The 56133-nt window shown below is 67.2% G+C and carries 52 protein-coding genes and 1 pseudogene (1 of these 53 cut by a window edge); 29 read left to right on the top strand and 24 right to left on the bottom strand.

Annotation, left to right across the window (positions count from 1 at the left end; all coding sequences use genetic code 11):
* From BLQ10_RS11060 to BLQ10_RS11050, 3 genes are all read left to right on the top strand, one after another.
* Positions 1-386: the 3' portion of an anti-sigma factor family protein gene (locus BLQ10_RS11060; RefSeq protein ID WP_091561823.1), read on the top strand. 340 nt of this gene lie to the left of the window's left edge; the window shows 386 of its 726 coding nt (coding positions 341-726); its start codon lies off the left edge, out of view; its stop codon occupies positions 384-386.
* Positions 387-490: 104 nt separating this feature from the next.
* Entirely contained in the window at positions 491-3166 is a 2676-nt protein-coding gene (gene hrpB / locus BLQ10_RS11055; RefSeq protein ID WP_091561822.1) for an ATP-dependent helicase HrpB, read from the top strand.
* A 162-nt stretch (positions 3167-3328) separates the two neighbouring features.
* A complete protein-coding gene (locus BLQ10_RS11050; RefSeq protein ID WP_217635807.1) occupies positions 3329-4549 on the top strand; it encodes a macrolide family glycosyltransferase in 1221 nt (406 codons plus the stop codon).
* Here the strand turns inward: BLQ10_RS11050 and BLQ10_RS11045 are convergent.
* Positions 4546-5235: an alpha/beta hydrolase family protein gene (locus BLQ10_RS11045; RefSeq protein WP_091561817.1), complete on the bottom strand. Its 690-nt coding sequence runs from the start codon at positions 5233-5235 to the stop codon at positions 4546-4548. The two genes, BLQ10_RS11050 and BLQ10_RS11045, sit on opposite strands and share 4 nt — an antisense overlap.
* Before the next feature lie 70 nt (positions 5236-5305).
* Between BLQ10_RS11045 and ligD the strand changes: the two genes are divergently transcribed.
* Entirely contained in the window at positions 5306-6331 is a 1026-nt protein-coding gene (gene ligD / locus BLQ10_RS11040; protein ID WP_091561815.1) for a non-homologous end-joining DNA ligase, read from the top strand.
* Between the two features lie 181 nt (positions 6332-6512).
* Complete coding sequence (locus tag BLQ10_RS22360) at positions 6513-6650, top strand: hypothetical protein (RefSeq protein ID WP_175558577.1); 138 nt, start codon at positions 6513-6515, stop codon at positions 6648-6650.
* 22 nt (positions 6651-6672) lie between these two features.
* Here the strand turns inward: BLQ10_RS22360 and BLQ10_RS11035 are convergent, their stop codons facing one another.
* Complete coding sequence (locus tag BLQ10_RS11035) at positions 6673-9150, bottom strand: DUF4082 domain-containing protein (protein ID WP_091561813.1); 2478 nt, start codon at positions 9148-9150, stop codon at positions 6673-6675.
* A gap of 296 nt (positions 9151-9446) precedes the next feature.
* Complete coding sequence (locus BLQ10_RS11030; RefSeq protein ID WP_091561810.1) at positions 9447-9794, bottom strand: hypothetical protein; 348 nt, start codon at positions 9792-9794, stop codon at positions 9447-9449.
* A 216-nt stretch (positions 9795-10010) separates the two neighbouring features.
* Here BLQ10_RS11030 and BLQ10_RS11025 point away from each other — a divergent pair, with 216 nt between their 5' ends.
* The 3 genes from BLQ10_RS11025 (at position 10011) to BLQ10_RS11015 (ending at position 12851) form a co-directional block, all read left to right on the top strand.
* A complete protein-coding gene (locus BLQ10_RS11025; protein ID WP_091561809.1) occupies positions 10011-11294 on the top strand; it encodes an SAM-dependent methyltransferase in 1284 nt (427 codons plus the stop codon).
* 71 nt (positions 11295-11365) lie between these two features.
* Positions 11366-12388 carry a pirin family protein gene (locus tag BLQ10_RS11020; protein ID WP_091561806.1) on the top strand — a complete coding sequence of 341 codons (1023 nt, stop codon included), beginning with the start codon at positions 11366-11368 and terminating at the stop codon, positions 12386-12388.
* Between the two features lie 115 nt (positions 12389-12503).
* Positions 12504-12851 (top strand): GNAT family N-acetyltransferase, encoded by a 348-nt coding sequence (locus BLQ10_RS11015; RefSeq protein ID WP_091561805.1) that lies wholly within the window; start codon positions 12504-12506, stop codon positions 12849-12851.
* A 13-nt stretch (positions 12852-12864) separates the two neighbouring features.
* Here BLQ10_RS11015 and BLQ10_RS11010 read toward each other — a convergent pair whose 3' ends face one another.
* Together BLQ10_RS11010 and BLQ10_RS11005 are read right to left on the bottom strand one after the other, a co-directional pair.
* Entirely contained in the window at positions 12865-13443 is a 579-nt protein-coding gene (locus BLQ10_RS11010) for a TMEM175 family protein (protein ID WP_091561802.1), read from the bottom strand.
* A 169-nt stretch (positions 13444-13612) separates the two neighbouring features.
* A complete protein-coding gene (locus BLQ10_RS11005) occupies positions 13613-13942 on the bottom strand; it encodes a carboxymuconolactone decarboxylase family protein (protein ID WP_091562037.1) in 330 nt (109 codons plus the stop codon).
* Positions 13943-14237: 295 nt separating this feature from the next.
* Between BLQ10_RS11005 and BLQ10_RS11000 the strand changes: the two genes are divergently transcribed.
* Positions 14238-15674: a DUF2252 domain-containing protein gene (locus BLQ10_RS11000; protein WP_091561801.1), complete on the top strand. Its 1437-nt coding sequence runs from the start codon at positions 14238-14240 to the stop codon at positions 15672-15674.
* A 28-nt stretch (positions 15675-15702) separates the two neighbouring features.
* Positions 15703-17265, top strand: a complete 1563-nt coding sequence (locus BLQ10_RS10995; protein WP_091561799.1) for an FAD-dependent oxidoreductase — start codon at positions 15703-15705, stop codon at positions 17263-17265.
* On the opposite strand, the gene BLQ10_RS10990 is transcribed toward BLQ10_RS10995, so the two are convergent.
* From BLQ10_RS10990 to BLQ10_RS10980, 3 genes are read right to left on the bottom strand one after another with little or no spacing between them, the layout of a single operon-like run.
* Positions 17156-18046 (bottom strand): CDP-alcohol phosphatidyltransferase family protein, encoded by an 891-nt coding sequence (locus BLQ10_RS10990; RefSeq protein ID WP_175558576.1) that lies wholly within the window; start codon positions 18044-18046, stop codon positions 17156-17158. The two genes, BLQ10_RS10995 and BLQ10_RS10990, sit on opposite strands and share 110 nt — an antisense overlap.
* Before the next feature lie 19 nt (positions 18047-18065).
* A complete protein-coding gene (locus BLQ10_RS10985; RefSeq protein WP_091561797.1) occupies positions 18066-18524 on the bottom strand; it encodes a hypothetical protein in 459 nt (152 codons plus the stop codon).
* The gene (locus BLQ10_RS10980) at positions 18521-18835 is read right to left on the bottom strand and encodes a cupredoxin domain-containing protein (RefSeq protein ID WP_175558575.1); all 315 of its coding nucleotides are present in this window, start codon (positions 18833-18835) and stop codon (positions 18521-18523) included. The genes BLQ10_RS10985 and BLQ10_RS10980 overlap by 4 nt, the downstream gene beginning before the upstream one ends.
* Positions 18836-19076: 241 nt before the next feature.
* Between BLQ10_RS10980 and BLQ10_RS10975 the strand changes: the two genes are divergently transcribed.
* Entirely contained in the window at positions 19077-20042 is a 966-nt protein-coding gene (locus BLQ10_RS10975) for a cation diffusion facilitator family transporter (RefSeq protein ID WP_091561792.1), read from the top strand.
* A gap of 144 nt (positions 20043-20186) precedes the next feature.
* On the opposite strand, the gene BLQ10_RS10970 is transcribed toward BLQ10_RS10975, so the two are convergent.
* Positions 20187-20489, bottom strand: a complete 303-nt coding sequence (locus BLQ10_RS10970; protein ID WP_028276793.1) for a DUF4193 domain-containing protein — start codon at positions 20487-20489, stop codon at positions 20187-20189.
* Between the two features lie 275 nt (positions 20490-20764).
* Here BLQ10_RS10970 and BLQ10_RS10965 point away from each other — a divergent pair, with 275 nt between their 5' ends.
* Both BLQ10_RS10965 and BLQ10_RS10960 read left to right on the top strand, forming a co-directional pair.
* The gene (locus BLQ10_RS10965; protein WP_091561791.1) at positions 20765-21010 is read left to right on the top strand and encodes a hypothetical protein; all 246 of its coding nucleotides are present in this window, start codon (positions 20765-20767) and stop codon (positions 21008-21010) included.
* Positions 21011-21107: 97 nt separating this feature from the next.
* Positions 21108-21818, top strand: a complete 711-nt coding sequence (locus tag BLQ10_RS10960; protein WP_091561788.1) for a response regulator transcription factor — start codon at positions 21108-21110, stop codon at positions 21816-21818.
* Here the strand turns inward: BLQ10_RS10960 and BLQ10_RS10955 are convergent.
* Positions 21766-23241, bottom strand: coding sequence for a sensor histidine kinase (locus BLQ10_RS10955; RefSeq protein ID WP_254785513.1), 1476 nt, complete (start codon positions 23239-23241; stop codon positions 21766-21768). The genes BLQ10_RS10960 and BLQ10_RS10955 overlap by 53 nt on opposite strands.
* Positions 23242-23587: 346 nt before the next feature.
* Positions 23588-23872 (bottom strand): hypothetical protein, encoded by a 285-nt coding sequence (locus BLQ10_RS23065; RefSeq protein WP_368086510.1) that lies wholly within the window; start codon positions 23870-23872, stop codon positions 23588-23590.
* A gap of 200 nt (positions 23873-24072) precedes the next feature.
* Here BLQ10_RS23065 and BLQ10_RS10945 point away from each other — a divergent pair, with 200 nt between their 5' ends.
* The gene (locus tag BLQ10_RS10945; RefSeq protein ID WP_091561786.1) at positions 24073-24822 is read left to right on the top strand and encodes an ABC transporter permease; all 750 of its coding nucleotides are present in this window, start codon (positions 24073-24075) and stop codon (positions 24820-24822) included.
* 23 nt (positions 24823-24845) lie between these two features.
* On the opposite strand, the gene BLQ10_RS10940 is transcribed toward BLQ10_RS10945, so the two are convergent.
* Positions 24846-25349 carry an HtaA domain-containing protein gene (locus tag BLQ10_RS10940; protein WP_175558574.1) on the bottom strand — a complete coding sequence of 168 codons (504 nt, stop codon included), beginning with the start codon at positions 25347-25349 and terminating at the stop codon, positions 24846-24848.
* Positions 25350-25533: 184 nt separating this feature from the next.
* On the opposite strand from BLQ10_RS10940, the gene BLQ10_RS10935 reads away from it, so the two are divergent.
* The 3 genes from BLQ10_RS10935 to BLQ10_RS10925 all read left to right on the top strand — a co-directional run bounded on the left by BLQ10_RS10935 (position 25534) and on the right by BLQ10_RS10925 (position 28258).
* Entirely contained in the window at positions 25534-26514 is a 981-nt protein-coding gene (locus tag BLQ10_RS10935) for a S1C family serine protease (RefSeq protein ID WP_091561782.1), read from the top strand.
* Between the two features lie 358 nt (positions 26515-26872).
* The gene (locus BLQ10_RS10930) at positions 26873-27811 is read left to right on the top strand and encodes an AfsR/SARP family transcriptional regulator (RefSeq protein WP_254785512.1); all 939 of its coding nucleotides are present in this window, start codon (positions 26873-26875) and stop codon (positions 27809-27811) included.
* A gap of 183 nt (positions 27812-27994) precedes the next feature.
* Positions 27995-28258 carry a hypothetical protein gene (locus BLQ10_RS10925; RefSeq protein WP_091561777.1) on the top strand — a complete coding sequence of 88 codons (264 nt, stop codon included), beginning with the start codon at positions 27995-27997 and terminating at the stop codon, positions 28256-28258.
* 102 nt (positions 28259-28360) lie between these two features.
* On the opposite strand, the pseudogene BLQ10_RS10920 reads toward BLQ10_RS10925, so the two are convergent.
* Positions 28361-28980 (bottom strand): annotated as a pseudogene (locus BLQ10_RS10920) (L-threonylcarbamoyladenylate synthase).
* Positions 28981-29298: 318 nt separating this feature from the next.
* On the opposite strand from BLQ10_RS10920, the gene BLQ10_RS10915 reads away from it, so the two are divergent.
* The gene (locus BLQ10_RS10915; protein ID WP_091561774.1) at positions 29299-29844 is read left to right on the top strand and encodes an NAD(P)H-dependent oxidoreductase; all 546 of its coding nucleotides are present in this window, start codon (positions 29299-29301) and stop codon (positions 29842-29844) included.
* Positions 29845-29943: 99 nt separating this feature from the next.
* Here the strand turns inward: BLQ10_RS10915 and BLQ10_RS10910 are convergent, their stop codons facing one another.
* Genes BLQ10_RS10910 through BLQ10_RS10870 form a run of 9 tightly spaced genes read right to left on the bottom strand, consistent with a single transcriptional unit; the run spans position 29944 to position 39428 of the window.
* The gene (locus tag BLQ10_RS10910; protein WP_091561771.1) at positions 29944-31071 is read right to left on the bottom strand and encodes an XdhC family protein; all 1128 of its coding nucleotides are present in this window, start codon (positions 31069-31071) and stop codon (positions 29944-29946) included.
* Positions 31072-31080: 9 nt separating this feature from the next.
* Complete coding sequence (locus tag BLQ10_RS10905; RefSeq protein WP_091561769.1) at positions 31081-31794, bottom strand: SRPBCC family protein; 714 nt, start codon at positions 31792-31794, stop codon at positions 31081-31083.
* On the bottom strand, positions 31784-33067 hold the full coding sequence (locus tag BLQ10_RS10900; protein WP_091561767.1) for a vWA domain-containing protein: 1284 nt from the start codon (positions 33065-33067) through the stop codon (positions 31784-31786). Before BLQ10_RS10900 ends, BLQ10_RS10905 begins: the two co-directional genes overlap by 11 nt.
* Entirely contained in the window at positions 33060-33983 is a 924-nt protein-coding gene (locus BLQ10_RS10895) for an AAA family ATPase (protein WP_175558573.1), read from the bottom strand. Before BLQ10_RS10895 ends, BLQ10_RS10900 begins: the two co-directional genes overlap by 8 nt.
* Positions 33980-34669: a nucleotidyltransferase family protein gene (locus BLQ10_RS10890; protein ID WP_091561764.1), complete on the bottom strand. Its 690-nt coding sequence runs from the start codon at positions 34667-34669 to the stop codon at positions 33980-33982. Before BLQ10_RS10890 ends, BLQ10_RS10895 begins: the two co-directional genes overlap by 4 nt.
* A complete protein-coding gene (locus tag BLQ10_RS10885; protein ID WP_091561762.1) occupies positions 34653-35651 on the bottom strand; it encodes an XdhC family protein in 999 nt (332 codons plus the stop codon). The genes BLQ10_RS10890 and BLQ10_RS10885 overlap by 17 nt, the downstream gene beginning before the upstream one ends.
* Positions 35651-38044, bottom strand: coding sequence for an aerobic carbon-monoxide dehydrogenase large subunit (locus tag BLQ10_RS10880; RefSeq protein WP_091561760.1), 2394 nt, complete (start codon positions 38042-38044; stop codon positions 35651-35653). The genes BLQ10_RS10885 and BLQ10_RS10880 overlap by 1 nt, the downstream gene beginning before the upstream one ends.
* Positions 38041-38544, bottom strand: a complete 504-nt coding sequence (locus BLQ10_RS10875; RefSeq protein ID WP_091561758.1) for a (2Fe-2S)-binding protein — start codon at positions 38542-38544, stop codon at positions 38041-38043. The genes BLQ10_RS10880 and BLQ10_RS10875 overlap by 4 nt, the downstream gene beginning before the upstream one ends.
* A gap of 5 nt (positions 38545-38549) precedes the next feature.
* Positions 38550-39428 (bottom strand): FAD binding domain-containing protein, encoded by an 879-nt coding sequence (locus tag BLQ10_RS10870; protein WP_091561755.1) that lies wholly within the window; start codon positions 39426-39428, stop codon positions 38550-38552.
* 132 nt (positions 39429-39560) lie between these two features.
* Between BLQ10_RS10870 and BLQ10_RS10865 the strand changes: the two genes are divergently transcribed.
* The gene (locus tag BLQ10_RS10865) at positions 39561-40580 is read left to right on the top strand and encodes a LysR family transcriptional regulator (protein ID WP_091561752.1); all 1020 of its coding nucleotides are present in this window, start codon (positions 39561-39563) and stop codon (positions 40578-40580) included.
* Between the two features lie 93 nt (positions 40581-40673).
* Positions 40674-40991, top strand: a complete 318-nt coding sequence (locus BLQ10_RS10860) for a DUF6457 domain-containing protein (protein WP_091561751.1) — start codon at positions 40674-40676, stop codon at positions 40989-40991.
* 126 nt (positions 40992-41117) lie between these two features.
* Here the strand turns inward: BLQ10_RS10860 and BLQ10_RS10855 are convergent, their stop codons facing one another.
* Positions 41118-43466 carry an FdhF/YdeP family oxidoreductase gene (locus BLQ10_RS10855; protein WP_091561748.1) on the bottom strand — a complete coding sequence of 783 codons (2349 nt, stop codon included), beginning with the start codon at positions 43464-43466 and terminating at the stop codon, positions 41118-41120.
* A 422-nt stretch (positions 43467-43888) separates the two neighbouring features.
* Here BLQ10_RS10855 and BLQ10_RS10850 point away from each other — a divergent pair, with 422 nt between their 5' ends.
* The 6 genes from BLQ10_RS10850 to BLQ10_RS10825 all read left to right on the top strand — a co-directional run bounded on the left by BLQ10_RS10850 (position 43889) and on the right by BLQ10_RS10825 (position 49297).
* The gene (locus tag BLQ10_RS10850; RefSeq protein ID WP_091561746.1) at positions 43889-45205 is read left to right on the top strand and encodes an erythromycin esterase family protein; all 1317 of its coding nucleotides are present in this window, start codon (positions 43889-43891) and stop codon (positions 45203-45205) included.
* 33 nt (positions 45206-45238) lie between these two features.
* The gene (locus BLQ10_RS10845) at positions 45239-46108 is read left to right on the top strand and encodes a universal stress protein (protein WP_091561743.1); all 870 of its coding nucleotides are present in this window, start codon (positions 45239-45241) and stop codon (positions 46106-46108) included.
* 104 nt (positions 46109-46212) lie between these two features.
* A complete protein-coding gene (locus BLQ10_RS10840; protein ID WP_091561740.1) occupies positions 46213-46899 on the top strand; it encodes a hypothetical protein in 687 nt (228 codons plus the stop codon).
* A 339-nt stretch (positions 46900-47238) separates the two neighbouring features.
* Positions 47239-48444, top strand: coding sequence for an inorganic phosphate transporter (locus BLQ10_RS10835; RefSeq protein WP_091561737.1), 1206 nt, complete (start codon positions 47239-47241; stop codon positions 48442-48444).
* A complete protein-coding gene (locus tag BLQ10_RS10830; RefSeq protein ID WP_091561734.1) occupies positions 48441-48662 on the top strand; it encodes a hypothetical protein in 222 nt (73 codons plus the stop codon). The genes BLQ10_RS10835 and BLQ10_RS10830 overlap by 4 nt, the downstream gene beginning before the upstream one ends.
* A gap of 86 nt (positions 48663-48748) precedes the next feature.
* Positions 48749-49297 carry a dihydrofolate reductase family protein gene (locus BLQ10_RS10825; protein WP_091561733.1) on the top strand — a complete coding sequence of 183 codons (549 nt, stop codon included), beginning with the start codon at positions 48749-48751 and terminating at the stop codon, positions 49295-49297.
* 32 nt (positions 49298-49329) lie between these two features.
* On the opposite strand, the gene BLQ10_RS10820 is transcribed toward BLQ10_RS10825, so the two are convergent.
* Entirely contained in the window at positions 49330-49794 is a 465-nt protein-coding gene (locus tag BLQ10_RS10820; RefSeq protein WP_091561730.1) for a hotdog fold thioesterase, read from the bottom strand.
* Between BLQ10_RS10820 and polA the strand changes: the two genes are divergently transcribed.
* The 3 genes from polA to rpsA all read left to right on the top strand — a co-directional run bounded on the left by polA (position 49793) and on the right by rpsA (position 55742).
* Positions 49793-52657 carry a DNA polymerase I gene (gene polA / locus BLQ10_RS10815; protein ID WP_091561727.1) on the top strand — a complete coding sequence of 955 codons (2865 nt, stop codon included), beginning with the start codon at positions 49793-49795 and terminating at the stop codon, positions 52655-52657. The genes BLQ10_RS10820 and polA overlap by 2 nt on opposite strands.
* Before the next feature lie 64 nt (positions 52658-52721).
* Positions 52722-54008: a GNAT family N-acetyltransferase gene (locus BLQ10_RS10810; RefSeq protein WP_091561723.1), complete on the top strand. Its 1287-nt coding sequence runs from the start codon at positions 52722-52724 to the stop codon at positions 54006-54008.
* A 258-nt stretch (positions 54009-54266) separates the two neighbouring features.
* Entirely contained in the window at positions 54267-55742 is a 1476-nt protein-coding gene (gene rpsA, locus BLQ10_RS10805; protein ID WP_026537355.1) for a 30S ribosomal protein S1, read from the top strand.
* The last annotated feature ends 391 nt before the right edge of the window (positions 55743-56133 follow it).

The raw sequence follows: 56133 nt of genomic DNA, 5'->3' as shown, positions 1-56133 counted from the left end.
CGGCCCCTGCCCCGCCGGCCGTGCAGACGCAGGCCGTATCCCAAACAGCGCTGAACTTCACCCCAGTGGTCGAGAGCTCGCTGGTGGCGAAGGGCTCCCTCACCCAGCAGCCGTGGGGAACGCGGATCGACTGGGAGTGCACATACGCGCCTACACCGGCTGACGCCCCTGTACCGGAAGGTTCAGGCGATCGGCGCACCCCGGAGGAATACGGCCTGGTGGTCGTCGACTCACGCGGCGTCGCCACACAGGTGGCCACCTGGACGGCAACACCCGGGACGGTGGCCACGCCGACGGCGACCACCGTCGTTCGGCGTGCCGACATCAGCCGCGTCGAAATCCGTGCCATCGCCAGCGGACGAACCGTCCTGACCGCGAGCGTCTAGCTTCGAGGGACGCCCACCGGACTGGACTCCCGCACGTGCCCCAGGGAAGCGGCGTGCGGGTCAGCCGGCACCGCCCGGGCATGAATTGCGGAGACAATGGAGGCGTGACTTCCGCGACCGCACCTCTGGACCCAGCCTGCTCCACCGGCCTCTTCGACCTCGGCGTCATCGGGGCAGGTCTGACTTTTGCGGAATCGCTGGGGGCCCTCGCAGCGGCGCTGCAAGGCGGCGGTGCCGGGGCGTCCGCAGTGGTGCAGGCTCCTCCTGGCACTGGCAAGACGACGCTTGTTCCGCCGCTGCTTGCCAACGTCGCGATCAGCGGGAGAGATAGGCGCGGCCGCCGTCCGCGGATCGTGGTCACCCAGCCGCGCCGTGTCGCTGCCCGTGCGGCAGCCCGGCGCCTGGCCGCCCTGGACGGCACCCGGCTCGGTGACCGTGTGGGCTACACGGTCCGCGGGGAACGCCAGACGGGTCCCGGAACCGTAATCGAGTTCGTTACCCCCGGCATCCTGCTGCGCCGCCTCCTCGCGGAGCCGGGGCTCGAGGGCACCGACGCCGTGATCCTCGACGAGGTCCACGAACGCGGGCTGGAAACCGACCTCCTCCTCGGCATGCTCACCGAAGTCCGCCAGCTGCGCGGTGACCTCACCCTCGTCGCCATGTCGGCGACCCTCGACGCGCCCCGCTTCGCGGCACTGATCGGTGAAACGGCGGCCGGAAACGACGACGACGATCCGGCGCCGGTTGTCGACTGTCCATCCGCGCTGTACCCGCTGGACGTGCAGTGGGCCCCCGCGTCGGTACCACGGCTGGACGAACGGGGGGTGGCCCGGGCCTTCCTGGACCATGTGGCCGACACGGCAGCGGCGGGGCACGCCGCCGCGCTGGCTGGCGGACGGGACATCGACGCCCTGGTGTTCGTTCCTGGCGCGTGGGAGGTCTCCTACATTGCCGCGCGGCTGCGCGGCCGGAGCCGCGCTGAGGTCCTTGAACTCCACGGCCAGGCAGGCCCGGCGGAGCAGGACCGCGCCGTCTCCGGGCGTGAGCCCGGCGGGGCTGCCCGGATCATCGTTTCCACCGCACTTGCCGAGTCCTCCCTCACTGTGCCCGGCGTCCGGCTGGTCATCGACTCCGGGCTGTCCCGGGAGCCGCGGCGCGACGCCGGCCGCGGGATGTCCGGCCTCGTGACGGTGTCCTGCTCCCGGGCGTCCGCGGAACAACGCGCCGGCCGTGCCGCACGCCAGGGCCCTGGCACGGTGATCCGCTGCTATGACCAGCGGGCCTTTGGCGCCGCGCCGGCCCACCAGACGCCGGAGATTGCGGCAGCCGACCTGACCGGTGCCGCCCTGGTCCTGGCGTGTTGGGGAGCCCCCGGCGGACGGGGACTGGCCCTGCCGGACGCGCCGCCCCAGGGTGCCATGGACGAGGCCGTTGAAGTGCTGCGGGAACTCGGCGCCATCGCTCCGGACGGTCACGCAACCGAGCTGGGCAAGACCCTGGCCCGGGTCCCGACGGACCCTCGGCTTGCCCGGGCCCTGCTGGACGGCGCCGCGACGGTGGGCCACCGCACGGCGGCCGAGGCTGTCGCCCTGGTCTCGGGGGACCAGCGCGCCCCGGGCGCAGACCTCACACGCCTGGTCGCCGCGCTGCGGACGGGCAGGGATCCCGGATCCCGGCGCTGGGCGGAAGACGTCCGGCGGATGGAGTCTATTTCGCGCCAGGAGTCCTCCGGCGTCGGGCGCCAGGAGTCCTCCGGCGTCCGGCCGGCCGGGGCGGTGGGCGCCGCGGAGGCGATCGGGTTCGTCGTCGCGCTGGCTTTCCCGGACCGCGTGGCGCGCCGCGTTCCGGGTGAGGGTCCGGCACAATACCTGCTCACGTCCGGAACGCGGGCCGGGTTGCCCGCCGGCAGCCCCCTGGCCGGGCACGAGTGGCTGGGCGTGGCCGAAGTATCGCGCGCGCAAGGGCGCGACGCCGCGGGGACCGGCGCCGTCATCCGCTCTGCGGCGCCGCTGACGGCTGACACCGCAGAGGCCGCCGCCCGCAACCTCCTGAGCGAAACGCTGCAGGCGCGGTTTAGCCAGGGCCGCGTCTCGGCCCGGAGGGAGCGCCGCCTGGGCGCCATCGTGCTCTCCTCCACCCCAGTACGGCCTTCTGCGGAGGAGGGCCGCGCAGCTGTGGCCCGCGCCCTGGCGAGCGAGGGGTTGGCGACCATCGGATGGTCGAGGGCGGCGGATGGCTTGCGGCGCCGTCTTGCCCTCCTGCACCGGGAGCTGGGCGGGACATGGCCCGACGTTTCCGAGCCGGCGCTGCTGGCCCGGCTGGACGAATGGCTGGCCCCGGAGCTCGCGGCGCTGGCCGGCGGGGCATCCACGGGCGGGATCGACCTCGCCGGACCGCTGAGCCGGCTGCTGCCGTGGCCCGAGGCGGCCCGGCTGGGTGAACTGGTACCTGAGTCGTTGGCGGTCCCCAGCGGGTCCCGGATCCGGATCGATTACCCGGACGCGGGAGACACCACCGGCAGGCCGGTAGTGGCCGTCAAGCTGCAGGAGTGCTTTGGCTGGGCCGAGACGCCGCGGTTGGCAGATGGCCGCGTGCCGGTGCTGTTCCACTTGCTCTCGCCGGCCCGCCGGCCCCTGGCCGTGACGGACGACCTCGCATCGTTCTGGTCCGGGCCCTACGCGCAGGTCCGGGCGGAAATGCGCGGACGCTATCCCAGGCATCCGTGGCCCGAAGACCCGTGGACCGCGCCCGCGACAGCCCGGACCAAGCCCCGGAACTGACCCCGGTGCCCGGAGCCGGGCGCCGCCGGCAGAACACTCGCGCCGCCCGCGCAACAGGGGCATGATGAAGGAGAACGACGCCGGCGGACCGCCAGGCACGCGGGACGCCGGCAAACAGGCTGGTCAAACGGGACCTCAGCCACGCGATGAAGAGTGATGGCCATGCATTTTGCGTTCGTCTCCATTCCCGCTCACGGACACGTTAACCCGACCCTGCCCCTGGTGGCGGAGCTTGTAGGCCGGGGGCACAGGGTTACGTACTTCACGTCGGCCGACTTCGGACCGCGGATCCGCAACGCCGGCGCAGCCTTTCACGCCTCCGGCGGGAACTGGATGGCGTCAATGCCTGCCCTGCAGCCCGGGCAGCGGGCGCAGGCGCACCTGATGCTGCCGATCATGAACCGAGTGTTCGAAGACCTCAGATCCAGCTTTCCGGCGCTGGTGGATCGCCTGCGGCAGGACCCGCCCGACGCCGTCTGCTTTGATGCGATGACGCTCAGCGGCAGCATGGCCGCAGAAAAGATCGGCGCCCCGGCCATTGCCCTCATGCCTACCTACGCCAGCAACGAACATTTCTCGCTGAGATCGCTGATGCCTGCCCCGCCACCGGAAGGCGCCGATGAGATGGCCAAGGTTGCCCTCGCCATGGGCCGATTGCTGGCGGAGTTCGCAGCCGAGCAAGGTGTGCGTACGCCCCGGTTGTTCAACGGTCCGCCGGCGCCGTTCAACATCGTGTTCCTTCCCCGCGAGTTCCAGCCCATGGGGGCGACATTCGATGACCGGTTCCGGTTTGTGGGGCCAAGCGTGGGCGGCCGGGACAGCGACGGTGAATGGGTCCGTGAGGGAACGGGTCCGTTGGTCTTCATTTCGTTGGGGACCACTCCACTGAACCGCAGGCCGGATTTCTTCCGGATGTGCCTTGACGCCTTTGGCGGGAGCGATTGGGAGGTCGCCATGGCCGTCGGGGACCAGACCAGCCTCGCCGATCTTGGGACGATTGCACCAAACGTCCGGGTCCGGCCTTACTTCCCGCAATTGCAGGTACTGCGCCACGCCGCCGTCTTCATTACTCACGCCGGCATGAATTCGACCATGGAGGCACTCTACTTCGCCGTCCCGCTACTGGCCGTGCCGCAGCAACCGGAGCAGGTGGCGACCGCCCGCCGGCTTGAAGAACTGGGTCTCGGCCGGCACGTTGCGGAGGACGTCGGGCCCGACGCGCTCCGGGCCGCGGTTGCCGCGCTCCACACCGACGCCCAGGTCCGGCGGAACGTGGACGCAATGAGCGACGTTGTCCGCAGCGCGGGAGGGGCCGTGGCCGCCGCCGACGCCATCGAAGCGCGCGTGCACCACGGGGCGGGCCGGTTCGGCAACCTCAACTAGGGGAGTACGTTCGCCGGATTTTCGCCGTGTGTCTTCAGGAACTCAGCCACCGCGGCCGCCAGGGACGCCCCCGCCTCGTCGGCACTGCGCTTCACGCCGGCAACGGCAAAAGAGTGGTCGCCGCCCTCACGCCACTCCACGGTCGCGGAAGGGCCGATTCTGGCGGCCACGGCCTCCAGCAGTTGCGGGGTGGCGAACGTATCGCGCGTGCCCTGCAGGAAAAGCATCGGCAAAGTCAGCCCGTAGAGATGCTCATCGCGAAGTTTTTCGGGTTTTCCCGGCGGGTGCAACGGATAGCCCAGATAGACCAGCCCGGCAGCCGGCATGCCTTCCGCCACCGCCATGGAGGCCATGCGCCCGCCGAAGGACTTCCCGGCCGCCCACAGCGGCCGGCCGGCGGACCGGGACCCAGCGGCGTCCATGGCCGCCCGCCACGCGGCGATTGCCGCCGGCGGCCTGTCAGGGAATTTCCGTCCTGCCTCGCGGTAGGGGAAGTTGAAACGCAGGGTGGCGACGCCCAGGTCGTTCAGGGCGCGGGTGAAGCCGACGAGGAACGGATGGTCCATTCCCGCCCCGGCGCCGTGGGCAACGACCAAGGTGGCGAACGAGCCGTCGGGCCCGGCAAAGACGCCAGACACTGTGGCGTCGCCGACCTCAAAGGTGATCGGGAACTCGGGCGTTGTCATGCGTCAATCATGCCGGTTCCAGGGGCGTTCCGCTCTTCAACTGTCCTCGCCGCCGGGGTAGGTTGTCCCCATGGCCAAGGAAGAAGTCCACCTCACTGTCAGCGGTCCGCACGGCGACCGGGAGTTGCGGGTGTCGAGCCCGGCGAGGGTCGTCTGGCCCGGACTGGGACTCACCAAGCTGGACCTGGCCCGGTACATGGTGGACGTCGGGGATGCCTTCCTGGCGGCGAACGGGGACCGGCCGGTGACGCTCCAGCGGTTCAAGGACACGGTGGACGGCGAGCAGTTCTTCTCCAAGAACCCGCCCAAAGGTGCCCCGGATTTCATCCGTTCGGTCGACGTCGTCTATCCCAGCGGACGCTCGCATCCCCAGCTGATAATTGATGAAATCGCCGCAGCGGTGTGGGCGGTGCAGATGAATACGGTGGTCTTCCACCCGTGGCCCTCCCGGGCCGGCAATCCGGACAATCCGGACGAGTTGCGGATCGACCTCGACCCGCAGCCTGGTACCGGGTTCGCGGAGGCCGTTCCGGTCGCGCAGGAGTTGCGGCGCGTACTGGCGGAGGCCGGTCTGGACGCCTTCATCAAGACCTCAGGCAACCGGGGGCTCCATGTCTTTGCTCCGATTGAGCCGATCCGGGAGTTCCTGGATGTGCGGCACGCGGTCATCGCGGCGGCGCGCGAACTCGAGCGGCGCCTTCCCGACCAGGTAACCACCGCCTGGTGGAAGGAAGAACGCGGCGCCCGCATCTTCGCCGACTTCAACCAGGCGAACCGCGACCGTACGATAGCGGGGGCCTACAGCCCGCGCGCACTCGCCAATGCGACAGTGTCATGCCCGATCCGCTGGGAGGAGCTCGAGTCCGCCGATCCGAATGCCTTCACGATCGTTACCGTGCCGGAGCGGCTCAAAGCCACCGGCGATCCGTGGGAGGGCATGCATTCGGGCGGCGCGGGCGCCGTCGATGTCCTCCTGGAATGGTGGGACAGGGACGTCGAAGCCGGGCTGGGGGAGCTGCCATTCCCGCCGGACTTTCCCAAGATGCCCGGGGAACCGCCGAGGGTCCAGCCCAGCCGGGCGCGCAACAGCGACTGACGGGTCGCAGGAGAAGACCACTACGCCTCGGTGCCTGACTCTGATGATGTGCCTGGCTCTGATGCTGTGCCTGCCCGGACGCGGCGGTCCACCTCGCGGTTGACACTGAACAGGCGCATCGAAGAGTGTTGGCGCGCCGTCGTCATCCCATCCGGGACAGCGCCCGCATCGAAGTACCGGCATGAGCAAGTCGGAGAAGAAGAACCTGCGGTATTGCGATTACTACTGCATCATGTCGCTGAAGGACTTCGCGGCCTGGGTCGACGCCGACGACGACCGGGAACCCGTCATGTCGTACTCCGTACCGCCTGCCACGTAAGATCCTGTGCCTTGAGAGCCCACTAGCGTATGACGACGTCGTCGAAGCTGAACCGGACGAGAGTTGACCCGCTCTTGGACGACAGTGCCGCGGTAATCCCCGGTACGCCCGGCATCTGAAGGGCTGCGGTGCTGTCGCTCGCCGTCACCTGAGGCGACGGTTCGGTCGAGCCGGACTGCCAGACGGTGAGGCTAAGCGTTGTGGGACTGGTACCACCAGCTCTCAACCGGAGTGAGAGCGTTGATCCCGGTGCGGCGGACAAGCCCGGGACTACGACTTCCCGTCCTATGACCGTTTCGGGCTGCGAACCGTTCATCCGGTAGATGAGTGCGCTCACTGCGCCGTTTGCCTGCACTCTGGCAGTCCCGCGGTACTCGACCGTTGGGCCAACGTGGCGCGTCACGAGGCTGGCGTACGCTCCGCTTCCCCCCGGTGCGGCATCCAGTCGGACCGCAGCCGTGATGTCGGTGTCCGTCTTGCTGACGCTGTTGAGGAACACCTGGCGGGTCTGCCCGGCAGAAAGCCCCAGCACGCCGCGCTGCCCGTCCGCACTGAGCGCCGTGCTGGTTGGCGTCCAGGCGCCGCCGAGATCCGCGGTGCCCCAGCCGCCGGTGACAGAACGGGTGAAAGTGTCACGAGCGACAATCGCCGACGCGGACACGGTGATCCGCACGGTCGCGGACGCCGTCCTTCCGGCTGAGTCGGTGACGGTGTAGGTGAACGCGTCTGTTCCGGAGAACCCGGCAGCAGGCGTGTAGGTGTATCCGCCCGGGGCCGTCATGCTCACCGAACCGTGCGAAGGCTGCGACCAGGCCGAGACGGCCAACCCGCTCCCTGTGTCATTGGCCAGCACACCCGGTGCCGGCACCGAGAGCGCCGTCTCGAAGGCCGTGGACCCCACGTCATCGACCGCCGAGACCGCCGATGCGGACACGGTGATGCGCACGGTCGCGGACGCCGTCCTTCCGGCTGAGTCGGTGACGGTGTAGGTGAACGCGTCTGTTCCGGAGAACCCGGCAGCAGGCGTGTAGGTGTATCCGCCCGGGGCCGTCATGCTCACCGAACCGTGCGAAGGCTGCGACCAGGCCGAGACGGCCAACCCGCTCCCTGTGTCATTGGCCAGCACACCCGGTGCCGGCACCGAGAGCGCCGTCTCGAACGCCGTGGACCCCACGTCATCGACCGCCGAGACCGCCGCTCCGGGTTGATCCGGGACAAAAACCACGTCCACCCAGTAATTGCTGGCCGAATACGTGTGGGTGGGGAAGGAACCTGTCGCGGTTGCGTAGACGCCGTTCCCCGCTCCCGGTACGCTGGCCGACCCCCGGATCGGCGATGAGCCCGCCTCCGCTGCAAAGAAGTTCACGTCCTGAGCGAAGCGGCCGGCGGGTGCCGAATACGAAGCAACATACTGCGTAGCTGCCTGGACGTGGACGCCGCCCGGGATGTCCACCTGTTGCCAGCCCGAGTCGGACTCGCTTTGTGCGGCTCCGGAACCGAGCAACTGACCACCGCTGGACCAGAGACGAACCGGGTGCGGACCCGTGTTCACAGCGGCCTTATAGAACCGGATAGCAGTTATTACACCAGGTACATCGGCCGCAAACCGCATCCCCAGTTCGTGGGGGCCCGTGGCCGCACTTGCTACGAGACTCGGGACCTGGAGCGGCGTGAAAACGCTGCAGGGACACTGTCGCGGGCTCGAGTCGTGCGGCCCGTTCGGATCGGGCACTACAGACACGTAGCTGCGCAATTGTGCATTGTAGGCAGTGGTACGGTTCAGCAGTCCCGGGCAGAGGTGCCTGGATTTCAAACCGTCCAGAATCGTGGGGAGTGCCTCGGCCGTGTACGGCGCCCAGTCATGAAGTACGACGACACTTCCGGTCCGGACTGCCGCGAGGACCGGATCAGACACCCCGGACGTGCTGGTCGCCGCCGTATCACCTTTGTTGACGTCCCAGATCACTTGTCGGAGGCCCAGGGATTCGCCCACCGCGGCGACGTTATCGTTGGTGTAGCCATAGGGGGGCCTGAAGAACGTTGGGCGTGGAGCGCCTGCCGCGGTGATGGCATCGTTGGCGCGGGATAGCTGCGACGCCACGTCGCTTGTGCTCAACCGCGTCAGGTCCGGGTGGTCCCAAGAGTGGTTGGCCACCGTGTGACCTTCCGTTGCTTCCCTGAGCACGAGGTCAGGTCGCGTGGGCTGGTTGGGGTCGTTCACCCGTTCGCCTAGGATGAAGAACGTGGCATGCACCCCATAATCGCGCAGGGTGTCGAGGATCCAACTGGTGCGATCCTCATTGAACACATTGGGTCCATCGTCGAAGGTCATGCCCACGAAGCCTGACGAGCAGTCCCAGCCCGAGGCCTGGGATCCGCTCTCAGCTCCCAGCGCAGGGCCAGTGGGTAAAAGAATGCCGGCGACCAGCGCCGCCGCCGCAATGGCAGCCCCCCAGGGCCGCCCGTTCCGCCTGCCAAGTGCCAACTTCTGATCGGTCATGTCAGCCTTCCTCTGCCGTCAGAAGTCACACCCCAATGCGACCCTGTACGGGAGGCTAGCATGAGCGTTCACAAAAAGTGGGCGCAGCAGCTTGAGTTTTTCTGGACCCATGCTGGCCCGCTGCGTTCGTCGGCAGCCGCTCACGGCTCAGAGCTCAGACTCCGCAGACTGTCGTGTCGGGTGCCTCTCGTGGCGGGCCAGGCATTGATCGCCTGAGGTGGACGCGGAAAAGAAGCGCCGGAGGTCCAGCCTCCGGCGCTTCTTTGTGCCGGGACATGTGGCCTTAGGCCACGGCCCTAGCCTTGGGAGCGGACGGTGCGAAGAATGCCCCGGATTGAAACGCCGACGGCGCACACCAGGGGGGCCAGCGCCAGAAGCACCACCACGGTGTTGGGCCGGAACGTCATGCGGCCCGAGGTGCCCTTGGCGTAGACACCCAGTGGCAACACGAAGCCGCCGCCCCCGCCTCCACTTCCGCCGTTGCCGGGCTGGGCGTCTTCCGGGCTGCTGCCTCCGCCGAAGCCGAAAGACACCACAGCTACGGGGACAATCTCTTCTCCGGCGATGTTCACAGCGGGGCCGTAGGCCCGGGATACACCCACATTCTTGAACGTGTCCACGAGGGACGAGAAAGACTCAGACATAGGACACACCATAGGCAACCGCATCCGCAAGCGCCAGAGCCCCGCCGCCGCCCTGCCGCTTTGGGAAGGGACGGCGGAAGGGATAGTGAAAAGGGCGGCGGAAAGGAATCAGGACCTAAGCTCTGGTTGCGGGCCATGTTCTGCCCTTAGATTTGGAACTGGCGGGGCGCAGCCCACGGCAACGGAGACGAAGGCACTGGAATCGAGGCACTGGACATGACGGCATCCACGAATGCGGCTTCACGGCTGGCCGACGCGTTGGCAATCATCCTTGGCACCGACGGGATCCCCCTGCGGTTGAAGGCCTGGGACGGCTCGGAAGCAGGCCCGAATGACGCGCCCCTGATCGTTTTTCGATCCCGGCGGGCGCTTCGCCGGATGCTGTGGTCGCCCGGGCAACTTGGACTGAGCCGCGCCTACGTGGCCGGCGAGATCGAAGCCCCCGGCGACATCTTTGCGGCCTTTGCCGCCCTCAGCGCGGCCGGGAAATTCGCCGAGCCCGGCCCTTTCCGGCCGCCGACTCCCCGGGAGGTGCTTGCGCTGCTCGAGACTGCCGTCCGGCTCGGCGCGTTGGGACCGAACCCGGCGCCGCCGCCGGAGGAAGCCCGCGTGGGCCGGTACGGCAGGCGTCACTCCAAGGGCCGTGACGCCGCGGCCATCTCCCACCACTACGACGTCGGGAACGATTTCTATTCGCTCGTCCTGGGCCCGTCCATGGTCTACTCCTGCGCGGTCTGGGAAGCGGACGAAACCGGGCTTGACGCGGCGCAGGCGGCCAAACTCGATCTGGTCTGCCGCAAGCTGGGACTCAAACCGGGCATGCGGGTGCTGGACGTGGGATGCGGCTGGGGGAGCTTCGCATTGCACGCCGCCCAGCACTTCGGGGCCGACGTCGTCGGCGTGACGCTCTCGGTCGAGCAGGCGGCCATGGCCCGCAAACGGGCGGCGGACGCCGGGCTGACGGACCGGGTGGACATCCGGGTGCAGGACTACCGCGATGTGGATGACGGGCCGTTCGATGCGATCAGCTCCATCGGCATGTCCGAGCACGTAGGACGCGAGCAGATCCAGCACTATGCTTCCCAGCTGCACGGGCTGCTCCGCCCGGGCGGCCGGCTGCTCAACCACGCGATCTCGTGGAACGCCGGACCGACATCCCCGGACCCTGATTCCTTCATTCCTCGCTATGTTTTCCCGGACGGCGAGATGCTCAGCCTCTCCGACATGGTCGCGGCGCTCGAATCGTCGCACCTGGAGGTCCTGGACGTTGAGGCGTTGAGGCGCCACTATGCCCTGACGCTCCGGGCCTGGGTGCGGAACCTCGAGGAGCACTGGGACGACGCCGTGCGCTTCGCCGGGGTGGGAAGGGCCCTGGTGTGGCGGCTCTACATGGCCGCCAGCGCCCTCGGCTTCGAGACCGGCCTCACGGGGGTGAACCAGGTCCTGGTCCAGCGACCCGGCGGCGCGGAACCCCCCTTGCGCCGTTCCTCATGGATCTAAGGCCGGGTCCCGGCCAGTTGCGCAGGGTCCAGAAGGCTGACCCGCGGACAACGCGAGGCTAGGCTGTCATCATGAGCAATACCGAAGTGGCGCCCCAGGAAATCCTCTGCGAAACGGACGGGACATGCGTCGGCGTCGAGCTCTTGGCCCCGCGGCAGGTCCCGCTGGGCGGCCCGCGCGCGATGGACGTGCGGCGCACTCTTCCGCAGCGCCAGCGCAGCCTCATTGGGGCGTGGTGCTTCCTGGACCACTATGGCCCGGACCGGGTCGGCGATTCCGGCGGCATGAAAGTTCCGCGCCACCCGCACACGGGGCTGCAGACCGTCAGTTGGCTGTTCACGGGGGAGATCGAACACCAGGACTCGGCCGGCTTTCACGCAGCCGTGCGCCCGGGCGAAGTGAATCTCATGACCGCTGGCCGCGGCATCAGCCACTCGGAATTTTCCACCCCGGACACAACTGTGCTGCACGGTGCGCAGCTGTGGGTGGCGCTGCCGGAGAGGGCACGCCACATGGCGCCCACGTTCGAGCACTATCGCCCGGAACCAGTCAGCGGAAGCGGCTGGACCATGCGGGTCTTCTTGGGCGGGCTCTCCGGGTCGGTCTCGCCCGTCGCCACCCACACGCCCCTGCTGGGCGCAGAGATCCTGCTCGGGGCAGGGGCGGAACTGACCCTCGAAACAGATCCGTCCTTTGAACATGGCCTGCTGGTGGACTCTGGCAGCCTGGACCTGGACGGAAACCCCGTCCCGACGGACCACCTCGCGTACGTGCCGGTCGGGCGCGGATCCCTGTCCCTGGCGGCAGGCCCGGACGGGGCCCGAGTCCTGCTGATCGGCGGCGAGCCGCTGGGCGAAAAGATCGTGATGTGGTGGAACTTCGTGGGACGCAGTCACGATGAGATTGTCGCGTACAGGGCCCAGTGGCAGGCTGAGATCGGCGCGCAGGACGGCATCGGGGACGGTTCCGACGCCGGCCCGGCGGCAGCTCCCGCGGCAGGCACGGACCTGCGGTTCGGCCCGTTTCCGCCCGGGGGGCCTGCCGCCCTCCCGGCCCCGGCCCTGCCGAATGCGCGCATCCGGCCACGCGGCTGAACCGTGTAACTGAACCCCCACCGGAACCGGTCTCAGGCGTCCACCGCCCGCCCGCAAATCCACCACCTCAATCCAGCCCCACGCGCGCTCCGGCGCCCCATCCCAGGAGACCATATTGACTACGATTACCATCAGAAATAACCCCGAGCGCAACCGTTTCGAAGTGCTCGATGCCGACACTGTGATCGGCCAGGCCGCGTACGTGGACGACGTCGGGGCGGACCAGCGGATTTTTTACCACACGGTGATCAACGAGGAATACGGCGGCAGGGGGCTGGCCGGCGTGTTGGCCGCGCAGGCATTGGATGAGACTGTCGCCGCGGGCCTCATGATCGTTCCGGTATGCCCGTACATCAAGAAGTACCTTGCAAAGCACCCCGGCTATGCGGCTAACGTGCTGGCGCCCACTCCGGCTCATCTGGAGTTCGTGCGTGCTTGGCTGGCCCAACGCGTTCGGCAGTGACCGCTCCTGGCGCTCAGGGATGTGAGATGAACCGCTCCACACGCCGGTCCGGGATGAGCCAGATCGCGGCAACCACCGTATAGACGGCGATTCCGAACAGCGGGTTCACCAGGCTGAGCAGCATCCCGGCGATGTAGAGCGCCGGGGATCCCTTGCCCTTCCAGTCCTGCCCCATGGCTTCATCCAGTGCACCGCCGCGTCCCTGCTGGCGGATCAGGGTCGATTTCAGGATGTAGTAGGCAATGGCGGCCAGCAGCAGGTTTAGCCCGTAGACCAGGACGGGGACCTCCGCCAGGCCGGCGTCATTCATCCACCGGGTGGTGAAAGGGACAAGGGAGAGCCAGAAGAGCAGATGCAGGTTTGCCCAGAGAACTGTGCCGTTGATCCTCCCGGCCAGATGAAGCATGTGGTGGTGGTTGTTCCAGTAGATCCCGACATAGATGAAGCTCAGCAAGTAGCTAAGCAGCGTTGGAAGCTCGTGGAGCAGCGCCGGCCATGTGGGTTCGGCGGGGACATGAAGCTCCAGCACCATGATGGTGATCACGATCGCAAGCACGCCGTCGCTGAAGGCCTCCAGCCGGTTCTTGTTCATGGGCCGCCTTTGATCAGGGCATCGTGGCAGATGCAGCGTAAAACTGCCGACGCCGTGACGTGCGGTTTGTATGAAACGGTACCGTCAGGTTCAACTTTCGCGAGAAACCCACGCCGGACCGGCCCACTACGACGAGTCCGCCCACTACGGTGTCGTCATCAGAACAGGCTCAGCCCTCGGCCTCTGCTTCAAGCTCTGCCTCGGCCATTTCGAGGGCGAAGCCCAGCGCCTGGACGAGGTTGGTGGTCGCCGCCACGATGCGGGGAGTGCCAACGATGGGTGCAACGGCGATGAGGACGCCGCGGATATCCTCCAGGGTGATGCCAACGTCGACTGCGGTACCGGCGTTGAGCAGGTAGGAGGCGCCTGGGGCGTCGACCGCCGCGAGCGCTGCAATCCGGGCCAGCATCAACTCGCGGGGAGCGAGCGTGGAGCGTTCGAGCGATACGGCGGTGATGTCGGCGAGGGCGGCGAGGACGGGAGCTTCTTCTTCGGCCATGGTCATGTCTCCATCTGGTTTGCGGTGTTGTGTGCCGAGTTGGCGATGAGCGCGGTTACCCCACTCGTCTTGCAACGTAACCCGTCACGGTGATGGCAGGCATCACCCGAACGGGATGAACCGAGGATCAGCAATCCGACCGTGACCGGATCCTTCGGCGGCGCGTTGACGAGGGGGCACTTCGGGGCCACAATCGCATTAGCTCGACCCAAGGCGCGTCAGCGCGTTCAGCCGGGACCGACCCAGGCAAATAGTGCCGGTGGCGGTTCCTGACGTCAAAGGGAGGTCGCCGAGCATGGCCGAGAAGAAAGTCAAGCATCCAAGCGTCGACGAACGTGCTGCGAAGGGCAAGGGGTACCGGGAGAAGACGCCCGTCTCCAGCCACACGGACTGGAGACCCGCGCCCGACCGCCCGGATCCGGTCGCGCTGCTCGAGGAACAGAACCTCACCCGCGAACAAGACCTCGTGCCGGTGCGCCACGGCCGGATGCTGGTCTCGCCGTTCACGTTTTACCGGGGTGCGGCCAAGATTATGGCCTCCGACCTGAAGGACACACCGCGGGGCGGCCTGCGCGTCCAGCTCTGCGGGGACGCCCATCTGTCCAACTTCGGCGTGTTTGCCTCGCCGGAGCGAAACTTGCTGTTCGACCTGAACGACTTCGACGAGACACTTCCCGGGCCGTTTGAGTATGACGTCAAACGGATGGCCGCGAGTTTCACGATCGCGGCGCGGAACAACGCGTTCACCAAGGACGAAACGCGCGACGCGACGATCACCGCGGTTCGGTCCTACCGCGAAGGCATGGCCGAGTTCGCGCAAATGCGCACCCTGGACATCTGGTACGCCCGCCTGTCCGAGGAGCAGCTGATGGAAGCGATCGACCTGGCCGTGGCAACCCAGAAGGGGAAGGCCCTCAAAAAGGCAGCCAAGGGTATGGAAAAGACGGCGCAGCAGAGCGTCGCGAAGGCCCACACCCGGGACAGCCTGCAGGCACTGTCCAAGCTCGCCGAGTTCGCGGACGGGGAGTACCGAATTCTCAGTCAGCCACCGATCGTCATCCCCGTCCGGGAGTTGGGAGATTCATACAGCATGTCTCCTGATGAGGTTGAGCACGCGATTCGTGAGCAGTTCCGGGCCTACCGGGCCACGCTGCCAGACGACCGGCGTATCCTGCTGGAGCGCTTTGAAGTCATCGACGTCGCCCGCAAGGTTGTGGGCGTCGGCAGTGTCGGCACGCGGGCATTCATCGCCTTGCTCCAGGGCCGCGATCAACAGGATCCCCTGTTCCTCCAGGTCAAGGAGGCCACGAGGTCGGTGCTCGAGGACCACCTGCCAAAGAGCAAGTTCAAGCAGCCGGGCGAGCGCGTGGTGCAGGGGCAGCGGATGATGCAGGCCGCGAGCGACATCTTTTTGGGGTGGACCAAGGGCGTGCAGGACAACCGGTACTTGTATTGGCGCCAACTGCGTGACATGAAGGGCTCAGCCGTGGTGGAAGGGATGAAGCCGCTCGGCATGACCTTCTATGCCGACGCCTGCGGCTGGACGCTGGCGCGCGCGCACGCCCGGTCGGGCGACCCGATCGCGATCGCCGCCTATCTCGGCAAGAGCGACAAGTTCGAGCGCTCCATCACCGATTTTTCCGAGCGCTACGCGGACCAGAACGAAAAGGACTACGAGGCCTTCGCCGACGCGGTCCGATCCGGCCGCCTGGAAGCAGTCGAGGGCCTCTGATTCCGGATGCTCATCGGAAGGCTGCGCCGTGGGTGAGCGGCTCGAAGGGAGACAGGTCTCGCTCTGGGTCGCCACGGCCGGTGCCACCCGCTATCCCTCCCTGGACTCCGATCTGGAGGTGGACGTGGCCGTGGTTGGGGGAGGGATCGCCGGCCTGACTGCGGCGCTGGCCCTGAAACGTGCCGGTCACACCGTCGCGGTCCTGGAGGCCGCGCGCGTTGGCACCGGGGTCACGGGGCACACCACCGGCAAGGTCACCTCCCTGCACCGCCTCGTCTACACCGAACTTGCGGACCGGCACGGACCGGATGTCGCCGGGATGTACGGGGAGGCCAACCAGGCCGCCATCGGGCACATTGCGCGCACCGTGGCGGAGGAGGGGATTGACTGCGACTTCCGCAGGGTGTCCAACTACACCTACGCAGAATCCGACGACGCCCTCGCCCGGGTCCGCGCCGAGGCGGCCGTGGCCGCACAGCTCGGCCTTCCATCCGTCTTTGCCTCCGACGTGCCACTGCCGTTCGCTGTCCGGGGCGCAGTCCGGTTCGACGCCCAGGCGCAGCTTCACGCGGTGAAGTACCTTCAGGGCCTGGCCCGCGCCGTGGACGGGGACGGAAGCCACGTGCTGGAGGACTCGCGCGTCACCTCCGTCCGCGATGGTGTACCCGGCGTGGTCGAGACCGGGCGCGGCACGGTCCGGGCACGCGAGGTGATCGTTGCCACCAACGTTCCGGTCGGCGACGGAGGTCTGTTTGCCGAACGCTGCTACTTGCACCGCTCCTACATCGTTGCGTGCCTGGCACCTGCGGCGCCCCTGGACGGGACGTTTATCAGCGTCGACGAGCCAATGCGCTCAATCCTGGCGATCGACGTCGACGGTTCCCGTTACGTTCTCACCGGCGGCGAGGGCCACCGGGCCGCCGAGACCGGCGATGCTGCCGTCCGGTACCGCCGCCTCGCGGCATTCTCCCGTGAGCGCCTAGGCACCGGGGAGACCAGCTTCCGCTGGTCCACGCAGGACACCATGCCCGTCGACGGGCTGCCCTACGCCGGGCCCTTGACCCCGACGGCGGCACACCTTCACGTGATCACTGGGCTCCGCAAATGGGGCCTTACCAATGGCACCGCCGCGGCGCTGATCCTGGCCGACACCCTGGCCGGGATTCACAACCCTTGGGCGGCAGTATTCGACCCCAACCGCACTTCTGCGACCGGCCAGGCCGGCGGGAGAAGCCCCCGACCGGACCGGGCACCACAACCCCAGCAACCCGAACAACGGACCGTCGCCGGGCTGCGTCCCGGCGAAGGCACCGTCGTGGAGATCGACGGCGAAATGACCGCCGTCTACGCCGACCCTGCCGGGGGCCTCCTCGCCGTCTCGGCCATCTGCACGCACCTGGGCTGCACTGTCGCGTTCAACGCGGATGACTCAACGTGGGACTGCCCCTGCCACGGCTCGCGGTTTGCCGCGGACGGCGCGGTCATCCAGGGCCCGGCGACGGTGAATCTGGCGCCGAGACCCGCACCCTCCCGCGCGGCCGGGGCTGTGGCCGGACCGCCCCGCAGCCCCGCGAATTCCCCGCCCGGCTGACTGCGGCCACAGCGTTGGGGCTTGCCCGGCGGAGCCGTTCGAGCTCGACGACGTCCCGCCCGAATGAATAGGCCAGCAGCCCAAGCGCGAGGCCGAGCACCATGGCTCCCAGCGACGGAGGGACGCCGGGCAACAGGGCGAACAACAGGGCCGCGGGCTGGGTGGCTCCGATGACCCTCCGGACGGTGCTGGACGGCAACGGCTTCTGCAGGGACGGCCTGAACCAGGCTGCTGCGAGGAACGCGTAGTAAGTCAGGCCGATGCCCAAGGGCCATAAGCCGAACGCTCCCGCCGCCGCGCAGGACAGCACCAGCACAAGCGCGGCATCCGTATCCGAATCCAGCCGTGAACCCTCGGCCGTCGCTGACCCCGTCAACCGGGCCACCCGTCCATCCACGGCATCGAGCAGGAACGCTGCCGTTCCCAGGAGAACCACCAAAGGGCTTGCTCCGGCTCCGGGGATCAAGCCAACCACCGTCTCTGCGGCACAGCAGGCCACGATGGTGGCCCTGCCCAGGGTGACACGGTCCGCGGGGGTGGAAAACCGGGGTTTCCGCCGCAGAACGGAGCCGGCGGCCCGGACGATCACCGCTGCGCCCGCCGCCAACGCCAGGAACCAGAGAACAGGATCGGTCAGGATCGCAGTGCCGAGCAACGCCCAGGCCACAAGATAGGCGGCGACAGCGGTCCCGGCATCTGCAACGGCACGGCGGGCACCGCCTGATCCCAGGCCAGTTTGCCCTGCAGCATCGGACGCCGTGCCTGACGATGTGCCTAGCAAGTCCGCTGGTCCCGCCTGGTCACTGCGGGGACGGGGTGCCGCGCCGGTGCGTCCGCCGTCCGGCCCGGGCGAAGCCGACGGCCGCCAGAACGGCTCCTGCGCCTTCTGCCACTGCGCTGAGGGCCTTCTCGAAGAACCAGACGGGCTCATACATGGCAGGGAATGGCCCGAACGCGGGAATATCCACGTAGCGGTACGCCATCACTGCGACGAAGGCACTCAGCGCAACGACGAACGCGACGGCGTAGGCAGCCCTACTGCCGCGCAGCAGAACGTACAACCCGGCAAGCACAGCCGCGGCCGATTCCAGCAGGAAAAGGTTGCCTTGGCCGATCCCCGCGGGGTTCCCCGCCTGGTAGCCCGGGGCCAGATGAATGTGGACGGCGGCGTCAATGAACAAGGCAGCGGCCGTGAGGATGCGCAAGGTCATCCCGGTTCCGTGGACCCGCACGGACCGTCCGGGGCTTTGGGCGCTCATTTGACGATCATCGTCCCGTGCATGTTCGGATGGAACGTGCAATGGTACGGGTAGCGACCGGGCTTCGTCGGCGCGGTGAAGGTGGCGGTGCCGCCGCCTTTGACCTCCGCATCGAACGCTGCGCCTTCGTCAGCCGTGACAGTGTGAGCAGCGCTGTCCATGTTGGTTACGGTGACCGCCGCGCCGGGAGCCACGGTGAGTGGGTCGCCGTAGGCGAAGTCCTTGATGGTGATGGTGGCGGCGGCGGTTCCCGCCGTCGGGGCGCCCCCGGAGACGGAGCCCGGTGGGGGCGCCGACGTCGACGCCGGCATTCCGCCACCACCGGCGCACCCGCCGGTCCCCGTCAAGATCAGGAGCAACCATAGCGTCGACAGCTTCCGGCGAGCATTCATAGCGCACCACCCCGAGTAGCTTGCGGAAAAAGAGCGGATGAACGTAATAGTTTCATTGTGCTCCTACGCGGCGCGAATGGAGCCAGTCCGTCTTGAAGGCGGGCGGGGGAGATAACGTAGTCACTGGCATGCATTCCACGGCCGCAGGAGGGAAGATTGCGTGAAGCGTGACAGCAAGAAGTCCTGGACCGCATCGCTCACGGTGCTCATTGCCTTTGCAGCGAACGTTCTGGTCGCGGTGGCCAAAACCGTGGCCGCCCTCATCTCCGGCTCGGCGTCCATGGCTGCAGAGGCTGCGCACTCCTGGGCCGACACCGGCAACCAAGTCTTTCTATTCATCGCCGAAAGGAAGGCCGCGAGGAAACGGGACAAGGCCCACCCCATGGGCTACGGACGTGAGGCCTACGTGTGGTCCATGATCGCCGCCTTTGGCCTGTTTACGGCCGGGGCGGTGGTGTCCGTGATGCACGGCATCCAGCAGCTGATCACCCCGGAGCCGGCAGGTGACTATGCGATCGCCTACGTAGTGCTGACTGTGGCGTTCGTCCTTGAGGGCGTGTCCTTCATCCAGGCGTTCCGGCAGACCCGGAAGGCGGCGCGCGAGCTGGACCGGAATACCCTCGAACAGGTCCTTAAGAGCTCCGATCCCACGCTGCGGGCGGTCTTTGCCGAGGACGGGGCTGCGCTGATCGGCCTGCTCATCGCGTTCGCCGGGATCTTCCTGCACCAAATCACGGGATCCTCCATGCCGGACGCCCTGGGGTCCATTCTCGTGGGTATCCTGCTGGCCGTGGTCGCCGTCGTGCTGATCGAGCGGAACCGGCGCTTCCTGGTGGGGCAGGCAGTGACCAGCGATATCGAGGCCACCATGGCCCGCCGCCTCCTCGAGCACCCCGAGATCGAGCGCCTCACCTACCTGCATCTCGAGTACGTCGGCCCGCGCAAGCTTTACGTCGTGGCGGCAGTGGACATACTGGGGGACCTCCGCGAACACGACGTCGCCGTGGCCTTGCGCCGGGTTGAACGCGAACTTGAAGACCACGAAACCGTCGAGGAGGCCGTCCTGACGCTCGCCACCGCGGACGAGCCCTCGTTGGACTTCCCCGCCGTCTCAGGACATCGCTGACTCAGCGCCCGTCGGTCCGTGATCCGGCACGGCCGCCGCCCGTCGGAACGTCCCGGCGAATCGGCGGGGGCGACGGCGACGCGGCAGCAGGGTCCGCCACGTGCCGGAGCCTCGACTGCCGGGCTGAACTTCTCCTGCCGGGGGTTAGCTGAGGCAGTCGGCGCAGTACGCGTGGCCGGCCTTCTCCTTGGCCAGCTGGGACCGGTGCCGCACCAGGAAACAGGAATAGCAGGTGAACTCGTCCTCTTTTTGCGGAATGACCGTGACGGTCAGTTCCTCGCCGGAAAGGTCTGCTCCCGGAAGTTCGACGCCTTCGGAGGTATCGGCCTCGTCGAGTTCGCGGACGACGCTGCGGGCGTCAGGCGCATTCGCCGAACGGAGCGCCTCCAAGGAAGCGTTGCGTGATTCCGCGACGTCGGAGCGTACTTCGTCATAATCGGTTGCCACCTGGTGGTACTCATTTCAGTTGCTGGGCGTTTAATCCGGAGTCTTTCCGGATCTCCGGGATTGAACGGTACAGCATGACGCCCTGTAAATGCTGGGGACCGGGGGAGTCGCGGCAGTGACTCTCGTGACACCCGTGGACGGCCGACCGCGACGCGGACCTTCACGCCTCGTTCGCCACTGGTCACCGGGACGTCATGTGGCGTTAATTTGCGTGCCCTAGCCTGATTCTTTAGGCACCATCCACCTTGGGCACCATCCGTCGGGAGGGATTCACCATGGCCGATATCGCTGCAGTACTGGGCCGGCTCACGCAGGACGAACTCAACGAACTGAGGTCCCTGGGCCCCAGCGGCCACCTGACCCGGCGCCTCACCGACGCGATCGACCGCGCGGCCGGCGGCCCAGGGGCCGGGCGCGGTTATTACGTCCCCAACGGGAACGTCAGTTCCACCGGAGGACCTCACGTGATCCTGCGCAGCGATGTTTCGGGCTGGCTGTTCGGGCCGCCCCACCCGGCCTAACCGAACAGCGACAAGCACTACCCTCTCGCTGGACACGCCAGGTTCCTTCCAGCCCGGCCCGGGAAGGGCCATACTGGCTCAAAGGGAGGGGGCCGTATTGCGGATTCTGATGGTCGAGGATGAGCATGCCCTGGCGGAAACGGTCCGCCGCGGACTGAAGAACGAAGGGTTCGTGGTCGACGTCGCCCACGACGGCGTGAGGGGACTCTCGGCCGCGCTGGAGAACGCGTACGACGCCATCCTTCTGGACCTCATGCTGCCGCGGATGAACGGCTATGACGTCTTGAAGGAATTGCGGCAACGCAAAATCTGGACTCCGGTTCTGATGCTCACGGCCAAGGATGGCGAATACGACCAGACCGATGCCTTCGACCTGGGCGCCGATGACTATCTCACGAAGCCGTTCAGCTTCCTGGTGCTGGTGGCCCGGATCAGGGCGCTGATCCGGCGCGGAGCGCCAGCCCGGCCCGTCATCATGACGCTTGGCACCTTGTCGCTGGACCCCGTCAGTCACAGTGTGCGCCGCGGCGATACGCTCATCAGCCTCACGGCCAGGGAGTACGGGCTCCTGCACTACCTGATGCGCCGGCACGACCAGATCGTCTCAAAGGCGGAGATCTTGCAAAACGTCTGGGACCCGGCTTTCGAGGGCGCGAACAACGTTGTGGAGGTCTATATCGGTTACCTACGGCGCAAGATCGATGTCCCGTTCAAGATCCACAGCCTGACCACCGTGCGCGGCATGGGCTATTTGCTCAGCGCCGACCCGATCCCTGGACCCCGTGCCGGCGGGATTCACGAGGCGTGACGTCCGCCGGCTCCACCGTTTCCTGACGGGGAAAGGCGATCTCAAACCGGCAATGACCTGCTGGTCCGTCCGTCGGACGGATGCTCCCATGATGGGCCGCCACAATTCCCGCCGCGATGGCCAGCCCCAGTCCGCTGCCGCCGCCTTCCCGGGAGCGGCTGCCGTCGAGCCGGACAAAGCGTTCGAAGACCCGCTCCCGGTCCGCCTCCGGGATAGGGTCGCCGTCGTTGTCGACCGTGATGATGACCCGGTCCCCGGCGGTGTGCAGGTCCACCGCGATCCGGGAAAGGGCGTGGCGGTCGGCGTTGTCCAGGACGTTCCGCAGGACCTGCGTCAGCCGGCGGGCGTCGCCGCGGATCCGTGCCGGAACGAGCTTCACCGAAATCTGGTTCCGGCTGGTGGACCGCAGCCGGCGGATCTCCTGGTCCAACACGTCGTCAAGATCGACGTCCTTCTGCTCCACCCGCAGGCCGCCATCATTGGCCTTGGCCAGCGTCAGCAGGTCCTCGACGAGGAAGCTCATTCTGGTCGTCTCCTCGGCGAGGACATCCTTCATCTGCAGCCACATCGCCCCGGTCGGGTCCCCGGCCGCGATCTCGATTCCGGCCCGCAGCGTGGCCAGCGGGCTGCGCAGCTCGTGGCTGGCGTCCGAGACGAACCTGCGCTGTTCAGTGTCCGAGGCCTGCAGACGGTCCAGCATCGTGTTCATGGTCAGCGCCAATGCCTGGAGTTCATCGTTCGTGGGCGGCACATCGACGCGCCCATCGAGTCGCTCGGCGTTGATCCGGGCCACCTGGCCACGGATCCGTTCCACCTGGCGAAGGGAACGCCCCACCAGGAGCCACACGGACCCTGCCACGGTAACCAGCAGCAGCGGCGTGGCGCCCAGCATGAACCACGCGACCGTGGAAATGGTGTCTGCCTGTATCTGTGATGCCTGGGCCACTACCACCGTATAGTTCACCGAGCCGGTCCGCGCTCCCACGGTGACGATGTGGTAATCGTCGTTGTCCCCGATGCTCGGAAGGCTCGAGACGTCCTGGGTCATGGTCTGGCCCGGGCTGGGCCGCTGGGCTGACAGCGGCGCGTTGGCGACCTCGGTATCCGAGGCAGCCAATACGTACCCTTCGGTATCCAACACTTGGACGAACTGGCCGGCATGCGCCGTGTCGACAATGTAGGCGCGGGCATCCGCGACGTCCATGTCGTCCATTTCGGCGACCACGTCCTGGGCCTTCTGCCGGGCTGCGGCGTCGCTCGACCTCGTGAGGGATGCCTGCAGCAGGAAAAGAAGGACCACACCGCCGAGCAGGAGCGCCACGGCCACGACGCCGACGGCGACCGCCGTCGAGCGCTTCCGCACGCCCCAACGAATCTCGCCCCTGCCGGGACGGCTGGATGTGGCTCGCTTGCCCAGTGCCATGTTTCAAGAATGCGGCAATGCGTGGATCCGGACAACCACCGCGGCCGCATTGAGGTCACCTCGCGCCCGTCCCGCGCCCCGGGCGGTGGCCGGAGGGGTCCGGAGGTGCGCGGCCGGTACCGGGAGAGGCGGCTCTCAGTCTCTTCTCAGCGGCATGGGGGACAGTGGGAACAGGCCGCCGAAGACCGGCCGCCGGCGGCCACGGGGCCGTCCGTACACAGTTTCCGGCCGCACGCTCTCCTCAACCAGTGTGCGGCCGGACACGACGCTCCTTCGCAGCGGCGCAACCGGCGGCCACAACCGCTACTTCCCGGCCTCTTATGCCGATGAGCCGAGGGCGAAGGCCTTATGGCCGGGGCGTCACCCGGAGCCAGAGGAACTGCTGGGCGTGCAGGACCAGTCCCGCGTCGAGGCGCAGGTGGGTTCCGGTCAAGATGTCGACGGCGTCGGCCGCGAAGCCGGAGAGCGTCACCGCCGGCACCTCCTGTAGGCAGTCGCTGAAGTTGGCCAGCGCCAGGATCAATGTTCCATTTCCCGGACGCTGGTACCCCAGGACGCCCGGGTTGTTCGTGGCGAACCAGACCAGCCGGGTTCCGGCGAATTCCGGCGTCGCGGACCGGACGGAAATCATCCGGCGCAGCCCGGCATAGACCACCCCCCGCGGGGGTCTTCGCGCTGCGCGTAGTCTGCGGCCGGGTAGTGCGGCCGGTGCACCCAGCGGCTGTCCGGTCCGTGGCCTTCCTCAAGGGCGTAGCCGTAGTCGTTGAGCTGGCCGACCTAGTCACCGAGATACAGCAGCGGGATGCCACCGGTGCTCTATAGGCTGGCGTGATGACCGGTTTCACTGATCTCCTGCCCACGTTGCTGGGCGTCGGGCTGCTGATGCTGGTCACCGTGGTGCTGCTTGCGGTTTTCCGGATCCCGCACCGAACCGCACCGGCGCTGGCCATCCTGCGCGGGGCCGCGCAACTGTCGCTCATCAGCCTGATACTGGGCAGTGTCATCACCAGCCCGGTCTGGGTCGGCGCCGCACTTCTCGTGATGTTCTCGGTCGCAGCTGTGACGGCCGCAAGACGCCTGGGGTGGACTTGGGGCCGTCTGGCGGTAGTGGGGGGCTCCATGGCGGCGGGCATCCTGGTGACCCTGGCGATCGTTTTCGGAACGGGCGCGATCGCCTTCACGCCCCGTTACGCGCTGGCCATCGGAGGGATCGTGATCGGCAACGCGATGACGATCGCTACACTGGCCGGCCGGCACTTTGCCGAGTCGGTGAATGAACGTTGGGATGAAGTTGAAGCGTGGCTTGCGTTGGGTGCGACGCGGCGTCAATCGACGTTGGAGCTGGCCCGGCGCGCCGTCTATTCAGCCCTCATCCCCTCGACCGACCAGACGAAGACGACGGGCCTTGTCACCCTTCCTGGCGCGTTCGTGGGTGCGATTTTCGGCGGACTTTCACCCTTGGAAGCGGGCCGCTTCCAGATCGTCGTGCTCGCCTCGATCATGGCGGCAGGTTCCGTTACCGCCGTCGCCCTGATCGAGATCATCGCGCCGGTGAGGGTGCGTCCGGCCCGCCCCCGCTAGAGTCTGCACCTGGCCCGTCGTGTCTACGCCGGCACCCGGATGACGAGTGGGTCCATCGTCTGGCCGTCGGCGTACTGGCCGTCGAACAACTCCGAACCGGCCTGGGATACGGCCACCTCGACGCGGTCCCAGACGAGAAACCCTTCCATGTTGCGGGGCGCGGCAGTACGCAGGGTGCCGACGTCCGAGCGGTCCTTCCCGCCGCCGTCGCCCGTGCTGATGGACAGGACCCCGTGCCCGGCCGTGAACTCGACCCATGGGTCCAGTAGCCGGACGAACATCATGCCGTGGTGTCCGGCAACGCGGACGTCGCCGCGGAACCGCAGCACACCGGTACCGCTGGCGGGATCGTACTCGGAGCCGGCAGGTGCGAAACAGAACTCGCCGGACGCGGTCACCGTGGCGCCGTCGGCCGCGGAAACGGCACCGTCCGGGAGTCCGGAAATGTAATCCATGAAGCTGCGCTTGATGCCCCAGGTCAGGCCCGGCAGGGGCAGCGGAGCGGGGGAAGCGGACGCTGGTGTCACGTAGGTTCTCCTGGGCTGTCGGGCGGCTCTACGTCCGAGCCTAGTCGCGGATCCGCGCCGGGCTGAACTGTTGCACCTCAGCCGCTTCATCCGGCGTATTTCTCTGACGGCGTAGGCACGCCAGGACTACTGCCGGGGCGGCGGTGGTTGACTTGGATGAGTACCGGTTAGCAGGAGGTGCACAGTGGCCGCGTCCATCAGCAGGGTGTCCGGATCCGATGTGTCCGAAGACCCGCTTGATTCCTATTCCGCAACGGTCATCCGCGTGGCCGAGGCTGTCACACAGCACGTCGCGGCGCTTGAAATGACCGGCAACGGTCGCAGCGGCCGGCTGAGGGTCGGCGCGGGTTCGGCCGTGCTGTTCACCACGGACGGATATCTGCTCACGAACGCCCATGTGGTGGGCGGAGCCGAGTCCGGCCACGCGGTCTTCGCCGACGGCACCGCCACCGCTGTTGACGTGGTGGGCGCCGACCCGCTGTCCGATCTTGCCGTCGTCCACGGCAGGGCTCCCACGGCGGCACCGGCGGAAATGGGCGACGCCGAATCCCTACGGGTCGGCCAGTTGGTCATCGCAGTGGGCAATCCGCTCGGGCTGGCAGGTTCCGTCACCGCCGGGGTGGTAAGCGGGCTGGGCCGTTCCATTCCGGTCTGGTCCGGACGGAGCCGGCGAGTGATCGAGGACGTCATCCAGACCGACGCGGCCCTCAACCCCGGCAGTTCCGGCGGCGCGCTGGCGGACGCCCGCGGGCGGATCGTCGGCATCAATACCGCCGTGGCCGGAGTCGGGCTCGGCCTGGCCGTTCCCATCAATGCCACGTCGCGGCGGATCATCGCTTCGCTCCTCAAGGACGGCCGTGTCCGCCGGGCCTATCTGGGTCTGGTGAACACTCCGATCCAGCTGCAGCCAAGCGCCGTCGTCCGGACAGGCCGCAGGGAGGGCCTGCTCGTGGTCGAAGTGCTCCCGGGTTCGCCCGCCGAGCGCGCCGGGCTCCGGGCCGGCGACATCCTCCTGAAAGTCGGGCCGATGTACGTGTCCAACGCCGAGAGCCTGCAGAAACTGCTGTTCGCCGAAGCGATCGGGGAGCCCCTGGAACTTGCCCTGCTCCGTGACGGCTCGGACCTGCGGCTGGTGGCGGTGCCCGCGGAGATGACCGACAACTAATTGGGGAATTCCGACCCAGACAGGACGATTCCACCCGTTGGAATTATCCCGCCGGGGCCGAATTCCTGCCCCGCTGAAACTACTTGGGTCCAAATGGTGGCCGCCCGCGGAATTACTTGTTTGGCGCCGTAAATACCTGCCCACCGCTCCGCGTTTTTACCTAACGGTACTGACGCCTGTACGCGTCTTTCTTTGGGCGAAAGATCGGGTAGCGGCATGCCTTGTTGCGCCCAGCGGGGCGTGTCACGGTGTCATTGGAAAGCCGGAGGGAACAGAGTCTCAGTACGGCCTGGTTTCGATGTGATCCGGCTCTTCGCAGGCGTTGAGGTCGTTTTACCTGGGGAAATCGGAGAACATCGTGAGTAGCCCAACGGAAATTACACCCTCCATTTCGGTCCGCCTATTCGGATCATTCGAAGTGCGCCGGGACGGCGTGGCGCTCACCGCCGCCGATATGGGGGGATGCAAACCCCGGCACATACTGGAAATTCTGCTGCTGAACCTTGGCACGCCCGTGTCCAAGACCCACCTGATCGATCTTCTCTGGGGCGCCGGCGCGAGCGATGGCTCCGTGGCAACGCTCGAGAGCTATATCAGCGGCATCCGGCGCGCCATCCAGCCGGGCCAGACCAAGACCGGTCCGCTCCGCACGGCTAATAGTGGCTACGTCCTGGACCCCACCCTCGTGGATCTGGATTTGTTCCGGTTCCGTGGACTGGTCCGCGACGCCGGTGAGCTGCCTCCGGATGAGGCGTACCCTCTGATGCTCGAGGCCCTGGGGATTTCCGCCGAGCCGCTGCTCGGGTTCGAGCTTGCCTCTGACTGGGCGGAAGAGGCGCGGGCACGCCATGCAGCCGAGAAGGTGGCGCTGCAAATCCTCGCGGCTGAGACGGCGGCCCTGTTGAACAAACCGGACGACGCCGTCAACTTGGTCCAGGCTGCCATTCGGGCGGAACCCCTGAACGAGCGGGCCTGGACGGTGCTGGTGACAGCCTATGAACAGGCCGGCCTGCCGGCGGAAGGCCTGGCGGCGTACGACCGCTGCCGCAGGCTCTTTGATCGAGACCTTGGCTGCACCCCCGGCCCGGCCCTGCAAGCGGCTCATCTGCGGCTTCTGCAGCAGCGTGCGGAAAGCAATTCCGAACTCTCCGAGGTATTGGCGGCGCTGCTCTATCTGGGTGAGCGGTTGAACGGGCCCAAGAGCCGGCAGCTGCCGGCTGCGGAGTCGCGGCGTATGCATGAGAACGCCGGGCGGGTGCTTGATTCATTCCTCCAGCGCGTCCGGGCCGCGGTCTGACGCCCGCATCCGCCTCTCCGGCGGGCGGGCAGGGCCAACTCGATGGCACGAATGGCCGCCCCCGCGGGGACGCGGAGTTAGCTTGGTCACGTGGCCGGGATTCTCGGGAAATTCCGCCGCGCCGGGCCTCATACTGGGAATGACCCTGGCGGGCCGTCCCACCGCCGGGTGTGAGGAGGGCCCATGGAAACCTTGAAAAATGTCGTCACGAACGAGTACTTCCCCGCAGCTGCAGTGCTGTCCGGGGTCATCCTGTTCTGGATCCTGGGCCTCTTCGGCGGACTCTCCCTGCTGAGCACCCGCCAGTCCCCGGTGACCACCCTGACCTGGATGATGTTCGTCTATGCCGCAGCGGTACTGTCGCCCCTGGCCGGGCTCGTCGCCGCCGTCGACCTCATCCGTCGGTGGCTGCAGAACCGGCAGACGAGCGCGGCGGAATCCGCCTAACCCTCCCCGCCCGGCCGGCTCCCCGCTCGGCCAGCCCACCGCGCAGCCGGCGCCCCACGCAGCCCCTAGCGGACGCGGGTCCATGCCGCCGGGCGACGTTCGCTACTCGAAGCGGGACGGATCGCCCATGCCGCGCCGAACGATTTCCGCGACGCCGCTGGAGTAGTCGATCACCGTGGTTGGCTCAGCACCGCAGTCGCCGGAATCGATCACGGCATCCACTACGTGGTCCAAGCGCTCCTTGATCTCCCAGCCCTGCGTAAGCGGCTCTTCCTCATCCGGAAGCAGCAGCGTGCTTGACAGCAGCGGTTCGCCGAGCTCGGCAAGAAGTGCCTGGACCACATGGTTGTCCGGGATGCGCACGCCGACTGTTTTCTTCTTCGGGTGCAGCAGCCGTTTGGGGACCTCCCGGGTGGCGGGCAGGATGAAGGTGTAGCTGCCTGGCGTGACGGCCTTGATGCTGCGGAAAACGTCGTTGTCGATCTGGACCAACTGGCCCAACTGGGCGAAGTCCTTGCAGACGAGCGTGAAGTGGTGCTTGTCGCCCAGATGCCGGATGGCCCGGATCCTGTCCAGGGCCTCCCGATTTCCCAGCTGCGCGCCCAGCGCATAGCAGGAATCGGTGGGGTAGGCGATCAGGCCACCTGTTCCACGATCTCCACTGCCTGGAGGATGGAACGCGGCTGGGGGTTCTCGGGGTGCACATCGAAGTATCTCGCCATGCCACGAGCTTACGCCCGACGGCGGACAGGGCACTTACCGTGCCGCCCATCCGGCAGCGCCGAATTCCGCAGCCGCGCAGGACCGACGGATTATTGTGCACAGACAGTTCTGTCTGGTAACTTCGATCCCGGTATAGACAGTTCTGTCTATCTGGCCTCCGCGCCCGGGCTGGAAAACGTCACCGGCCGATACATTGCCAACAGCACCCCAAGAAGTCATCAAAACGCAGTTACAGCCGCCGATACTGACCGTCGCTGGCAGGTCAGCACGGCTCTGGCGGGTCTCGAATCCGATTCTGAAAGAAGCACAAACCTTCCATGACTCCACACCGCACCCTCGTCGTCGTAGCCCACCCTGACCTGGAAAATTCGCGGATCACCGCGCAGCTCACCGCAGCCATCAAGGACGTGGAACACGTCACCGTCCATAATCTCGCCGCCGCCTACCCGGACCGGCGCGTGGACGCCGCCCGGGAGCAGGAGCTCCTGCGCGGGCACGACACCATCGTGTTGCAGTTCCCCTGGCACTGGTACTCCGTTCCCGGCGTGCTGAAGGAGTGGATGGACCAAGTCCTCACCTACGGCTTCGCCTACGGTTCCGGCGGGGATGCTTTGCACGGCAAGCGGCTGCAACTCGTCATTTCAACCGGCGGCCCGGAATCGTCCTACACGCCCGCGGGGCACAACCGCTTCACCATGGCCGAGCTATTGCGCCCCCTGGAAGCCACCGCGCACCTCTGCGGCTTGGACATGGCCCAACCGCTCGTCCTGCACTCGGCACCGCGGGTCGCCGCCGATGAACTCGATCGTCACGCTGCCCGGTACCGCGAACTTCTGGCTCCGGCGGCAGTCGCCGGTCGTTAGTCATCCTCCCGGCGCGTCAGCCCGCGGTCAGACGGCCTGGGCGGCGAAGCGGAGGGCAACCGCGGCGCCCCTGACTACTTCGACGGCCACGTTGTACGCTCACAGCTGTTCGTCGTGGTGGATCCGTTCGTCGAGTTGCCGCAGCGGCTCCCCGCTGCCGCTCCACTGCTGCGCGATGAACTCCGCGGCGATGGACACGGCCGTTTCCTCCGGCGTGCGGGCGCCCAGATCCAGGCCCACGGGACTGTGGAGCCTGGACAATTCGGTCTCGCCCAGTCCCGCCTCGCGGAGCCGTGCAATCCGGTCCTCGTGCGTGCGCCGGGATCCCATTGCGCCGATAAAGGCCACGGGGCTGCCGCGCAGGGCCACCTCAAGGACGGGGATATCGAACTTCGGGTCGTGGGTCAGGACGCACAGCACGGTCCTGGAATCCAGCAGCCCTTGGGCGAACTGGCCGCTCAGGTACCGGTGCGGCCACGCGTTGACCACCTCGGCGGCGTCGGGGAATCTCGCGGGCGTGGCGAAAACCGACCGCGCATCACAGACGGTCACCCGGTAGCCCAGGAAAGCGCCCAGCCGGGCCAGCGCCGCGGCGAAGTCAATGGCGCCGAAGACGATCATGCGTGGCGGCGGCGCGTAGCTGGTGAAGAAGATGCGCATGCCGGTGTCGAGCCGCTCGCCGTCAACGCCGTAGTTCAGGATGCCCGTCCGGCCGGCGGCGAGAAGGCCCTGGGTGTCGTCGCCAACGGCGCGATTGCTCCGGTCCGAGCCCAGGTCGCCTTCACATCCTTCCGGCCGGACGATGAGGTGCCGCCCCACGCGATCGGCATCCGGGTGTTCGATTACCGTGGCGACCCCCACGCGGCGCCCGTCGGCGATGTCCTGCGCGACGGCGTCGAGTTCGGCAAAGCGGCGCTGGGAGACAGGTTCAACGAAGATGTCGATAATTCCACCGCAGGTCAGGCCCACAGCGTAAGCGTCGTCGTCGCTGATCCCGTATCGCACCAGCGCCGGCTCGCCGTCGTCTTTGACCTGGGTGGCGAGCTCGTACACGGCACCCTCGACGCAGCCGCCGGAGACGGAGCCCACGGCCTCGCCGTCGGCCGTCACCAACATTGCCGCCCCGGCGAGCCGTGGCGCCGATTTGAAAGTACTCACGACGGTGGCCAGGCCCGCCGTGGCACCCCTCCGCCAGTCAGGCAACATGGCCGCCAGGACATCGCGCATCGGCGCTCCTCAGAGCCTGCCGCACAGCCGGAGCAGCCGCAACGCTGAACGCCGGCCGGCCCAGTAGGCGATGCACGCCACCACGGCGACAACCCCGAGGACTTTCGCCGGGCTGGCCAGCTGCTCCGCCGCGATTCCCTTGGCCAGGCCCAACGCATCAAGGCTGCCGCCCGGCGCGGCCGAAGCCGGGACCGGCTCCGGCGCGGCCGAAGCCGGCACGGGTTCCGGGACAGCCGCCGGGACCGGCTCCGATGGTGCTTCAGGGATGGGAGGTGCTCCCTCTGTGAGCATGGCCTGCAGGTTATTCGCGAAGAGGGACATCATCTGTTCCGTGACGCTCCCGATCACCCCTTTGCCCATAGCCGCGGCCTTGCCGGACAGCGCGAGATCTGCGCTGACGGACCCCCGTGTGGCCGCGCCGTCTTCGGCCAGCGTCAGGGTGACGGTGGCCTCGGCGGTTCCCTGTCCGCGGGTCTCCTGGGCCTTACCGCCAAGGACGGCGCGGTGTTCCGAGGCGTTTCTTTCAATGACGTTCAGCAGACCCTTGTACTGCATCGTAACCGGGCCGAGCTTTACCGTCATGCCCACTTGGTAGGCGTCGTCGGAGAGCTTGTTCAGGATCTTGGCCCCGGGAAGGCAACCGGCCACCCTTTCAAAGTCCATCAGCGTGTCCCACACCCGGCTTATCGGTGCAACCACCGAAAAGGTGCTGTCAATTTGCATGAGCTGGTTCCTTGCCTCTCGCTCGTCCGTGCCTCTGGCCTGATTGCGGGCCGTCACCCCGAATTGCGGCCGCCAGCTCTGCCAAAGCCCTGTAGCTGTGGCCGCTGACGAATGCGTCGCAATAGGGCAGTGCCGCAGCCATGCCGCCCACCAGGGGCTGGTACTGCGGCGCCGCCTTGCGCGGATTTACCCAGATGATCCTGTGGGCGAGCCGGCGCAGGCGGGCCATTTGCGCCGCGACCTGTTCCGGATCCTCGTAGGCCCAGCCGTCCGAAAAAACCACCACCACAGCGCCACGCGCCAGTCCGCGGCGGCCGTGCTCGTCGACGAAGCGCCGGAGGCATTCGGCGATCCGGGTTCCGCTGGCCCAGTCCGGCGCGGAGACAGCAGCGCGGGCCAGAGCCTGGTCCGGATCGCGCAGGGCCAGTTGCCGCGTAAGCCTGGTCAGCCTCGTGGAGAAGACGAAGGCTTCGGCCCCGGCCACGGTCACGGCGCCCTGCAGCAGGGATACAAAGACCTGGGCGTAGGGTTCCATCGAGCCGGAAACATCGCACAGCAGCACCAGTTTGCGGCGCTGCTCGCGTCGACGGGCGTACAGCAACAGTGGGGCGTCTGTACCGGAGCGCCGGGCAGCGCGCACTGTCGCCCGGACGTCCAGGCTCGCTGTGCTGTGTGCAGAGGTGCGTGTGCGACGGCTCAGGCGGAGCGGCGTCGCCAGCTGCAGCGCCGCAGCCAGCCGCCGCACCTCACCTACTTCATCGGCAGAAAGCTCGGCAAAGGAGGTCTCATGCAGATGTTCGTCCGCGGATACCATGGCAAGGACGGCCTCCCGATCGGCGCGGCGGCCCTCCGCGGAGCTGTCCCGGCCGGGGGAGGCCACGCCCGGAGGCCGGTGCGTGCCGGCGGCCGGGCCCGCCTCCCGGGCCCCCGGCGCCGCGGGCCTGGTCCGCGGCTCCGGTGCGGGCGGCGGCGCTGCCGCGCGGGCCACACTGCCCGGTTGAGCGGTTTCGGCATTCGCCCGGAACACGGCTGCGAAGACGGCATCAAACAGGGGCACCTGTTCGCGCGCGGACACGAGCACCACGCGGCAGGTCCAGTAGAGCTGCTCAAGCTGGGTCGGGGGGATCAGGTGGAGCGCCTCGGCCAACCGTGCGGCCCGGTCCGGCGACGTAGCAAGACCGGCCCTCCGGATTGCCGTGACGAACGCGGCGGACAATGCTGCTGCCTCGACCCGTGGCGGCCGCTCGGGTGCGGCGCTGTTGTTTTCAGCCATCGGTGCCGTCCACGAGCCAGGCTGCGCCGCGGGAGCCGACGAGTTGAAGATCATCGCGGTTCTTGACGATGGAGCCCCACGTTTGCTCGGTGATGCCGGGGTCGATCCGTTCGACCCCGAGCACTGACAAGGCCGAGACCCAGTCGATTGCCTCGGATATGCCCGGAGGCTTGGCGAGGTCCAGCGTCCGCAGCCGGGTTATGACGGCCGCGGCCTGGAGCGCCAACGGGCCGCTGCTGGCGGGAACCCGGCGGCGCACGATCTCGGCGATCCGGGCCGGTCCGGGGTAGTCGATCCAGTGGTACAGGCAGCGGCGGGTCAAGGCGTCATGAAGGTCCCGCGTCCGGTTGGAAGTAAGGATCACGATGGGGGGATGGGTGGCGCGGATTGTGCCCAGCTCCGGGATGGTGACGGCGGATTCAGCCAGCAGTTCAAAGGTGAAGGCCTCGAATTCGGCGTCGGCGCGGTCGATCTCGTCCAGGAGCAGCACGGCAGGCCGCGGGCCGGGATGTTCCAGCGCCTGCAGGAGCGGGCGCCGCAGAAGGTACTGGGGGGCGAAGAGGTCAGTTTCCGTCACCCCGGTGTCACGCACTTCGGCCAGCCGGATGCCGAGCAGCTGGCGCTGATGGTTCCATTCGTAGAGGGCTTCGCCGGCGTCGATACCCTCGTAGCATTGCAGCCGGTACAGCGGCGTGTCCAGGAGTTCGGCCAGCGCCTTGGCCGCCTCCGTTTTCCCGACCCCCGCCTCGCCTTCGAGCAGGATGGGCTGCGGTAGCCGGACAGCCAGGAACAGGGCCGTTGCCAGTCCGACGTCGGCCAGGTAGTTGGTGCCGTCCAGCGCGGCCATCAGCGAGCCCACGTCCGGGACCCGGCGCCGCACGTCCTCCTCCGCCCCGGCCCGCGCCGCCGTCGTCATACGGCCCCCTGCAGGCCGTCAAGCAGGCGCCTGTAATCTTCTTCGGTGTCCACGTCCAGGGGGACGGGACCGGGTGTGCGGACCTCCACGACGTCGTCCGCCCGCAGTTCAAGGAGCTTCCAGACTGCTTTGTCCCCGTGCAGGGCGGCAAGGTCCGGCAGCAGGTGCCGGGCAAAAGCCAGGGGGTGGCCCACGCCATCGTCGTAGTGGCACACCGCGATGCCGGCCGGGCCAGCACCGGTGCCGGCGGAAGGGGCGCCCGAACCCGTCCGCGGGAGGGCGTCGAGCACGGCCTGGACGCTCGTGGCCCGGACACCGGGCTGGTCGCCGAGCAACAGGACCACGGCTTCGGTGTCCGGATGCAGGGCGGCGAGCGCCGTGGCGATCGAGGACGTGCACCCTTCGCCGAAGTCCGGGTTGAGCACCACCTCGCAGCAGCTGGTGTCGACGGTGCGCTCTACCTCGGCCGCCGCTCCGCCCAGGACCAGCACCGTCTGGCCGAAGGCGCATTCGCGGGCAGTCGCCAAGACGGCATCGAGCAGGACTCCCGTGCCGTAGGGCAGGAGCTGTTTGGGCCGGCCCAAACGCCGCGACGCACCCGCGGCCAGGATGATTCCCGCGGTCCGGGGCTCAGGGGTTCCGGCCGCCCGCAGCGGCTCAGGCGGTTGATCAGACGGCCAGGGCATAGCGCTCCGGATCTTTGCGGAAGGCGGCCCGGCAGCCGGGCGAGCAGAAGTAGACGGTGATCCCGTTGTGTTCCACGTGCAGGGACGACTCGAGGGCCGGGACGGACATGCCGCACACCGGGTCGACCGCGCTCGCAGGCCCTGACTCCGCAGGCCCTGACTCCGCAGGCCCTGAGTCCGCCGGCCCTGAGTCCGTGGGCGCCTCCATCCGTGTGGGCGCGGCGGCCGCTGCCGCCGCAAGGGGCGGGGCAGCGCGCCGCGCTTTGGACCGTTCCCCAACCAGCTGGGCCAGGATTGAAAGGGCGATCTCCCCGGGGGTCCTAGCACCGAGCTGCAGCCCGGCCGGCGTGAAAACCCGCCGCTGCAGGGCGTCGTCGACGTCGAGGGATCCCAGGACGGCGGCGCCGCGGGTTTCGCTGGCTACGAGGGCAACGTAGGGGACACCCGCGCGCAGGGCCGCCTCCAGCGCACCCTCCTCCGCTTTACCGTGCGAGGCGACAATCAATGCAGCGTCATCGCCGCGGGGATCGGCGGATTCGCCGTCCGTGAGTTCGACTTCGAGCCCGACGCCGGAACCGAGCGTCGCCAGGGCCTGCGCCACCGGCGTCGTACCCACCACCAGGACACGGGGCGCCGGAATCCGCGGCTGGAGGAAAATCTCGATCGCCCCGCCGCTGAGGCAGGGGTTGGAGACCTCGACGGCGCCTTCCTCCGCCGTGCGGGACGGTTCTCCGGGCAGCACCCGCAACAGGAGGGGCTCCTGGGAGGCCAGAACCTGCAGGCTGTACTCGCGCACCGATGCCTCGACACAGTTCCCGCCCACAAAGCCCTGGATCTCTCCGGTGGGCAGCACCAAGGCCGTGTCCCCGGCGTGGGCGCTCGTGGGACGCTGGGCGCGGACCACCGTGGCGTGGACGAACGGCTCGCGGCGGCTGGCGAGCTCATCGGCCCTGGCGGCCAGGGATCCTGCGGTGCTGGCCATCAGATCGGTGGCCTGGCCCGGCCCTGCATGGCCGCCCAGACGCGGGCCGGGGTGCAGGGCATGTCCACATGGGTGACGCCGAACGGCGCCAGGGCGTCGACAATGGCGTTGACGATCGCCGGCGGGGACCCGACTGTGGCGGACTCGCCGATGCCCTTCGCCCCGATCGGGTGGTGCGGGGACGGGGTGACAGTGAATCCGGTCTCCCAGTCCGGCACCTCCATGGCCGTGGGGATCAGGTAGTCCATGAAGGACCCGGCGAGGCAGTTGCCGGCCTCGTCGAACTCGATGATCTCCATCAGGGCCATGCCGACACCGTCCGTCAGGCCGCCGTGCACCTGGCCTTCGATGATCATCGGGTTGATCCTGGTGCCACAGTCATCCACCGCGATGAAGCGCCGCACCTTGACCTGACCCGTGCCGGGGTCGACGTCGACGACGCAGATGTAGGCGCCGAACGGGAAGGTGAGGTTCGGCGGGTCGTAGGTGACCTCGGCGTCCAAGTTGCCGTCCACGCCCTCGGGCAAGGCAACAGTGCCATGGGCGCCCATGGCGATCTCGGCGATGGTCTTGCCGACGCTGGGGTCGCCCTTGACGAACCAGCGGCCCTTTTCCCACTCGAGGTCCTCGGGGCGGGTCTCAAGCATGGCCCCGGCGATCAGCTTCGCCTTCTCGCGCACCTTCCGGGCCACGAGGGCCACGGCGCCGCCGCTGACCGGCGTCGAACGGCTGCCATACGTGCCCAACCCGAACGGGGTCTGGTCCGTGTCCCCGTGCACCACCTCGATGTCCTCCGGCGGGATGCCGAGTTCCTCGGCCACGATCTGGGCGAAGGTGGTCTCGTGGCCCTGGCCCTGGCTCTGCACCGAGATGCGCACCACGGCCTTGCCGGTGGGGTGCACGCGCAGCTCGGCGCCGTCGGCCATGCCGAGGCCCACAATGTCGAAGTGCTTCCGGGGACCGGCTCCCACTACTTCCGTGAAGAAGGACACCCCGATGCCCATGAGTTCCCCGCGCTCGCGCTTTTCGGCCTGCTCGCGACGGAGGTCCTCGTACCCGGCGAGCTGCATCGAGAGCCGCATGGCGGCCTCGTAGTTGCCCGAGTCGTAGACCCAGCCGGTCTTGTTGGCGTAGGGGAACTGCTCCGGCTTGATGAAGTTCTTGAGCCGCAACTCTGCCGGGTCCATGTTCAGTTTGCGGGCCAGGACGTCCACCATCCGCTCCACGAGGTAGACGGCCTCGGTGACCCGGAACGAGCAAGCGTAGGCGACCCCGCCGGGCGCCTTGTTGGTATAGACGCCGGTGACCGAGCAGTGGGCGGCCAGCAGGTCGTAGCTGCCGGTGAAGATGGAGAAGAATCCGGCCGGGTTCTTGGTGGGCTGGGCGGTGGCGTTGAACGCGCCGTGGTCGGCCAGCACGTGGGTGCGCAGGGCAAGGATCTTCCCCTCCTTGGTCGCCGCGATTTCGCCCTGCATGATGTAGTCGCGGGCGAACGAGGTCGACATCAGGTTCTCGGAGCGGTCCTCCACCCATTTGACCGGGCGGCCGGAGACGATCGAGCCGACGACAGCGAGGATGTAGCCGGGGTAGATCCCGACCTTGTTGCCGAAGCCGCCGCCGATGTCGGGGGAGACAATCCGGATCTTGTGCTCGGGGATGCCGGCGACGATCGCGAACAGGGTCCGGTGCACGTGCGGGGCCTGGGTGGTCTCGTAGAGCGTCAGTCTGCCGTTGACGGCGTCGAAGTCGGCGACGGCGCCGCATGTCTCCATCGGTGCGGGGTGGACCCGCGGGTACACCACCTCCTGGCTGACCACGACATCGGCGGAGGCGAACACCGCATCGGTTTCGGCTTTGTCGCCAATCTCCCAGTCGAAGATCCGGTTGTCCGTCCGGCCCTCGATCTCGTCGCGGATCACCGGTGCGTCCGGGTCAAGCGCCTTGCGGGCGTCCACCAGCGGGGGAAGGACATCGTATTCGACGTCGATTAGCTCCAGGGCGTCCCGGGCAGCGTAACGGTCCTCGGCCACGACAAACGCGACTTCTTGGCCCTGGAACCGGACTTTGTCGGTCACCAGCACGGCCTGGACGTCCGCGGAGAGAGTCGGTGCCCACGCCAGCTTCAGGCCTAGGAGGTCCTTGCCGGTGATGACTGCCACGACTTTAGGGTGCGCCAGGGCGTTGGTGGTATCGATGGACACGAGCCGGGCGTGCGCCACCGGAGCGCGCAGGATGGCGCCGTGCAGCATCCCCGGCAGCACGATGTCATCCAGGTAGTGGCCCTGGCCGCGCACGAAGCGCGGGTCTTCCTTCCGCTGGATGCGGCCGTAGCCGATCGGGCGGTCCTCGTCGCCGGCGGCCGGGTTTGACGGCCGGTCATGGATGACAGTCATGCCTTCACCTCCGTGTCCGCTGCGTCCTCCAGGCCGGGGCCGGCTGGATGGGCGGCGGCCCACTGTACCGAACGGACAATTGTGGCGTAGCCCGTGCACCGGCAGATCTGCCCGGAAATGGCCTGCCGGATCTCGGTGTCGTCCGGGTGCGGATTCTTATCAAGGAGCGCGCGGGCCGTGAGCATCATCCCCGGGGTGCAGAAGCCGCATTGCAGCCCGTGCTCCTCCATGAAGCCCTGCTGGACCGGGTCGAGGGTGCCGCCGGTGGCCAGTCCCTCGACGGTGCGGATGTCGTGCCCCGCGGCCATGGCGGCCAGGACGGTGCAGGATTTCACGGGCTGTCCGTCCATCAGGACCACACACGTCCCGCAGTTGCTCGTGTCGCATCCCCAGTGCGTACCAGTGAGGCCCAGGACCTCGCGGATGTAATGGACCAGAAGCACCCGGGGCTCAATCTCGCTCGTGACGTCGGTGCCGTTAACGGTCATGCTTATCTGCATCGGCTTCAGCCTTCCTGCATCTGGGCGGCGCGGTCACAGGCCCGCCGCAGCGCCCTTTTGGTGAGCTCATCGGCGAGATGCCGCTTATAGTCGACCGGGCCGCGCTGGTCCGCCACCGGATCGCAGGCCGCCGCTGCCAGTGTGCCGGCCCGCGCGAACAGCTCCTCGTCTGGACGCCTGCCCCGGAGCACGGCGGCGGCCTCGGCCAGCGGGTGGTCAAGGCCCAGCGCCGTGAGTCCGACGGCGGCGTCGTCGACGGTCCCGTCCGCGGCGAGGGTGACTGCCGCGCCAGCGGCACCGACTGCCCAGTCCCCGACCCGGCGTTCGACCTTTTCATAGGCGCTGCCCGAGCGGGGGCGGATGCCGAACCTGAGTTCGCAGAGCAGTTCATCCTGCCCGACCGCGGTTTCATAAGGTCCGCGGTGGAACTCGGACATGGACAGAATGCGCTCGCCGCGTGGCCCGCGGATCACTGCCTCGGCGGCCAGGACATCACAAACGGTGGAGAGGTCCTCGGCGGGGTCGGCCTGGCAGAGCGAGCCGCCGATCGTGCCGCGGTTGCGCACCACGGGGTCCGCGATCACCAATTCGGCGTCCCGCACTATGGGGAACAGCGCGGCGACCTCATCCGACTCCAGCAAGGTGGTGTGGCGTGTCATGGCGCCGACCCTTAGCTTGTTGCCGTCACGGAGGATGAAATCGAGCTCGTAGAGGTCATTGATGTCGATCAGCCATTCGGGCCGGGAGAGGCGAAGCTTCATCATCGGCAGGAGGCTGTGGCCGCCCGCCACCACCCGGGATTCGGGGCCGTAGCGGGCGAGGAGTTCCAGGGCATTGTCCACGGTAGTGGCGCGCACATAGTCAAATGGAGCCGGAATCTGCATAGTCCCTACCTCACTCCGAACGGGCCGGCGGCGGGGTGCAGCGGCTGCGTAGCGCCGGATTGAGGTCAGTCTTGCCCCGGCCTCAGTGGGCTGTCAATATCGTCATAAGCGAAAGGTTATGAAGCCGTGGCGATGACATTGGGACAGTTGCGGACGTTCGCCCTGGTGGCCAAGCTGGGCTCTCTTCACGCAGCTGCAGTCCACCTCGGAGTCAGCGAACCGGCCGTTTCGACGGCGCTTGCCGCGCTCAGGCAGGATCTGGGCGACCCGCTCTTCGTGCGCGCCCGCGGCGGGATTGCGCTGACCCCTGGCGGCCGTGCCCTCGCCGAACACGCCCAGGACATCGTTGGACTGGCGGACCAGGCCCGGTGGGAGGTGGCGCATGCCCAGACCGAGACCGGGCGCCTGAAAATCGTGGCGACGGCGCCGTTTGCCGAGCACGCGGCCGGGCGCCTGCTGGACCTTTTCACCCGCAGGGTTTCCGGCGCCTCCGTCGATGTGGTCGTGGAGGACGCGGAGAATATTGCAGCGCTGATGCTGGAGCGTGTCTATGACATTGCGTTGGGAGCCAAGCCCGCCGCCCCCAACGGATCCGTTCTCAACGGCGCGTACCCCACCGGCGGGTACCCCAACGGGACTGCCGACGTCGGCCTCGATTCCGTCGCTTTCCTGCGGTACCAGCGGGTGGTCGTGGCGGCCGCCGGCCATCCCCTTGCCTCGCTCCACGGGCCGGTGGCGCTGGCTGAGCTGCTGAGCAGGCCGTGGTTTGCCGGCCCCGCAGGCATTCAGGCGGCCAGCGAAGAGGGCCGCTGGCTGGTTTCCCGAGGGGTGGCGCCGGAGATCGTCCGGCTCAGCAGCGAAACGGAGGCCCTCGCCGCCGTCAGGGCGGGTGAAGGGACAATGATGGCGCTCGGGCACATTGTCCGGTCTGAAATACGCAGCGGCGCCCTGGTCCGTGTGCCGGTGGCCGGAACGCCGATCGCCGGGCTTTGGTGGGCCAGCACCCTGGACCGCCGCCGGGCCACCACCATGGCGCGGACCCTCCAAAGGTTTGCCACCACTGCCGATGCCACCGCTGCCATGGTCGCTCCCGGCGGTTCGCGGGGGCTGGAACGGCGGGGGTCCAAGTTCCACGTGGCGCTCTGGAGCTGAGGCACCTGTCGCTGTGTCGCGTTGCACAACGCCGGGGCGGGTGCTACCCCTTGAGGGTTAGACGATCCATTCACCCTGCGAGAAGGAGTAGCAATGACGTTGTCCCGAGACGAAGACAGCTCGCTGAGGCATTGGAGCAGCCGGCTGATTCAGGCACTGCAGATCCTCGACCTTGAAGTCGACCACGAAAAGATCGTCCAGGTCGCGGACGAATCCGTCAAAGCCGTCGGGCCGCACGCGGACGCCATCAGCGCGTTCATTGTGGGGTACGCGGCGGGTACGGCGTCCACCAACGGCCGCAAGAGCACACAGGAAGCGGTGCACGCCGCGTCGAACAAAGTCATTGAGCTCTGCGAGCATGGCGAGTCCGGTGGCCCGGACGAGGAAGGCTGGGCCAAGAGGGCCCAGTAGCGCCCGCCCGGGCAGCACGGGACATGCTCCACGGTGGGGCTCAGCGATGGACATGTTGGTGTTATGTCCAGTCGCCGGGGCCGGGGTTGGGCATGTCCCGTGGCCCCGGCCCGCGCTGGGCTGTGCCTAGGGTGACGCCACCGCGGCATGGACGGTTTCCGCGCCCTCGGGCGTCTGGTCCAGGCTCGGCTCGAGCCGGACAATGACCGCCTTCGAGACCGGCGTGTTGCTGCCCTCGGCCGTGTGGTTCAGCGGCACAAGCACGTTCGCCTCTGGATAGTAGGCGGCCGCGCAGCCGCGTGCCGTGGGATACGACACCACCCGGAACTTGCGCACCATGCGTTCCTCGCCGTCGTCGTGCACGCCGCGGATGTCCACGTACTGCCCGTCCGCAAGGGCGAGTTCGGCGAGGTCGTCAGGGTTCACGAACACCACATGCCGGCCCTTCTTGATGCCCCGGTAGCGGTCGTTGTGCGAGTAGATGGTGGTGTTGAACTGGTCGTGGGAGCGCATGCTCTGCAGGATCAGGGTTCCCTCCGGCCGCTCGACAAGTTCGAGATAATTGACGGTCAGCACGGCCTTGCCGGTGGGCGTGGGGAAGGTGCGGGAGTCGCGGGGACCATTGGCGAGGACAAACCCGCCTTCTTGCCGGATCCGTTGGTTGTAGTCCTTGCAGCCGCCCACGACCCGCGAAATGTGATCGCGGATGAGGTCGTAGTTCTTCTCAAAGCCGTCCCAGTCGGCCTTGATCTTGTTGCCGACCAGGAGTTTGCCCAGCCGGCTCACGATGGCCGGCTCCGAGAGCAGATGATGGGACACCGGCTCGACGCTGCCCCAGGACGGGTGCACGGCGCAGACGGTGTCTTCCACGGAAACGAACTGGGGACCGGATTCCTGGATATCGATCTCGGTCCGGCCCATCGTGGGGAGGATCAGCGCCTCGCGGCCCGTCACAGTATGCGAGCGGTTCAGCTTGGTCGAAATCTGGACCGTCATCTCCGTGTTCTCCATGGCAGCCACGGCGGCATTCGTGTCCGAGATGGCCGCCACAAGGTTGCCGCCCAGGGCGACGAAAACCTTGATCTCGCCCGCGCGCATCTTGTTGATAGTCTCGACGGCGTCCGCGCCGTGCTCGCGGGGCGGCTCGAAGTTGAACTCCTCACCGAGGGCCTCCATGAAGGACTGCGGCATCTGCTCCCAGATGCCCATGGTGCGGTCGCCCTGGACATTGCTGTGCCCGCGGATGGGGGAGGCGCCGGCGCCCGGCTTGCCGATGTTGCCGCGCAGCAGCAGGAGATTGATCATCTCCTTAATGGTGGCGACACCCTTCCTCTGCTGCGTGATGCCCATGGCCCAGGTGATGATGACTTTCTCGGCCTTGAGGTAGCGGGCGGCGAGTTCATCGATGTCCTCGCTGCGCAGGCCCGTGGCTTCGAGCACGGTGCGCTCATCCAGTCGGGACAGGTGCTCCTTGAGCTCCTCGAGTCCTTCGCAGTGTTCGGCCAGGAAGGCGTGGTCCAGGACAGTCCCGGGGTTCTTGGCCTCGGCGTCGAGCACCCGCTTGGACACGGCCTGCAGCAGCGCCATGTCCCCGCCGATCCGGATCTGCAGGAACTGGTCCGCGATCTGGACGCCGTGACCGATGACGCCATTGACCTGCTGCGGATTCTTGTACCGCCGCAGGCCGGCCTCGGGAAGGGGATTGACGGCCACGATCTCGCCGCCGTTGTGCTTGCAGTTCTCGAGTTCTGTCATCATCCGGGGGTGGTTGGTGCCCGGATTCTGGCCCATGATAATGATCAGGTCCGCGTTGGCGTAGTCATCGAAGCTGACGGTCGCCTTGCCGATGCCGATGGTCTGGCCCATGGCCCAGCCCGAGGATTCGTGGCACATGTTGGAGCAGTCAGGCAGGTTGTTGGTGCCGTAGCCGCGGACCATCAGCTGGTACAGGAAGGCCGCCTCGTTCGACGTGCGGCCGCTCGTGTAGAACGCCGCGTGGTCGGGGGAGTCCAGCCCCTTGAGCTTGTCGGCGACAAGCCGGAGCGCTTCGTCCCAGCTGACCGGCTTGTAGTGGTCCTCGCCGGCGGGCTTGTAGACCGGCTCCGTGAGCCTGCCCTGCATGCCGAGCCAGTACTCGGAGCGGCTGCGCAGTTCGCTGACGGGATGCTCGGCCCAGAAATTTCCGGGAATCACCACCGGGGTCGCTTCCCACGTGACGGCCTTCGCCCCGTTCTCGCAGAACTCGAACGCCTTGCGGTGGTGCGGGTCCGGCCACGCGCAGCTCGGGCAGTCGAAGCCGTCCTTCTGGTTCATGGCCATGACAGTCTTGCGGGTCCGATTCAGACCCATGTGCTTGAGAGCCGGCTCCATGGAGTGGTACACGCCCGGGACTCCGGCGGCCCAGCTCTTCGGCCCGTTCTCAACAACAAGATCTTTCTCGGACGGTTCCTCAACGCGAGGAGTCTTGCGAGTCACGTGAACTTCCCTTCTGCAACCGCCGCCCGGACAGGTCGGCGCTGATGTGCCTCTATGCACCCTACAGTCAGGCCTATCAGCTAGATCGGGGCGCCGCAAGCAATTGGCTGGGTCAGTGCGCTGACCGCACCAGTGGCCGGGCCGGAGCAAGGGGAACGCTACCGGCCGGCCACGAGTGTGGCGCCGCAGTGGCGGCGGGCGGTGCGTGCCCGGAGGTGACTTTTGGCCCTTGGCACCCGGCAGGCCCGAGCGGAGGCTGGGGCGTACACCGCGAGCCGCAGGTCCGCGCATTCCACTGGCCCGCGCTGTTCACCGGTTTGCGCAATGTAAAAGGTCCACGGGAGCGCCATGAAGCACCAGCAGCCGAGCCTGAAGTTCCTTGGTGCCTCCGACACCGAGACGATCGACATCGAGGACCTGCGATGAACTCCGACGCCGTCACCCGGACCACCGTACTGAAGGAGATCCACGATCTCGCCCGGCCTCTGAAAACCGATCGCGATCTCAATGGCCTCGTACGGCGCGCTGCCGACTGCCGGTTCGTAGCCATTGGCGAGGCGTCCCACGGCACTCACGAGTTCTACACCTGGCGCGACACCCTCAGCAGGCGGCTCATCGCGGAGGAAGGCTACAACTGGATTGGGGTGGAAGGAGACTGGCCCGACTGCTGGCGCATCAACCGCTGGGTCCGCGGCCAGGAGGGGAAGGACCAGGGTGTCCACGCGCTGCTGGCCGGCTTCGAACGCTGGCCGACCTGGATGTGGGCGAACGAGGAAGTCGCGGCGTTCCTAGACTGGCTGCGCGGCTGGAACGCAGGCCGGCCACTGGACAAGCGAGTCGGTTTCTACGGACTGGATGTCTACTCGCTCTGGGATTCGCTGCGCGAAATCATCGGCTGGCTGCAGGAGAACGTACCCGACGCCGTGCCCGCGGCCGAGCGTGCCTGGCAGTGCTTCCTGCCCCACCACGAGGACCCGCACCAGTACGGCTGGAGCACGCGGCTGGTGCCGCAGTCCTGCGAGCCCGACGTCGTGGCCCTCCTGACCGAGGTCAGGAACCGGGTCTTCAGCCCCGGCCCGCACGAGGAGGACGCTTTCGACGCCGTGCAGAACGCCGAAGTCGCGGCCAACGCCGAGCACTACTACCGCATCATGGTCCGCGGGGACCGGCAGTCCTGGAACGTTCGCGACCACCATATGGCGGACACCATCGACCGGGTCAGCAGGCACCTCGGGCCGGCATCGAAAGGCCTCATCTGGGAACACAACACGCACATCGGGGATGCCCGGGCCACCGACATGGCGCAGGACGGCCTGGTCAACGTCGGCCAGCTGCTGCGCGAACGTCACGCGGGCGAAGGGGTGTTGCTGGTCGGTTTCGCAGCCCACCGCGGCTCCGTGATCGCCTCCGACGGGTGGGGCCGCCCCGAGCGCATCCTGACGGTGCCGGAAGCCCGTCCGGGCAGCCACGAAGATTTCCTGCATCAGGCCCTCGGGGTGCCCTCCGTGCTGGAGTTCGGCGACGACCGGACCGGGCCATGGCTTTCGACATGGCTGGGGCACCGGGCGATCGGCGTCGTCTACCACCCCGAGAGGGAAGCCGGAAACTACGTTCCGACCCGGATGGGGGAGCGCTACGATGCCCTCATCTGGCTTGAACACACCGCTGCACTGCGTCCGGTGCACCATGAGGGGCCGCCCCGGGAACCGGAGTTCGAGACCGAGCCCACCGGATTCTAGGCCGGTGTGGATTCCAAGGAAGCAGGATTCAGGATGAGCAAGGCAATCGTCGTCGGTTTCAACGGGTCTGCGGGCAGCGACGCCGCACTGACCTGGGCACTAGGGCGGGCCGCCCGCGACAAGCTTCCGGTCATCGTCGTCCACGCGGTGGACGACCGTTGGATGTCTCCGGATTTCCAGTACCACGAGATCATCCGGGAATCGGGGATGGAACTGCTTCAGCAAGCCCAGGCGAGCGCCAGCGGGCAGGCCCCGGATGTCGAGGTGGATATCCAGCTTCGTCATGCCAGCGGAGGCTCGGTGCTGCGGGAGGTGTCCAAGGAGGCAACCATGATCGTGGTTGGCGGCCATGACAAGCGTTGGCTGGACGGCGGTCCCATGACGGACCGTGCCCTGCAGGTCGTCTCAGCCTCGGAATGCCCGGTAGCTGTCATACCGGTGAAACAGGGAACGGGGGGCGGGGGCGTGGTGGTCGGCGTGGACGGTTCCGAGGAGTCGCTGCAGGCCGTCGCATTTGCGGCCGCGGAAGCCGATCTGGGCGGAGACGAGCTGACCGTGGTCCTCGCGTTCAAGACCCCGGCTCGGTGGGTCGAGAAACAGTTGCCCACCAGCGGCCTCGCCGAGAGCATGGTCGAAGAGGACCGGATAGTGCTCGCCGAGTCGGTGGCCGGCCTCGGCGACAAATACCCCGACCTGGTGGTCGATCAGCGCCTTGAGACGAACACGGAACCGGCGAAGGCCCTCGTGAATATCGCCGCCGGAGCCAGGCTGCTGGTGATCGGAAGCCGCGGACGCGGCGGGTTCTCCCGGACGGTGCTCGGCTCCACGGCGCACGCCGTTCTGCTGAACGTGCCGTGCCCCACCGTCGTCACGCGGGTGCACAAGGTCAAGCACGGGGGCTGACAAAGGGCAGGGAATACGTTGTCCCGGACCGGCCTGGGCGGGCAGGACGCTCTCGTCCGAGGAGGGGGCTTTTCGCCGCCGCCAGCGGATGGGAGGATGAAGCCGTGGACCCCTTCTTCAATTTCGTCACTCACTTTTGGTGGCTCGTCTTTCCGCTAAGCGGACTGGCCGGCGGGTGGGCGCGGTCCTGGTCCAAAGCCGCTGAACGCCGGCACCGTCGCCGCGTGGAGCTCTACACGCTCAAGAACCAGGCGGCACAGGCCGAACAGGCCAGCCAAGCCGATGTGCTGGCCCTGATGAAGGCGCACGACGCCGTCAACAGGCGTTGGCTGGACTACGAACTCGACGTGGGGAAGCTGATCGACTTTCCGGTCATGACGGATGTCCGCGAGCCCCTCACCGTGGCTTTCCTGCGGGCCAAGCGTGAGGCCGACGGGCTGCGCCCCGCCGCCCCCGGAGAAGTCAGAACCGCCGCAAGGCTGGCGGAGTACCGGGCAGCCGTGACCAGTTTTGAACTCGCATTCGACGTCGCCGAACGTGAAGCCAAGCGGATCAGGGACAGCAAGTTCACTGGGCCGGAACGCCAGCGGCTGGAGACTGCCCGCAAGCTCCTGCGGATCGCATCGGACGCCGCCGCGACGCCCGCCGAACGCCAGACGGCGTACAGGCGCGCCCGCCGGGAACTCGACGGGCTCATCGTGCTGCCGGAGGCTTCGCTCGCCGCACTGGAGGACAGGATCGCTTCCATGCTCGAGGCCGGTCCGGCGCCGGACGTCCGCCGGACGGTCTAAGCGGATCACTGCCGGCAGCGAAACCCGAGAGCCCTCGGTCGGCAACGCCGAGACCGTGGACCAAGCTCCCGCCTGGTTCTCGCAAACCGGGTCCACTGGCCTGGTTTCCTGTGACCTTGATCGCGGCCGCGACCTCGTTTGCCAGCCCCGACCGGCGGCCGCCAGTTTAGGGTCTTCTGGCATGTTTTGCCCTGCCGTCAATCCCACGTACCATCGATTAGGTTTCAAGCTGCGTTAGCGCCACCGAATTCATCTGATCAAGCATCGAATAGAAGTCGTGGCCATGCAGCAACGGGGACGTGGAACTGCCGACCGTGAACACTTCAGATTGGGCAACAGGTGGAAATCACCGTAATGGTGGCGCTAGTGATATCGCTGGCGCTGTTCTTCGACTTCACGAACGGATTTCATGACACCGCGAACGCCATGGCTACGCCCATCGCGACCGGCGCCATCAAACCGAAAACAGCTGTCGCCCTCGCGGCGGTGCTGAACCTCGTGGGCGCGTTCCTTTCCACGGAAGTAGCCAAGACCGTCTCCGGCGGCATCATCAAGGAAGGCGCAGACGGTGTCCAGATCACCCCGGACATCATCTTCGCCGGTCTCATGGGCGCCATTCTCTGGAACATGATCACCTGGCTCAAGGGCCTGCCGTCGAGTTCCTCCCATGCCCTCTTCGGCGGCCTGATCGGCGCCGCGATCGCCGGCATCGGCATCCACTCGGTCAATTTCGAGTCGATCCTGCAGAAGGTCATCCTTCCCGCGGTCTTCGCCCCGGTCATCGCCGGCGGCGTGGCCTACCTGTGCACGCGGCTGGCCTACGCCCTGACGTCCCGCCATGATCCGGAAACCGGGGATAAGCTGACCCAGAAGCGCGGCGGATTCCGGACCGGTCAAGTCTTCACGTCCAGCCTCGTGGCACTGGCGCACGGTACCAACGACGCCCAGAAGACCATGGGCATCATTACCCTGGTCCTGATCTCCGCCGGCACCCAGCCCGCTGGCTCCGGCCCGCAGTGGTGGGTCATCACCGCCTGTGCCCTGGCCATTGCGGTAGGCACCTACGCCGGCGGCTGGAGGATCATCCGCACCATGGGCGCAGGCCTCACCGAAGTCAAGCCCGCCCAAGGATTCGCCGCCGAGACCAGCACCGCCTCCGCCATCCTGGCCTCGTCGCACCTGGGCTTCGCCCTCTCCACCACCCAGGTGGCCTCCGGCTCGGTCATCGGCTCGGGGATGGGACGCCGCGGCACTACCGTCCGGTGGGGAATGGCTGGCCGGATTGCCCTCGGCTGGCTCTTCACGCTCCCGGCGGCCGGAATTGTGGGCGCACTGACTGCTCTGCTCGTGCAGACCGGCGTGGCCGGTGTCGTCATCGCGGCCGTCGCCGGCACCGCCGCGGTGGCCTACATGTTCGTCCATTCACGGAAATCCCACGTCGGCCACAACAATGCCGTCCAGATTGAGGAAGTCGGCCAGGCCGTGCAGTTCCGCAAGAAGAAGTCCGCCGCCAAGGCGATCAAAAACGGGAGTGCCAAGCGATGAAATGGTTGGAACTGTTGAGCGTGGCCGGTGCCACACTCTTGTCCGCAGTGACGGTCGTCGTTCTCTACGCCTTCGGTGTTCGCCTCACGGCCATCGCTGGAGACATCCGGAACTCCCCGGCGTCCTGGACCCGGCCGCTCGCTTACACGTGCTTCGCCGTGTGCGGCTTCGCCATCCTCTTCGGGCTGTACCTGATCATTCCCTACTTCCACAACTAGGCCGTCGTCCGCACGCAGTTCGGCTGTCCGTACGGGCGTGCGTCCGGGGGATGGGAACCGGGCGCGGCATTGGCTAGGCTGGGGCCATGGTGAGCTTCCAGTACTTCGTGGCCTCCTCACTCGACGGGTATATCGCCACTGACAAGGACAACCTGGCTTGGCTGCTCCAGTTCGACGGATTTGACGGCGGACAGGACAGCTACGACGCGTTCATCGCCGACGTCGGCTGCATCGTTATGGGCGGCGAGACCTACGCCTGGCTTCGGGACCACGAACCAGATACATGGCCCTATTCGGGCACGCCCTGTTGGGTCTTCACTCACCACGAACACTCCGCCCCCAAGGGCGCCAATGTCACGTTCGTGCGCGGGGCCGTCGGCGAGTTTGTGGACGACCTCAAGGACGATGCCCGGGGCCGGAATATCTGGGTTGTCGGCGGGGGCATTCTCGCGGCGCAGTTCGCGGACGCCGGCCTGCTGGACGAACTGATCGTCTCGGTCATTCCTGTGGTTTTGGGCAGCGGCAAGCCGTTGCTGCCCATGACAGGCCCGACGCCGCCGCTGGAGTTGACGTCTTCCCGCACCTTGGGCCGGGGCATCGTGGAGCTGCGGTACCGCTTCCCGGCCCGGACGTAGCCGGATCCGGTACCCCCTGGCGGAGCGATCTCCTAGCGCGCGATATCGCGGATAAGGTTCGTGATCCGGGCGGTGGAGAGCCGGCGGCCGTGCTCGTCGGTCATCACGATCTCGTGGGTGGCGAGGGTCCGGCCGAGATGGATGGCCGTGCAGGTGCCGGTGACGGTGCCCTCGGAGATCGCCCGGTGGTGCGTCGCCCCGACCTCGATCCCCAGCGCCTGCCGGTTTGGGCCCGCGTGCATGCCCGCCGCGAACGAACCCAGGGTTTCGGCCAGGACCACGTGGGCACCGCCGTGCAGGATGCCGGCCACCTGGGTGTTTCCCTCTACCGGCATGGTGGCCACAGTGCGTTCCGGGCTCATTTCAAGGAAGCGGATCCCCATCTTCACCACGAGGGCTCCGACGCCGTACTGGCCCAGCCAATCGTGCATCTCCTCGGGAACCCCGGCCGCCGCGAGCTCGGCCGCGTACGGGCCGGGCGTGAAATTGTCCATCATGGGAACTAGGCTGGCACCTGTGAGCGAAACTACCAAACCGGCCATTGCCCCCCTTTCGGCAGACACTGCAGCAGACCTTCTCCCGGCAACTGGGCCGGAATCAGGGCTTGCGGCCAAGTCCGCCGGAAAGTCCAGCCGGGCCGCGGGGTCGGTTTCTGCCACCGAGGCCCCTGTGATTCCCATCACGGAGCAGCCGCGATTACTCGTGCTGGACGGACACTCCATGGCGTTCCGGGCGTTCTTCGCCCTGCCCGCGGACAAGTTCTCCACCGCCACGGGGCAGCACACGAACGCAATCCACGGCTTCACATCCATGCTGATCAACCTGATCAAGGAGCAAAAGCCCACCCACGTGGCCGTGGCCTTCGACGTCTCAGATGACACGACCCACCGCAAGGCCGAGTACAGCGAGTACAAGGGCGGACGCAATGAGACGCCCCGGGAAATGAGCGGTCAGATCGACCTCATCGACAAGGTCATGGGCGCGTGGGGCATCAAGACCATCAAGATGCCCGGCTGGGAAGCTGACGACATTTTGGCCACTCTCGCCGCCATGGGGGAAAAGGCAGGTTACGAGGTGCTGCTGGTCTCCGGCGACCGCGATGCCTTCCAGCTCATCACGGACAACGTTTTTGTGCTGTACCCCAGGAAGGGCGTCAGCGATATTCCCCGGATGGACGCGGACGCCATCCAGGAGAAGTATTTCGTCAGCCCCGCCCAGTATTCGGACCTCGCCGCCCTGGTGGGGGAGTCCGCGGACAACCTCCCCGGCGTTCCCGGCGTCGGGCCCAAGACGGCAGCCAAATGGATCAACCTCTACGGCGGTCTTGAGGGGGTCCTGGAGAACCTCGACGCGATCGGTGGAAAAGTGGGGGACTCCCTCCGCGAATATGTTGAGGACGTCAAGCGCAACCGGCGGCTCAACAGGCTTCACACCGATCTCGACCTGCCCGTCACACTGGACGAGCTCGCGGACCCACGGCCGGACCAGGCCGCCCTTGAGGAACTGTTCGACGCCCTCGAATTCAAAACCATCCGCACCCGGCTCTTTGCCCTCTACGGCAGTGAAGTTACGGAAGCCGAGCGGGAAAGCCTCGAAATCCCGGACTTCGTGATCCCCGCGGACGCAGCCGAGCTCGGCGCTTTCCTCGCGGGCGGAGCCGGTAAGCCCTCCGCTGTGGCGGTCGATCTTGTGCCCGGCCGGATCGGCGAGGACGCCGCCGCGGTGGCGATCGTCCGCGACGACGCCGCTGTTTATATCGATCTGGCCAGCCAGGACGCCGCCGCCGAAAACGTTTTGGCCGCGTGGCTGCGTGACGCCCAATCACTGAAGGTCATGCACGGGTTCAAGGCTGCCCTGAAGGCCCTGACCACCCGCGGCTTGGAACTGGAGGGCGTGGTGGATGACACCGCCATCTCCGGCTACCTCATCCAGCCCGACCGCCGCAGCTACGAGCTCGCGGAGCTGGCGCAGCATCACCTCAACATCGCGGTTTCCCCCGAGGCCGCCAGGGAAGGCCAGCTGGAGCTGGCGTTCGACGGCGACGACGCCGCCGCTGCCGGCGCGCTGGTCCACGTGGCCGCCGTCGTCCAGGCCCTGAGCCGCTACTTCGAATCAGAACTGAAGGAACGCAAGGCCCAGGACCTGCTGACCACCCTTGAACTGCCTGTCAGCCGGGTGCTGGCCGAAATGGAACTCGCGGGAATCGCCATCGATATGCCTCGCATGGACGAGCAGCTATCGGATCTCGCCAAGGTGATCGAGAACGCCCAGGAGCTGGCCTTCGCCGCGATCGGCCACGAGGTCAACCTTGGTTCGCCGAAGCAGCTCCAGACCGTGCTGTTCGATGAACTCCAGCTGCCGAAAACCAAGAAGATCAAGTCCGGCTACACCACCGACGCCGCCTCGCTCAAGAACCTGCTGGAAAAGACCGGGCACGAATTCCTGGTCCAGCTGATGGCGCACCGCGAGTCGTCGAAGCTGCGCCAGATGCTGGAGTCGCTGAAGAAGTCCGTCACGGAAGACGGCCGGATCCACACCACCTACGCGCAGAACGTCGCAGCCACGGGCCGGATCTCCTCCAACAACCCCAACCTCCAGAACATCCCCATTCGCAGCGAGGAAGGCCGGCGCGTCCGCGGCATCTTTGTGGTCAGCGAGGGCTACGAGTGCCTGCTTTCCGCGGACTACTCGCAGATCGAAATGCGCATCATGGCACACCTCTCGGGGGACGCCGGACTTATCCAGGCCTACAAGGACGGCGAAGACCTCCACCGGTTTGTGGGCTCCAACATCTTCCATGTGCCCACTGACCAGGTGACCAGTGCCATGCGCTCCAAGGTCAAGGCGATGTCCTATGGCCTCGCGTACGGCCTGACCTCGTTCGGCCTGTCCAAGCAGCTGGAGATCTCCGTTGACGAGGCACGGACCCTCATGAAGGACTACTTCGACCGGTTCGGCGCCGTCCGCGACTACCTCCGCGGTGTGGTGGACCAGGCCCGGATCGACGGCTACACGGCCACCATCGAGGGGCGCCGGCGTTACCTCCCGGACCTGACCAGCACCGACCGGCAGCTGCGTGAGAACGCTGAGCGCATTGCGCTGAACTCGCCCATCCAGGGATCGGCGGCTGACATCATCAAGCGCGCCATGCTGGGAGTGCAGGCCGAACTGGCGGCACAGGGCCTCAAATCGCGCATGTTGCTGCAGGTCCATGATGAACTTGTCCTCGAGGTCGCCACGGGCGAGCGCGAGGCCGTCGAGAAGCTCGTGACCGAGCAGATGGGCTCGGCCGCGGACCTCAGCGTTCCGCTGGACGTCCAGATCGGCATCGGCTCCAGCTGGTACGAGGCGGGGCACTAACGGTTTACCGGTTCCGGCGCCGCCGGGACCTCAGGATTCGCAGGATTCTCAGGGGGAGAAGCGCGTGGCAGATAAGTACGAGCTCAGGCGGTTCCGCGCGGTCGAAAAAGACTCGGCGGACTACGCGCAGGGTACCGCGTGGCTGCGGGGGGTCGGGATCGGCTTCTATGACGAGCCGCGAAAAGACGACTTCGTGGACAAGATCATGGCCATGTATCTCGTGGACAACCGTGAGATGACCGGCGTCTACCAGGCCGACGGCGTCGCTACCCACTCGCTGGCGGCCGACGTCCCGGTGGCGACATTCGCCACCCTGCGCAAGGACCTCAACATCGGCTACGGCCGGCAGCTGGAAGCCCAGCTCGTCACGGCCGTCACTGTGCGCGGGACCCACCGCCGGCAGGGACTGCTCCGGCGGATGATGACCGAGGACCTTGCCGCGGCGAAGGCGGACGGCGTCGCGCTGGCGGCACTCACTGCCTCGGAGGCCTCAATCTACGGCCGGTTCGGCTACGGTGTGGCCACCTTCGAACGCAGCGTGAAGGTCGACACCGGGCCGCGCTTCCGCCTACGCCATGTGCCCGTCGGCTCCGTGGAGATTGCCGACCGCAAAGTCCTGCTGGAACTGGCCCCCGAGGTCTTCGGACGGGTCCACGGCTCCATGCCCGGATCGATCTCGCGGCAGGAGGCGTACCGGCTGCGGTCCTCGGGCATGCTCGGCCGTGACGGCGGCGAGGACGAGGCAATCCGATGCGCCCTGCACTACGACGCCACGGGCACCGTGGACGGGTACGTCTCCTATAAGTTCGCCGGGTGGGACACCAAGCCGTACACCATGGAGATCCTGGACCTCGTGGCGGCGACTGACGCCGCATACCTGGAACTGTGGCAGTTCCTCGGCAGCATCGACCTCGTGGATCGGATCAGCTGGCAGGACGCGCCGGTGGACGACCCCCTGACCTGGGCGCTGGAGGACCCACGCTGCGTCGAGTCCTCGGAACACCGGGACATGCTGTGGCTGCGCGTCCTGGACCCGGCCCGGGTGCTGGGGGCCCGCCGCTACTCGTCCGAGGGGACCCTCGTTCTTGCCGTACGCGACAGTCTCGGTTTCGCGGCCGGCACCTTCGCCCTCACGGTCAGCGGGGGCGAGGCAACGGTGACGTCTACTCCGGAGGCTGAGCCGGACCTGTCGCTGGATGTCGCGGATCTCGGCTCCATCTACCTGGGGGCCGTCTGCCCTGTGACCCTGAAAGCCGCCGGCCGGATCACCGAGCACACGGCCGGGGCGGCGCTGACAGCGCGGCTCATGTTCGCCGTCGAACGCCCACCGCACTGCCTCACGCACTTCTAGGCCTCCGCCCTGCGGCACTGCAGGTGCCACTGACGGCGTCGGCGGTCGGGGCGCGACCGGCCCCGCGCGCTTTGACCGGCGTTCGCGGAAACGACTAGACTAAACGGGCGTGCACTACGTGCGTGCATCTACAATCCACAAAATCAGGATGACCCGGCGGATCACATGCTGTGAAGCCGTGTTCTTGGCCTGCATTCCATAATGCCGGCGAAGCGGTTTGCCTGACCGACTAACTATCCACAACGGAGCCCCTACTACATGACCATCACCTCCACCGAGAAGCCCGGTACCCCCGTAGTCGCCATTAACGACATCGGTACCGCTGAGGACTTCCTCGCAGCCGTCGACGCCACCATCAAGTACTTCAACGACGGAGACCTCGTCGAAGGTACCGTCGTCAAGGTCGACCGCGACGAAGTTCTGCTCGACATCGGTTACAAGACCGAAGGTGTCATTCCCTCCCGCGAGCTTTCCATCAAGCACGACGTTGACCCCGGAGACGTCGTTTCCGTTGGCGATCAGGTCGAAGCCCTGGTGCTCACCAAGGAAGACAAAGAAGGCCGCCTGATCCTCTCCAAGAAGCGTGCTCAGTACGAGCGTGCCTGGGGCGACATCGAGAAGGTCAAGGAAGAAGACGGTGTTGTCACCGGTACCGTCATCGAGGTTGTCAAGGGTGGTCTTATCCTCGACATCGGTCTGCGCGGCTTCCTGCCCGCATCCCTCGTCGAGATGCGCCGTGTGCGCGACCTCGCTCCGTACATCGGTCAGCAGATCGAAGCCAAGATCATCGAGCTGGACAAGAACCGCAACAACGTTGTTCTTTCCCGCCGTGCATGGCTCGAGCAGACCCAGTCCGAGGTCCGCTCCACGTTCCTCAACAAGCTGGAAAAGGGCCAGGTTCGTCCCGGCGTTGTTTCCTCCATCGTCAACTTCGGTGCCTTCGTGGACCTGGGCGGCGTAGACGGCCTGGTTCACGTTTCCGAGCTGTCCTGGAAGCACATCGACCACCCGTCCGAGGTTGTCGAAGTTGGCCAGGAAGTCACCGTCGAGGTTCTCGAGGTCGACCTGGACCGCGAGCGCGTCTCCCTGTCGCTCAAGGCTACGCAGGAAGATCCGTGGCAGACCTTCGCCCGCACCCACGCCCTGGGCCAGGTTGTTCCGGGTAAGGTCACCAAGCTGGTTCCGTTCGGTGCGTTCGTTCGCGTCGAAGACGGCATCGAAGGCCTGGTCCACATCTCCGAGCTCGCCGTGCGCCACGTTGAGCTGGCCGAGCAGGTTGTCTCCGTGGGGGATGAGCTGTTCGTCAAGGTCATCGACATCGACCTCGAGCGCCGCCGCATCTCGCTCTCCCTCAAGCAGGCCAACGAGGGCGTCGACGCCGACAGCACCGAATTCGATCCGGCACTCTACGGCATGGCCGCCGAGTACGACGAAGAGGGCAACTACAAGTACCCGGAGGGCTTCGACCCGGAGTCCAACGAGTGGCTTGAAGGCTACGAGAACCAGCGCGCAGCCTGGGAGCAGCAGTACGCTGACGCCCAGACCCGCTGGGAAGCACACAAGAAGCAGGTTGCCCAGCACGCTGCCGACGACGCTGCAGCTGCAACGTCCGGCGAGAGCGATTCCGGCACCACCAGCTACTCCTCCGAGCCGGCTGCAACCGAGACCGGTGCAGGCACGCTTGCTTCGGACGAGGCTCTTGCCGCTCTGCGCGAGAAGCTGACCGGCAACTAATTGCCCGTTAGCCTCACGGAGTCCGCTCCCTGAGGCCAGGCAGTTTGTAGCTTGAAGCCGCACCGTCACTGTGCGGTGGCCAAGATGCACAAGAAAGGTGGCCGTCCCCTCGGGGGCGGCCACCTTTCTTTGTGCGGATGGTGGTGCGGATCTTGGTGCGGACATGCCCCGCGGCTGCCCGCACCACCGGACATGCCCCGCGGCTGCCCGCACCACCGGACATGCCCCGCGGCTGCCCGCACCTCCGGACATGCCCAATTTTGGAACCGTACCCCGGGGGACATGCCCATTTTCGGAGCTGGCCCGTGGGCATGTGTGGATTGTGCCCGGTCCTGGCCCTGGGCGCGGGACATGTCCAGTGCTGGGTGCCCGCGGCATACCCTTGTCGCCG

The organism is Arthrobacter sp. ok362 (assembly GCF_900102785.1).
GTDB lineage: Bacteria > Actinomycetota > Actinomycetes > Actinomycetales > Micrococcaceae > Arthrobacter.
Note: the sequence above shows the minus strand (reverse complement) of the source record. Positions and strands in the feature narration are given on the sequence as shown.

What these genes read in the sequence shown, in the direction of transcription:
- BLQ10_RS11050 (WP_217635807.1), top strand. Translation starts at nt 3,329, where the DNA reads ATGCATTTTGCGTTCGTCTCCATTCCCGCTCACGGACACGTTAACCCG.
- BLQ10_RS11045 (WP_091561817.1), bottom strand. Translation starts at nt 5,235, where the DNA reads ATGACAACGCCCGAGTTCCCGATCACCTTTGAGGTCGGCGACGCCACA.
- ligD (WP_091561815.1), top strand. Translation starts at nt 5,306, where the DNA reads ATGGCCAAGGAAGAAGTCCACCTCACTGTCAGCGGTCCGCACGGCGAC.
- BLQ10_RS22360 (WP_175558577.1), top strand. Translation starts at nt 6,513, where the DNA reads ATGAGCAAGTCGGAGAAGAAGAACCTGCGGTATTGCGATTACTACTGC.
- BLQ10_RS11035 (WP_091561813.1), bottom strand. Translation starts at nt 9,150, where the DNA reads ATGACCGATCAGAAGTTGGCACTTGGCAGGCGGAACGGGCGGCCCTGG.
- BLQ10_RS11030 (WP_091561810.1), bottom strand. Translation starts at nt 9,794, where the DNA reads ATGTCTGAGTCTTTCTCGTCCCTCGTGGACACGTTCAAGAATGTGGGT.
- BLQ10_RS11025 (WP_091561809.1), top strand. Translation starts at nt 10,011, where the DNA reads ATGACGGCATCCACGAATGCGGCTTCACGGCTGGCCGACGCGTTGGCA.
- BLQ10_RS11020 (WP_091561806.1), top strand. Translation starts at nt 11,366, where the DNA reads ATGAGCAATACCGAAGTGGCGCCCCAGGAAATCCTCTGCGAAACGGAC.
- BLQ10_RS11010 (WP_091561802.1), bottom strand. Translation starts at nt 13,443, where the DNA reads ATGAACAAGAACCGGCTGGAGGCCTTCAGCGACGGCGTGCTTGCGATC.
- BLQ10_RS11005 (WP_091562037.1), bottom strand. Translation starts at nt 13,942, where the DNA reads ATGGCCGAAGAAGAAGCTCCCGTCCTCGCCGCCCTCGCCGACATCACC.
- BLQ10_RS11000 (WP_091561801.1), top strand. Translation starts at nt 14,238, where the DNA reads ATGGCCGAGAAGAAAGTCAAGCATCCAAGCGTCGACGAACGTGCTGCG.
- BLQ10_RS10985 (WP_091561797.1), bottom strand. Translation starts at nt 18,524, where the DNA reads ATGAGCGCCCAAAGCCCCGGACGGTCCGTGCGGGTCCACGGAACCGGG.
- BLQ10_RS10980 (WP_175558575.1), bottom strand. Translation starts at nt 18,835, where the DNA reads ATGCCGGCGTCGACGTCGGCGCCCCCACCGGGCTCCGTCTCCGGGGGC.
- BLQ10_RS10965 (WP_091561791.1), top strand. Translation starts at nt 20,765, where the DNA reads ATGGCCGATATCGCTGCAGTACTGGGCCGGCTCACGCAGGACGAACTC.
- BLQ10_RS10955 (WP_254785513.1), bottom strand. Translation starts at nt 23,241, where the DNA reads ATGGCACTGGGCAAGCGAGCCACATCCAGCCGTCCCGGCAGGGGCGAG.
- BLQ10_RS23065 (WP_368086510.1), bottom strand. Translation starts at nt 23,872, where the DNA reads ATGATTTCCGTCCGGTCCGCGACGCCGGAATTCGCCGGAACCCGGCTG.
- BLQ10_RS10945 (WP_091561786.1), top strand. Translation starts at nt 24,073, where the DNA reads ATGACCGGTTTCACTGATCTCCTGCCCACGTTGCTGGGCGTCGGGCTG.
- BLQ10_RS10925 (WP_091561777.1), top strand. Translation starts at nt 27,995, where the DNA reads ATGGAAACCTTGAAAAATGTCGTCACGAACGAGTACTTCCCCGCAGCT.
- BLQ10_RS10915 (WP_091561774.1), top strand. Translation starts at nt 29,299, where the DNA reads ATGACTCCACACCGCACCCTCGTCGTCGTAGCCCACCCTGACCTGGAA.
- BLQ10_RS10910 (WP_091561771.1), bottom strand. Translation starts at nt 31,071, where the DNA reads ATGCGCGATGTCCTGGCGGCCATGTTGCCTGACTGGCGGAGGGGTGCC.
- BLQ10_RS10905 (WP_091561769.1), bottom strand. Translation starts at nt 31,794, where the DNA reads ATGCAAATTGACAGCACCTTTTCGGTGGTTGCACCGATAAGCCGGGTG.
- BLQ10_RS10900 (WP_091561767.1), bottom strand. Translation starts at nt 33,067, where the DNA reads ATGGCTGAAAACAACAGCGCCGCACCCGAGCGGCCGCCACGGGTCGAG.
- BLQ10_RS10895 (WP_175558573.1), bottom strand. Translation starts at nt 33,983, where the DNA reads ATGACGACGGCGGCGCGGGCCGGGGCGGAGGAGGACGTGCGGCGCCGG.
- BLQ10_RS10890 (WP_091561764.1), bottom strand. Translation starts at nt 34,669, where the DNA reads ATGCCCTGGCCGTCTGATCAACCGCCTGAGCCGCTGCGGGCGGCCGGA.
- BLQ10_RS10885 (WP_091561762.1), bottom strand. Translation starts at nt 35,651, where the DNA reads ATGGCCAGCACCGCAGGATCCCTGGCCGCCAGGGCCGATGAGCTCGCC.
- BLQ10_RS10880 (WP_091561760.1), bottom strand. Translation starts at nt 38,044, where the DNA reads ATGACTGTCATCCATGACCGGCCGTCAAACCCGGCCGCCGGCGACGAG.
- BLQ10_RS10875 (WP_091561758.1), bottom strand. Translation starts at nt 38,544, where the DNA reads ATGCAGATAAGCATGACCGTTAACGGCACCGACGTCACGAGCGAGATT.
- BLQ10_RS10870 (WP_091561755.1), bottom strand. Translation starts at nt 39,428, where the DNA reads ATGCAGATTCCGGCTCCATTTGACTATGTGCGCGCCACTACCGTGGAC.
- BLQ10_RS10865 (WP_091561752.1), top strand. Translation starts at nt 39,561, where the DNA reads ATGACATTGGGACAGTTGCGGACGTTCGCCCTGGTGGCCAAGCTGGGC.
- BLQ10_RS10860 (WP_091561751.1), top strand. Translation starts at nt 40,674, where the DNA reads ATGACGTTGTCCCGAGACGAAGACAGCTCGCTGAGGCATTGGAGCAGC.
- BLQ10_RS10850 (WP_091561746.1), top strand. Translation starts at nt 43,889, where the DNA reads ATGAACTCCGACGCCGTCACCCGGACCACCGTACTGAAGGAGATCCAC.
- BLQ10_RS10845 (WP_091561743.1), top strand. Translation starts at nt 45,239, where the DNA reads ATGAGCAAGGCAATCGTCGTCGGTTTCAACGGGTCTGCGGGCAGCGAC.
- BLQ10_RS10830 (WP_091561734.1), top strand. Translation starts at nt 48,441, where the DNA reads ATGAAATGGTTGGAACTGTTGAGCGTGGCCGGTGCCACACTCTTGTCC.
- BLQ10_RS10825 (WP_091561733.1), top strand. Translation starts at nt 48,749, where the DNA reads ATGGTGAGCTTCCAGTACTTCGTGGCCTCCTCACTCGACGGGTATATC.
- polA (WP_091561727.1), top strand. Translation starts at nt 49,793, where the DNA reads ATGGGAACTAGGCTGGCACCTGTGAGCGAAACTACCAAACCGGCCATT.
- BLQ10_RS10820 (WP_091561730.1), bottom strand. Translation starts at nt 49,794, where the DNA reads ATGATGGACAATTTCACGCCCGGCCCGTACGCGGCCGAGCTCGCGGCG.
- rpsA (WP_026537355.1), top strand. Translation starts at nt 54,267, where the DNA reads ATGACCATCACCTCCACCGAGAAGCCCGGTACCCCCGTAGTCGCCATT.